48 protein-coding genes (2 of these 48 cut by a window edge) are annotated in these 57,671 nt (G+C 62.0%); 16 read left to right on the forward strand and 32 right to left on the reverse strand.

What is annotated here, in order from left to right; genetic code table 11:
- The 3 genes in view from C8N42_RS04385 to C8N42_RS04395 are tightly spaced (at most 48 nt apart) and all read right to left on the reverse strand, a layout consistent with a single transcriptional unit that may run on beyond the window.
- Positions 1-190: the 5' portion of a hypothetical protein gene (locus C8N42_RS04385; protein ID WP_107815323.1), read on the reverse strand. Its footprint begins 173 nt before the window's first position; the window shows 190 of its 363 coding nt (coding positions 1-190); the start codon lies at positions 188-190; its stop codon lies off the left edge, out of view.
- A 48-nt stretch (positions 191-238) separates the two neighbouring features.
- On the reverse strand, positions 239-1,390 hold the full coding sequence (locus tag C8N42_RS04390; protein WP_107815324.1) for an acyl-CoA dehydrogenase family protein: 1,152 nt from the start codon (positions 1,388-1,390) through the stop codon (positions 239-241).
- Positions 1,387-2,550, reverse strand: a complete 1,164-nt coding sequence (locus tag C8N42_RS04395; protein WP_107815325.1) for an amidase — start codon at positions 2,548-2,550, stop codon at positions 1,387-1,389. Before C8N42_RS04395 ends, C8N42_RS04390 begins: the two co-directional genes overlap by 4 nt.
- Positions 2,551-2,809: 259 nt before the next feature.
- Here C8N42_RS04395 and C8N42_RS04400 point away from each other — a divergent pair, with 259 nt between their 5' ends.
- On the forward strand, positions 2,810-3,382 hold the full coding sequence (locus tag C8N42_RS04400; RefSeq protein ID WP_107815326.1) for a nuclear transport factor 2 family protein: 573 nt from the start codon (positions 2,810-2,812) through the stop codon (positions 3,380-3,382).
- A 61-nt stretch (positions 3,383-3,443) separates the two neighbouring features.
- Here the strand turns inward: C8N42_RS04400 and C8N42_RS04405 are convergent, their stop codons facing one another.
- From C8N42_RS04405 to C8N42_RS04415, 3 genes are read right to left on the reverse strand one after another with little or no spacing between them, the layout of a single operon-like run.
- On the reverse strand, positions 3,444-4,769 hold the full coding sequence (locus C8N42_RS04405) for a TRAP transporter large permease (RefSeq protein WP_107815327.1): 1,326 nt from the start codon (positions 4,767-4,769) through the stop codon (positions 3,444-3,446).
- A gap of 6 nt (positions 4,770-4,775) precedes the next feature.
- A complete protein-coding gene (locus C8N42_RS04410) occupies positions 4,776-5,288 on the reverse strand; it encodes a TRAP transporter small permease subunit (RefSeq protein WP_107815328.1) in 513 nt (170 codons plus the stop codon).
- A gap of 42 nt (positions 5,289-5,330) precedes the next feature.
- Positions 5,331-6,374, reverse strand: a complete 1,044-nt coding sequence (locus C8N42_RS04415; RefSeq protein ID WP_107815329.1) for a TRAP transporter substrate-binding protein — start codon at positions 6,372-6,374, stop codon at positions 5,331-5,333.
- A 476-nt stretch (positions 6,375-6,850) separates the two neighbouring features.
- Here C8N42_RS04415 and C8N42_RS04420 point away from each other — a divergent pair, with 476 nt between their 5' ends.
- Genes C8N42_RS04420 through C8N42_RS04430 form a run of 3 tightly spaced genes read left to right on the forward strand, consistent with a single transcriptional unit; the run spans position 6,851 to position 12,709 of the window.
- On the forward strand, positions 6,851-8,350 hold the full coding sequence (locus C8N42_RS04420) for an efflux RND transporter periplasmic adaptor subunit (protein WP_107815330.1): 1,500 nt from the start codon (positions 6,851-6,853) through the stop codon (positions 8,348-8,350).
- On the forward strand, positions 8,350-11,733 hold the full coding sequence (locus C8N42_RS04425; RefSeq protein ID WP_107815331.1) for an efflux RND transporter permease subunit: 3,384 nt from the start codon (positions 8,350-8,352) through the stop codon (positions 11,731-11,733). Before C8N42_RS04420 ends, C8N42_RS04425 begins: the two co-directional genes overlap by 1 nt.
- A 31-nt stretch (positions 11,734-11,764) precedes the next feature.
- Positions 11,765-12,709, forward strand: coding sequence for an NAD(P)-dependent oxidoreductase (locus C8N42_RS04430; protein ID WP_170109199.1), 945 nt, complete (start codon positions 11,765-11,767; stop codon positions 12,707-12,709).
- A 2-nt stretch (positions 12,710-12,711) separates the two neighbouring features.
- Here C8N42_RS04430 and C8N42_RS04435 read toward each other — a convergent pair whose 3' ends face one another.
- Positions 12,712-12,909 carry a hypothetical protein gene (locus tag C8N42_RS04435; protein ID WP_107815333.1) on the reverse strand — a complete coding sequence of 66 codons (198 nt, stop codon included), beginning with the start codon at positions 12,907-12,909 and terminating at the stop codon, positions 12,712-12,714.
- 218 nt (positions 12,910-13,127) lie between these two features.
- On the opposite strand from C8N42_RS04435, the gene C8N42_RS21540 reads away from it, so the two are divergent.
- On the forward strand, positions 13,128-13,283 hold the full coding sequence (locus C8N42_RS21540) for a hypothetical protein (RefSeq protein ID WP_170109200.1): 156 nt from the start codon (positions 13,128-13,130) through the stop codon (positions 13,281-13,283).
- A gap of 14 nt (positions 13,284-13,297) precedes the next feature.
- Here the strand turns inward: C8N42_RS21540 and ade are convergent, their stop codons facing one another.
- A complete protein-coding gene (ade, locus tag C8N42_RS04440; protein WP_107815334.1) occupies positions 13,298-14,992 on the reverse strand; it encodes an adenine deaminase in 1,695 nt (564 codons plus the stop codon).
- Between the two features lie 11 nt (positions 14,993-15,003).
- A complete protein-coding gene (locus C8N42_RS04445; RefSeq protein ID WP_170109201.1) occupies positions 15,004-15,984 on the reverse strand; it encodes a siroheme synthase in 981 nt (326 codons plus the stop codon).
- Between the two features lie 209 nt (positions 15,985-16,193).
- Here C8N42_RS04445 and glpD point away from each other — a divergent pair, with 209 nt between their 5' ends.
- Both glpD and glpK read left to right on the forward strand, forming a co-directional pair.
- The gene (gene glpD / locus C8N42_RS04450; protein WP_107815336.1) at positions 16,194-17,780 is read left to right on the forward strand and encodes a glycerol-3-phosphate dehydrogenase; all 1,587 of its coding nucleotides are present in this window, start codon (positions 16,194-16,196) and stop codon (positions 17,778-17,780) included.
- Between the two features lie 34 nt (positions 17,781-17,814).
- Positions 17,815-19,281 carry a glycerol kinase GlpK gene (gene glpK / locus C8N42_RS04455; RefSeq protein WP_107815337.1) on the forward strand — a complete coding sequence of 489 codons (1,467 nt, stop codon included), beginning with the start codon at positions 17,815-17,817 and terminating at the stop codon, positions 19,279-19,281.
- 74 nt (positions 19,282-19,355) lie between these two features.
- Here the strand turns inward: glpK and xylA are convergent, their stop codons facing one another.
- The 5 genes from xylA to xylF all read right to left on the reverse strand — a co-directional run bounded on the left by xylA (position 19,356) and on the right by xylF (position 25,415).
- Complete coding sequence (xylA, locus tag C8N42_RS04460) at positions 19,356-20,660, reverse strand: xylose isomerase (protein ID WP_107815338.1); 1,305 nt, start codon at positions 20,658-20,660, stop codon at positions 19,356-19,358.
- Positions 20,657-22,096 (reverse strand): xylulokinase, encoded by a 1,440-nt coding sequence (xylB, locus tag C8N42_RS04465; protein ID WP_107815339.1) that lies wholly within the window; start codon positions 22,094-22,096, stop codon positions 20,657-20,659. The genes xylA and xylB overlap by 4 nt, the downstream gene beginning before the upstream one ends.
- Positions 22,097-22,140: 44 nt before the next feature.
- Positions 22,141-22,908, reverse strand: a complete 768-nt coding sequence (locus tag C8N42_RS04470) for an ATP-binding cassette domain-containing protein (RefSeq protein WP_107815340.1) — start codon at positions 22,906-22,908, stop codon at positions 22,141-22,143.
- Between the two features lie 12 nt (positions 22,909-22,920).
- Positions 22,921-24,186, reverse strand: coding sequence for a sugar ABC transporter permease (locus tag C8N42_RS04475; protein ID WP_107815387.1), 1,266 nt, complete (start codon positions 24,184-24,186; stop codon positions 22,921-22,923).
- 200 nt (positions 24,187-24,386) lie between these two features.
- Positions 24,387-25,415 (reverse strand): D-xylose ABC transporter substrate-binding protein, encoded by a 1,029-nt coding sequence (gene xylF / locus C8N42_RS04480; RefSeq protein ID WP_107815341.1) that lies wholly within the window; start codon positions 25,413-25,415, stop codon positions 24,387-24,389.
- 228 nt (positions 25,416-25,643) lie between these two features.
- Between xylF and C8N42_RS04485 the strand changes: the two genes are divergently transcribed.
- Both C8N42_RS04485 and C8N42_RS04490 read left to right on the forward strand, forming a co-directional pair.
- On the forward strand, positions 25,644-26,900 hold the full coding sequence (locus tag C8N42_RS04485) for an ROK family protein (protein ID WP_107815342.1): 1,257 nt from the start codon (positions 25,644-25,646) through the stop codon (positions 26,898-26,900).
- Positions 26,900-28,414, forward strand: coding sequence for a CRTAC1 family protein (locus tag C8N42_RS04490; protein WP_245889964.1), 1,515 nt, complete (start codon positions 26,900-26,902; stop codon positions 28,412-28,414). The genes C8N42_RS04485 and C8N42_RS04490 overlap by 1 nt, the downstream gene beginning before the upstream one ends.
- A 2-nt stretch (positions 28,415-28,416) precedes the next feature.
- On the opposite strand, the gene C8N42_RS04495 is transcribed toward C8N42_RS04490, so the two are convergent.
- The 5 genes from C8N42_RS04495 to C8N42_RS04515 all read right to left on the reverse strand — a co-directional run bounded on the left by C8N42_RS04495 (position 28,417) and on the right by C8N42_RS04515 (position 34,855).
- Entirely contained in the window at positions 28,417-29,748 is a 1,332-nt protein-coding gene (locus C8N42_RS04495; RefSeq protein ID WP_107815344.1) for a cytochrome-c peroxidase, read from the reverse strand.
- Positions 29,729-30,562, reverse strand: a complete 834-nt coding sequence (locus C8N42_RS04500) for a TolB family protein (protein ID WP_211309143.1) — start codon at positions 30,560-30,562, stop codon at positions 29,729-29,731. Before C8N42_RS04500 ends, C8N42_RS04495 begins: the two co-directional genes overlap by 20 nt.
- Before the next feature lie 143 nt (positions 30,563-30,705).
- Complete coding sequence (mgrA, locus tag C8N42_RS04505) at positions 30,706-31,749, reverse strand: L-glyceraldehyde 3-phosphate reductase (protein ID WP_107815345.1); 1,044 nt, start codon at positions 31,747-31,749, stop codon at positions 30,706-30,708.
- An 11-nt stretch (positions 31,750-31,760) separates the two neighbouring features.
- Positions 31,761-32,447, reverse strand: coding sequence for a D-lyxose/D-mannose family sugar isomerase (locus C8N42_RS04510; RefSeq protein ID WP_107815346.1), 687 nt, complete (start codon positions 32,445-32,447; stop codon positions 31,761-31,763).
- Entirely contained in the window at positions 32,444-34,855 is a 2,412-nt protein-coding gene (locus C8N42_RS04515) for a beta-mannosidase (protein WP_107815347.1), read from the reverse strand. Before C8N42_RS04515 ends, C8N42_RS04510 begins: the two co-directional genes overlap by 4 nt.
- 215 nt (positions 34,856-35,070) lie before the next feature.
- Between C8N42_RS04515 and C8N42_RS04520 the strand changes: the two genes are divergently transcribed.
- The gene (locus C8N42_RS04520) at positions 35,071-35,583 is read left to right on the forward strand and encodes a TRAP transporter small permease (protein WP_170109202.1); all 513 of its coding nucleotides are present in this window, start codon (positions 35,071-35,073) and stop codon (positions 35,581-35,583) included.
- On the forward strand, positions 35,580-36,902 hold the full coding sequence (locus C8N42_RS04525; RefSeq protein WP_107815349.1) for a TRAP transporter large permease: 1,323 nt from the start codon (positions 35,580-35,582) through the stop codon (positions 36,900-36,902). The genes C8N42_RS04520 and C8N42_RS04525 overlap by 4 nt, the downstream gene beginning before the upstream one ends.
- Before the next feature lie 139 nt (positions 36,903-37,041).
- Here C8N42_RS04525 and C8N42_RS04530 read toward each other — a convergent pair whose 3' ends face one another.
- The 6 genes from C8N42_RS04530 to C8N42_RS04555 all read right to left on the reverse strand — a co-directional run bounded on the left by C8N42_RS04530 (position 37,042) and on the right by C8N42_RS04555 (position 43,006).
- The gene (locus tag C8N42_RS04530) at positions 37,042-38,796 is read right to left on the reverse strand and encodes a SulP family inorganic anion transporter (protein ID WP_211309144.1); all 1,755 of its coding nucleotides are present in this window, start codon (positions 38,794-38,796) and stop codon (positions 37,042-37,044) included.
- A gap of 73 nt (positions 38,797-38,869) precedes the next feature.
- The gene (locus tag C8N42_RS04535) at positions 38,870-40,546 is read right to left on the reverse strand and encodes a bifunctional protein tyrosine phosphatase family protein/NAD(P)/FAD-dependent oxidoreductase (RefSeq protein ID WP_107815350.1); all 1,677 of its coding nucleotides are present in this window, start codon (positions 40,544-40,546) and stop codon (positions 38,870-38,872) included.
- Positions 40,547-40,639: 93 nt separating this feature from the next.
- Complete coding sequence (locus C8N42_RS04540; RefSeq protein WP_107815351.1) at positions 40,640-41,053, reverse strand: protein tyrosine phosphatase family protein; 414 nt, start codon at positions 41,051-41,053, stop codon at positions 40,640-40,642.
- 55 nt (positions 41,054-41,108) lie between these two features.
- The gene (locus C8N42_RS04545) at positions 41,109-41,999 is read right to left on the reverse strand and encodes an MBL fold metallo-hydrolase (RefSeq protein ID WP_107815352.1); all 891 of its coding nucleotides are present in this window, start codon (positions 41,997-41,999) and stop codon (positions 41,109-41,111) included.
- 124 nt (positions 42,000-42,123) lie between these two features.
- On the reverse strand, positions 42,124-42,555 hold the full coding sequence (locus tag C8N42_RS04550) for a DUF6691 family protein (RefSeq protein ID WP_107815353.1): 432 nt from the start codon (positions 42,553-42,555) through the stop codon (positions 42,124-42,126).
- A gap of 1 nt (position 42,556) precedes the next feature.
- A complete protein-coding gene (locus tag C8N42_RS04555; protein WP_107815354.1) occupies positions 42,557-43,006 on the reverse strand; it encodes a YeeE/YedE family protein in 450 nt (149 codons plus the stop codon).
- Positions 43,007-43,293: 287 nt separating this feature from the next.
- Here C8N42_RS04555 and C8N42_RS04560 point away from each other — a divergent pair, with 287 nt between their 5' ends.
- The gene (locus C8N42_RS04560; RefSeq protein WP_170109203.1) at positions 43,294-44,907 is read left to right on the forward strand and encodes a Na/Pi cotransporter family protein; all 1,614 of its coding nucleotides are present in this window, start codon (positions 43,294-43,296) and stop codon (positions 44,905-44,907) included.
- A gap of 3 nt (positions 44,908-44,910) precedes the next feature.
- Here C8N42_RS04560 and prfB read toward each other — a convergent pair whose 3' ends face one another.
- The 3 genes from prfB to C8N42_RS04575 all read right to left on the reverse strand — a co-directional run bounded on the left by prfB (position 44,911) and on the right by C8N42_RS04575 (position 49,469).
- A complete protein-coding gene (gene prfB / locus C8N42_RS04565; RefSeq protein WP_107815390.1) occupies positions 44,911-46,032 on the reverse strand; it encodes a peptide chain release factor 2 in 1,122 nt (373 codons plus the stop codon).
- 108 nt (positions 46,033-46,140) lie between these two features.
- Positions 46,141-46,887, reverse strand: coding sequence for a hypothetical protein (locus tag C8N42_RS04570; RefSeq protein WP_107815356.1), 747 nt, complete (start codon positions 46,885-46,887; stop codon positions 46,141-46,143).
- A gap of 68 nt (positions 46,888-46,955) precedes the next feature.
- Positions 46,956-49,469 carry a penicillin-binding protein 1A gene (locus tag C8N42_RS04575; RefSeq protein ID WP_107815357.1) on the reverse strand — a complete coding sequence of 838 codons (2,514 nt, stop codon included), beginning with the start codon at positions 49,467-49,469 and terminating at the stop codon, positions 46,956-46,958.
- Positions 49,470-49,669: 200 nt separating this feature from the next.
- On the opposite strand from C8N42_RS04575, the gene C8N42_RS04580 reads away from it, so the two are divergent.
- The gene (locus tag C8N42_RS04580; RefSeq protein WP_107815391.1) at positions 49,670-50,278 is read left to right on the forward strand and encodes a class I SAM-dependent methyltransferase; all 609 of its coding nucleotides are present in this window, start codon (positions 49,670-49,672) and stop codon (positions 50,276-50,278) included.
- Positions 50,279-50,434: 156 nt separating this feature from the next.
- A complete protein-coding gene (locus tag C8N42_RS04585; RefSeq protein ID WP_107815358.1) occupies positions 50,435-51,079 on the forward strand; it encodes a ZinT family metal-binding protein in 645 nt (214 codons plus the stop codon).
- A 34-nt stretch (positions 51,080-51,113) separates the two neighbouring features.
- On the opposite strand, the gene C8N42_RS04590 is transcribed toward C8N42_RS04585, so the two are convergent.
- Together C8N42_RS04590 and C8N42_RS04595 are read right to left on the reverse strand one after the other, a co-directional pair.
- Positions 51,114-52,343: an N-acetylmuramoyl-L-alanine amidase gene (locus tag C8N42_RS04590; protein ID WP_107815359.1), complete on the reverse strand. Its 1,230-nt coding sequence runs from the start codon at positions 52,341-52,343 to the stop codon at positions 51,114-51,116.
- A 75-nt stretch (positions 52,344-52,418) separates the two neighbouring features.
- Positions 52,419-53,579, reverse strand: coding sequence for a pyridoxal phosphate-dependent aminotransferase (locus tag C8N42_RS04595; RefSeq protein ID WP_107815360.1), 1,161 nt, complete (start codon positions 53,577-53,579; stop codon positions 52,419-52,421).
- Positions 53,580-53,637: 58 nt separating this feature from the next.
- Here C8N42_RS04595 and C8N42_RS04600 point away from each other — a divergent pair, with 58 nt between their 5' ends.
- Together C8N42_RS04600 and C8N42_RS04605 are read left to right on the forward strand one after the other, a co-directional pair.
- Positions 53,638-54,987: a M48 family metalloprotease gene (locus C8N42_RS04600; RefSeq protein ID WP_170109204.1), complete on the forward strand. Its 1,350-nt coding sequence runs from the start codon at positions 53,638-53,640 to the stop codon at positions 54,985-54,987.
- A gap of 6 nt (positions 54,988-54,993) precedes the next feature.
- The gene (locus C8N42_RS04605; protein ID WP_107815361.1) at positions 54,994-55,761 is read left to right on the forward strand and encodes a DsbA family protein; all 768 of its coding nucleotides are present in this window, start codon (positions 54,994-54,996) and stop codon (positions 55,759-55,761) included.
- Between the two features lie 87 nt (positions 55,762-55,848).
- Here the strand turns inward: C8N42_RS04605 and ispG are convergent, their stop codons facing one another.
- Positions 55,849-56,976, reverse strand: coding sequence for a flavodoxin-dependent (E)-4-hydroxy-3-methylbut-2-enyl-diphosphate synthase (gene ispG / locus C8N42_RS04610; protein ID WP_107815362.1), 1,128 nt, complete (start codon positions 56,974-56,976; stop codon positions 55,849-55,851).
- Between the two features lie 101 nt (positions 56,977-57,077).
- Positions 57,078-57,671, reverse strand: the 3' end of a protein-coding gene (locus tag C8N42_RS04615) for a helix-turn-helix domain-containing protein (protein ID WP_107815363.1). 615 nt of this gene lie beyond the right edge of the window; 594 of the gene's 1,209 nt are visible here — the last part of the coding sequence; its start codon lies off the right edge, out of view; its stop codon occupies positions 57,078-57,080.

The following is a 57,671-nucleotide window of genomic DNA, read 5'->3' on the forward strand; positions in this document are numbered from 1 at the left end:
CGGAGGCGCCGACAAAGGTCTGGTCGTCGTCGAACGTGCCGACGATCTCGACGCCCTCCATCTGGTCGATCTTGAACATCAGCTCTTGGGTCGCTTTCCAGACCGGTCCGATCTGGTCGAACGGCAGGCTGAAAAACGCGGCGTGATTGTTGAAGCACAAAAGTGTGCGGATCGGTTTCTTATCGCTCATCTCTCTGGTCCTCTCTGAAGGAAAATCTTTGGAATATGCCTCGGAAGGTTATGGGTAACCGGGCATCGTCGGCTGATCGAAAAATCCGGCACCGGCGGCGGTCCATGTCCCCTCGCCCATGAAGGCGTGCTGGGCGACACAGGCTGCATCCACCATGCAACGCCCAAGCGTGTGCCCGGTCATCATCACGCCGGAGCCACCGATGACAAAGGCGATGCGCGCCGCTTCCGCCCCGTCTCGCGCGGCCTTAGTGGCGACAAGGCGCAGACGGATTTTCATGTCCGGGCTCACGTCGCCCGTGGTTTTCAATTCGTCCCACGCCGCCTCGATGGTGTCGTAAAACGCCGCGCGCGCGCCCATCAGAAGCCCTTGGGCTTTCGCGAATTCCGCCTGCACATAGGGCCGTGCACCGGGGTTCGGCGCGCCGGTGATGGAGGCGCGCTGGCGAGCATCCTCGACGAGGAAATCCAGCGCCTCGCGCGCCGCGCCAAGCGCCACCACCGCCAACACCTGCGCGGCGAGCGCCATGGCAGGAAAGCGGAAAATCGCATCGTCCATCAGCGGCTTTCCTCCGCGAATGAAGGTCCATTCCGGGGCCACCACCACATCCTCGGCCACCGCGTCATGCGAGCCGGTCGCAGACAAGCCGATGGTATCCCACACCTCATCAACCGTGACCTTGTCACGCGGCATGACGGCGACACGCGGCAGTGGCGTGTCATCGCCCTCGACCTTGATGCCGACACCCACGACCGAAGACCCCATGATCCCCGAGCACCACGGCCAGCGGCCCGAAACCTTGAAACCGCCTTCGACCTTTTCGGCCTTTTGCGGTGGGAACATCGCACCCGCGAACACCGTGTCCGGGTCCTTGGCGTAGATTTGCGCGTAGGTTTCCGGCGGCAGCGCCGCGAGATAGGTCGCCGAGACGCCGAAGGAGGCAACCCAGCCGGTGGAGGCATCGGCGGCGGCAATATCCTCGATCAGCCGACAGAAATCGGCGGGGCTCAGTTCATCGCCCCCGAAGCGTGCGGGCACGAAAGCGCGATAAGCCCCGATCTGTTGCAGCTTTTGCACCATGTCGAGCGGCACATGACGCAGTTTGGTAAACTCTGCCCGGCGCGCCCGGATCTCGTCCAGAACGCCGACATAAGCGGCCTCATTGGCCTGCTCAAAAGCCAGCTTCGTTTGATAGGTCATTGGGTGAGGTCCTTTGACTGAAACAGCGGAATACAGGAGGCGATCCAGCTCGCGATGGCGCAGAGCCCAGCGTCCTCCCCCTTGCGCCCGATGATCTGCAACCCGATGGGCAGACCGGTGTTGGAGCGCGCAGGAAGGGTGATGGCGGGATGGCCCGAAAGGTTGAACGGGCGCTGAAATCGGGTAAGCGAGAGGACGTTCTGTGGGTCCTTCGCCTCGGTGAACGTCGGCGGCACCGTCGGCAGAGACGGTGTGACCAGCGCGTCATAATGTTCGAGAAGCGCGTCCACCTCGGCGGTGAAACGGGTGCGGACCTCTTCGGCCTCGGCACGTTGCACCTCTGTGATCTTTTGCGCATTGGCGAGACGTGCCGCGATGTCCGCCCCGAACGGCGCGCCCTGATCGAGCAGCGGCCCGAACTCCTGCGCCATTTCATGCGACATCACCACCATGCCCGCGTCGAACGCCGCCTCAAACGAGGGCAGGATTTCATAGGGCATGTCCGGATAGGCGTCCATCAGGGCATAAACCAGAGGATCGCCCACCTCCGCGTCCACTCCCTCGGATTTGATACGGCCAAGCTTCGGCGCCAGAGACAGGGTTTCGGATTTAAATGTCGGGTCGATCGCCATCATGCCTTTGGTGAGCATCTCCATGTCACGGGCCAGAATGCCGGGGCAATCGAGTGAACTGTCCCTCGGCGTCAGCCCCTTGCGACTGATCCTCCCATAGGTCGGCTTGATCCCGATCACGCCACAGCAGGTCGCGGGCTGGCGTACGGAGCCGCCCGTGTCGGTGCCCACGGCAAAATCGCAAAGCCCCGAAGCAACCGCCACGGCGGAGCCCGAAGACGACCCGCCCGGAATGCGGTCCGGCCAGTTCGGGTTGACCGGCGTGCCGGTGAAGCCGTTGACCCCGGTCATGCCAAAGGCGATCTCATGCATATTGGCCTTGCCCACGATCCGGCAGCCTGCCTTCAGAAGCGCATCGACCAGATCCGCGTTTTGCGTCGCCGGGGCCTGCATAGCGAAAGTCTTCGAGCCGCAGCCCGTGACGGTGCCAGCGATATCAATGCAATCCTTGACGACCACGGTCGGCCCGTCCCCGCCAAGGGACAGCGCTCCGACCAGCGTCGCGGCGCTGGGAGTATGTGCGTTCATCTTGTGATCCCTGTTGGGCTTTTCTTGTGCCGTTCTCGCGGCTCTTTACGGTAAGTTTCACGCAAAAAGTCGATACGTCAAGTGAAAATTGAAATAAATCCTTTACCCCAACAATCTCTTTTCGTAAAAATCATTTACAGTAATTTTACCGCTTTAAATCCCAGCACGCCTCGCCCGAAAACGATCAAAAACTATGCAGGGCTTGTCTCGAAAACAGGGAGCGCGACTCGCGCCTCATCACCGGCAAGAAAGGACGCACATGTCACAAGACGCCACACAGACCATCGAAACCCTCACCCGCCGCATCGAAAACCTTGAGGCCGCAAACGAGGTCCGCAATGTCCAGATGCGCTACATGTTCCTCTGCGACACGCCGCTGCCCGAATATGGCGTGAAAGACGACGCCGGGCGCATCGACCGGATCATGGAACTGTTCTCGGACGAAGCCGTCTGGGAAGGCGTCGGTGAGTATTATGACGGCCAGTTCGGCCGCGCCGTGGGCAAAGCCGCCGTCCGCCGCCATTTCGAAGGCTTCTGGGGCGGCAAGACCGATCCCGCGCTCATTCTCAATTGCCATTACGTGACCTCCGAACAGATTCACGTTGCGGACGACGGGCTGACCGCGACCGGGCAATGGGTCCACATGCAGCCCTGGCTGTTCTCCGACGGCAAAGCGCTCTTGCGCTCCTCGCGGCTCTTCAACGCCTTCAAGAAATGCAAGGACGGCAAATGGCGCTACACGCGCAACCGGACGGAAAACGTTTTCGTCGCCCCCCTGCCCGCGACATGGGCCTCCGACTACCCGTCGAAATCCGTGCTGATGAAACCGTAACAATCTCAGAGACCACAAAAAAGGGCGCTTTAAGCGCCCTTTTTCATGTCTGCGCCCGCCCTCACCAGAGAGCGAGCTTTGGAAAGACCAGCGTGAGCACCAGAATGCCGATCTGCATTGCCACGAACGGCAGGACCGAGCGATAAATCTGCGTGATCTCCACATCCGGCACGGCGTTTTTCAAGTAGAACAGCGCCATGCCCACCGGTGGCGTCAGGAAGGAGGTCTGGAGACAGATCGCCATCAGGATCGCCACCCAGGCCGGATCGTGCCCCAAGGCCGTGAGGACCGGGAGGACCAGTGGAGCAACGATCAGGATGATCTCCATCCAGTCGAGGAAAAAGCCCAGCAAGAAGACGATAAAGAGAATGAGGATCAGCGTCCCCATCGGCGGCAGCGGGATCGCATGCAGAGCCCCTTCGATCAGTTCGTCGCCGCCATAACCGCGCAGTACGACCGAAAAACACGAGGCCCCAAAGATCAGCGCGAAGAGAAAAGCCGTGGTCAGCCCGGTGCCTTCGCAGACCTCCCGGAAATCCGACCAGGTGAGACGGCGCGACCCTACGGCAATGAGCGTCGCCCCAGCCGCACCGACACCCGAAGCCTCGGTCGGGGTGGCGATGCCGAAGACGATGGAGCCAAGCACGGCGATGACCAGAAGAAGCGGTGCCAGCAGAGAGCCCAGAAGATCGCGCAGGATCTCCCCCGCGCCGCGCCCCTCTTCCAAGGCGCGGGCGGGCGCATGCTCCGGATGCAGGATCGCAGTGATCACCGCATAGACCACGTAGGCCATGGCCAAAAGAAGCCCCGGCACCATCGCGCCACGGAACAGGTCACCCACGGGGATTTGAAGCTGATCGCCCATGACGATGAGCATGATCGAAGGCGGGATAAGAATGCCAAGACACCCGGTCGCGCCCACAACGCCCAGCCCCAGACGGTCGTCATAGCCCGCCCCGCGCATCGCCGGCATGGCGATGGTGGCGAGCAGCACGACGGAAGCGCCGATGATGCCGGTCGAGGCGGCAAGCACCACGCCGATCAGCACGACAGACACCGCCATGCCCCCCGGTACGACGCGCAGAAGCGAATGCATCCGGGTCAAAAGCCGCTCCGCCACACCGGATTTGTCGAGCATCATCCCCATGAAGACGAACATCGAAATCGGGATCAGAGAATAGCTCGACAACGTGTCGAAAATCCGGTTGGCGACGAAACCGATCATCCGGAGCGAGGCCATATCGGCATCGACGGAAAAGTAATCGAGCATGGTGCCAAGCGAGGCAAATCCCACGGCCACACCGCCCAGCACGAAGGCAATCGGGTAGCCGGAGAACATCACCACGAGGAAGGTGGAGAACAGCAGAAAGACGAACAGCACATCCATCTCGGATCACTCCCGATATGTCTTCGGACCGAAGAGGAACAGAAGCGATTTCAAAAGAATCGCCACGCCTTGCAGGAAAAGAAGCGACAGCCCCGCTGCCATCACGCCCTTGATCAGATAGCGCGCGGGCAATCCGGACGGCATGGGCGAACCTTCCTTCAGGTTCCAGGAATATTTGAAGATCGTCCAGGCCGAGCCCGTGACGTACCATAGGAAGGGCAACAGAAGGAACACGACACCCAGCACCTCGACAATGGCGCGCGCTGTAGGCGACATTTTCGCGTGAAAGGCATCGACCCGGACATGCACGTCCTTTTGATAGGCCCAGGCGAGACAGGACATCACCGCAATGGCATTCAGATGCCATTGCAGTTCTTCGAGTTGAATGAACCCGAGGCCAAGCACATAGCGAGAGAAGACATTGACCAGAATGGTAAGCATCAGAAGCGGCAGGAACAGGCTGCCGATGCGTCCGATCCCGGCGATGAACCGTTCGGTGTAGGAGATGAGTGCGTGCATGGTGGATCAGCGCCGGAAGCCCCTGCCCCCGGCGCAACTCTCTTAGCGGCGTTCGGACCAAGCGGCCGTTTTGGCGCGATAGGCTTCAAGCGAGTCCCAGACCCGCTTGAAATCCTCGTCCTTCGTGGTCTGCTCGGCAATCACCTCGTCAAAGGCGGCGTGAAGCCCTTCGAGCACTTCGGGTGGGAAGCTCTTGATCTCCACACCGGCCTCCTCGAAAGTCGCAATCGCATCGCCATTGGCGGTCAGCGTCGAGAGCACGGAGGTCAGGTTCACCGCCTTGCAGCTCTCCTCGATCAGGGTCTTCTGGCTCTCGTCCAGACTGTCCCATTTCGCCATGTTGATGATCAACTCATTCATCGCCGCCGGTTGGTGCCACCCCGGCAAGTAGTAATATTTACCGACATCCTGAAGGCCCAACGTGATGTCGATGGCGGGCATGGACAGTTCGGTGCCGTCGATGATGCCCTTTTCCATGCCCGGATAAATCTCGCCGCCCGGCAAAAGCACGATGGAGGCACCGACCTTGGCCATGGCCTCGCCTGCGAGACCCGCGAAACGGATTTTCTTGCCTTTCAGATCGTCGATGGAGTTGATCTCGAAATTATACCAACCGCCCGCTTCGCTATCCATCAACCCGCAGGGAATGGTTTTGACACCTTGCTCGGCGTAGATCTCGGACCAGATTTCCGCGCCGCCGCCCTCATAGAGCCAGCCGGTGTGAGTGAGCACATCGGGGCCGAACGGGATACCGCCGAACAACTGCACCGCCGGAAACCGGCCCGCCACATAGAGCGGCGAGGTAATCCCCGCATCCAGCGTCCCCTGTTGCACTGCGTCGAAGATTTGTAGCGACGGCACCAGCTTGCCCGCGCCGTACACCGTCACGTCGAGCGAGCCGCCCGAAGCTTCGTTGAGCTTTTCGCCAAGATAGGCCGCATTGGCACCGGAGGCCGGCATGGTCAGCGGCCAGGCGCTTTGAATGTCGAGCTTGGTGCCCCCCGCAAGCGCTGGGCTTGCCAGCGCCGCTGTCACAGTCAGCGCGCCAAGGGTCTTTTTCAGTGTCGAGGTCGTGCGTGCAGTCATCTCAGATCTCCTGTTGGATGGGTCTCCGGTGCGGATCGGACAAACGCAATGCCTGCTGTGCGGTGCACGTCTTCGGCCTCGAAAGACCAGCGGACAGACCTGCCAGAACAGGGGACGACAGGAGTGCGTTTGGCCGGACCATCCGGCATTTTACGTTATTATTACCGTAATTATTGCCAATCTCCGAAAGGTTATGTCAAATGCTTTTCCAGAAAATTGGATGACAAAGCATATAATGCACAAAAAACAGGCGCAGCGAGCGTTACCCCTCTCGAAACGATCAATGCCACAACCAAATCCAAGCACGGCACCCGATGTCTCTGCGTTTCGCAAGGCTAAACTCACGTTATAGAAAGCCGAAAGACAGATGGGTCACGTCGCAGCAGCCCGCAGATCGGACTTGACCCATGCCGCGTACGCGTGGTCTCTCGACCCCAACACATTCAAAAACGCACATCTATTTCGGAGATCCAGCCATGGCCACACGCAGCCGTTCCGCGGCAGGCCTCGCCATTCTCGGAGCCACCCTCGCCCTCACCCTGACCGCTGGCGGTCTGCTCTATCAGGCCGCCACCGGCCCGAAAGCCACCGCCGCCACGCGCAGCCCGAAAGAGCGCGCCTATGCCGTCGAGGTCGCGACGCTCACCGCCGAAACCCTTACTCCGGTGATCACCGCCTATGGCCGACTTGAGGCCGCGCATACGCTCGAACTGCGCAGCGCAGTGGCGGGGACGCTGGTCGATCTGCCGGAGAGCTTTCGCAATGGCGGTCAGGTGGCGGCAGGCGATCTTTTGTACCGCATCGACCCGGCCAAATTGCAAAGTGCCTATGAACTGGCGGAAACCGATGTGGCCGAGGCAGAGGCCAATCTGAACGAAATGCGCGCGACACTGGAGCTGTCACGACTTGAGGCCAGAGCCGCCGAGGAACAGCGCGATCTGCGGACCCAAGCCTACGCCCGCCAGCTCGACCTGCGCGAGCGCGGTGTGGCAACGGCGGCGGAGCTTGAGACCGCATCTCTGGCGCGTGCCGCTGCCGAGCAGACGCTGATCAACCGGCAACAGGTGGTGGCGGGCGACGAGGCGCAGTTGGCACAGGCGGATATCCTTCTGAACCGCGCTCGGATCGCTCTCAAGGAAGCCGAACGCGCCCTTTCCGACACGGAGATGCGCGCACCTTTCGCGGGTGTGCTCTCCGATGTGACCGCCCTGCCCGGCGGACTGGTGTCGGCCAATGAACAACTGGGCGTGCTGGTCGACCCGAGCCAGATCGAGGTCGCCTTTCGCCTCACCGGCAATCAATACGCGCGCTTGCTGAATGACGCGGGCACGCTGCGCAAGGCCGAAATTACCACAGTGATCCAGCGTGGGCGGCAGGAAACCGAGATCCCCGCCAAACTCGACCGCGCGGCCATCGCACTTGACGATGGGCAGGTCGGGCGTCTGGTCTATGCCCGTCTCACCGATCCCGACCCGCGCCTCGTACAACCCGGCGATTTCGTCTCGCTGCGCATCCCCGAAAAACCGCTCTCCAATGTCGCACTCATCCCTGCAAGCGCCGTGACCACCGACGGGCGTATGCTTTTGATCGGCGAAAACAACCGGCTGGAGGAAATCACCATCACACCGCTGCGCCATCAGGGCGATGAGTTGATTGTCTCCGACGTGCCCTTCGGCCAGCAATATGTCACCGCGCGCGCGCTTCAGCTTGGGCCGGGAATCGTGGTGACGCCGGTGGCGCCTGCGCTTGCGACCGAGACCGCGCCCTCCGCCACACCTGCCGCCGCAGCCCCGGCCCCGGCTGCGGACACCATCGCCCTCGATGACACCCGCCGCGCCGCGATCGTCGCCTTCATCGAGGCCAGCGAGAAGATGAAACCCGAGAAGAAGGAACAGTTCCTCGAAGAGTTGAGCCGCCCCGACGTGCCGCGCGCCACCGTCGAGAAATTCGAAGCCATGATCGCGGAGGGCCAGTGATGGCCGCCCCCGCTTCCGGTCTTCTGTCCTATTTTACGCGTCATCGCACGGCGGCGGCCTTTGTCATGGTTCTGATGCTGGCCTTCGGGCTGGTGTCCTCGACGAAAATCCGCTCGCAATTCTTCCCCGACGTGGTGGTCGACACGGTCACCGTCACGGTCGACTGGGACGGTGCCGGTCCCGAGGAGATCGACCGCGCGGTCGTGGCCCTATTGGAACCCGCGCTGCAAGGCGTCGAAGGGGTCGCAAGCTCCACCGCCGTGTCGAAAGAGGGCTCCACCACGCTGACCCTCACCCTCGATCCCGGCTGGGACATGGCGCGAGCGACCGAGGATGTGAAAGCGGCGGTCGAGACAGTCAAGAGCCTGCCGGAGACCACCGAAGAGCCTGTCGTGCGGCGCGGCGTGTGGCGCGACAAGGTGACCGAGGTGATAATCTGGGGCGATATCGGTCCCGCTCAACTGGGCGAGATCGGCGACGATTTCGTCGCCCGGCTCTACCGCGCGGGGCTGACCCGCAGTTCGATCACCGGGGTCGCTGCACCTCAGATCGACGTCAGCGTCTCCGAGGCCGCCCGCGTGCGTCATGACATCGGGCTGAGCGATATATCATCCGCCATCGCGCGACAGGTCGACACGCGGCCTGCGGGCGACGTCGGCGAAAGCGGCGCGCGGCTCACCGCCGGGCGCGAAACCCGCGAGGCGGATGCGCTGCGCGATCTGGTGATCCGGGTCAATGACGATGGCTCGAAGCTCTATCTGCGCAATCTCGCCACCATCGAGACCACCCGCTCGGATGCCGGTCAGGCCTATGCCATCAACGGCTTGCCCGCTGTGTTGATCCGGGTCGACCGCACCGCCGAGGGCGACGCCATCGGCATGGAAGCAACCGTGCGCCGGATCGCCGACGAAATACTGCCCGATCTGCCCGAAGGTGTCTCCGTCCAGTTGATCAACGCCCGCGCGCAGGACATCACCGACCGACTCGATATCTTGATGAAAAACGGCATTTCCGGTCTGGCGCTGGTGCTTGTGGTGCTGTTTCTCTTCCTGTCGGCGCGCACGGCCCTTTGGGTCGCTATGGGCATTCCGGTCTCCATGCTGGCCGCCATCGGCGTCATGTATGTCGGCGGGCTGACGCTGAACATGATGTCGCTGTTCGGCCTGATCATCACGCTCGGCATCGTCGTCGATGATGCCATCGTCGTGGCCGAACATGCCGATTACCGGGCGCGGCGACTGGGGGAAAGCCCCGATCTCGCCCCCGTAAACGCCGTGCGCCGGATGCTCGGCCCGGTGTTCAGCTCCACCGCCACCACGATCCTCGCCTTTGTCGGGCTTTTGTTCATCGGCGGCGAATTCGGCAGCCTGATCGCGGACATTCCCTATGTGGTCGCCGCCGTTCTGGTTGCCTCGCTGATCGAAAGCTTCCTCATCCTGCCACATCACATGCGCCACGCCCTGATGCACGGAGCGAAGGAACGCTGGTATGACTGGCCCTCGCGCCAGTTCAACCGGGGCTTTGCATGGGTCTCCGAGCGCTGGTTCGCGCCTCTCATGACGCTTGTGCTCCGCCTGCGCTACCCGGTGATCGCAGCCATGCTCCTGCTTCTGTCTCTCTCCGCCTCTCAGGTGCTGCGCGGCTCCGTCCCTTGGGCTTTCTTCACCGCGCCCGAGCGCAGTTCTGTCACCGGCAATTTCGCCTTCCTTCCCGGTGCGACCCGCGAAGACGCCCTTGCGCTTGCACAGGAACTCGACCGCGCCACCAAGGCCGTCGGTGCCGCCTATGAGACCGAGAGCGGCATCGACCCTCTGGTGCACATCCTGACACAGGTCGGCGGCACGGCGGCCAAGGGCATTCCGGGGCAGGAAACCATGGACCCCGACACGCTTGGCTCCATCGACATCGGGCTTGTCGGCGCGGATCAGCGGGAGTTTTCCGGACAGGATTTCGTGCGTGAGTTGATGGCGGAGATCAAACGCCCGGCAGGGCTTGCCGTGTTGAGCTTCCGCTCGCAGGGTGTCGGTCCGGGCGGGGATTCGCTCTCGGTCAATTTTTACGGCAGCGACAGCGACAGGTTGAAATCCGCCGCCACCGATTTGATCGCCGCGCTTGGCCAATACCCGGAGGTCACCGGGCTTCAGGACAGCCTGCCCTACGGGCGCGAGGACATCCGCCTAGACCTCACCCCGACGGGCGAAGCGCTCGGGTTCACCACCTCCGAGATCGGCGCGGAGCTGTTCGGGCGGTTGAATGGCCTGACGGCGGCGGAATTCCCGGCAGGGACACGCACCACCGAAGTGACCGTTAAAGTGCCGGAGGCGGAACTGACCGCCGATTACCTCGACAGCACGCTGATGCAAAGCCCGGACGGCCAGTGGATTCCGCTGGGCGAGATCGTCACGGCAAAGAGCAGCCTCGCCTTCTCCACCATCTCGCGCGAAAACGGACGGCAGTTGGTGAGCATCACCGGCGCGCTCTCTGAGGACGATCCGGTGCGCGCCACCGAGATCGGTCGGGCGCTCAACGAAGAGATTTTACCGCAGATCGCCGCACGTTACGATCTCGACTGGGATCTGGGCGGGCTGGTGTTGCAACAGAACGCCTTCCTTGACGAGGCCATGGTCGGTTTCCTGCTCTGCATCCTCGGCATTTATCTCGTACTCGGCTGGGTCTTCGGAAGCTGGACCCGCCCGCTCATCGTCATGGCCGTCATCCCCTTCGGCCTGATCGGCGCGATCTGGGGCCATGCGCAATTCGGCCTCGCCATGTCGCTTTTCACCATCATCGGGCTCATTGGCATGTCGGGGATCATCATCAATGACGCCATTGTCCTCGTCACCACGATTCAGGACAACGCCCGGACCATGCCGATCCTGCGCGCCGCCGTCTCTGGCGCAACAGAACGGTTGCGCCCGATCCTTTTGACCACGCTCACGACCGTCCTGGGCCTTGCGCCGCTGATGTATGAGGAGAGCCGTCAGTCGCTGTTCCTCAAACCCACGGTGGTGACACTGGTCTACGGCCTGACGGTGGGCTTTTTCATCGTGCTGCTTCTGGTCCCTGCACTTCTGTTGGTCCAAAACGATCTGTCACAGCGTCTCACCAGCCTGCGCCATCTGATCCGGGGCCGCCGCATGCCGGAGCGCCTGCGCCGGGCTGCGGGCGGGACGGCTCTGGCGGTCCTCCTGGTCACCCTCGTGCTGATGCTGCCATGGGCACTGACCGGCACAGCACTGATCCCGCTCGGATCGTTGCCTCCCTTGGCCGCAAGCCTGATCGTGACGCTTCTGGTCGATCTGGCGCTTGCCGGGGGCTTTCTCTGGCTCAGTGGCTCACAGGGTCGGGCAAAGGGGGATGACCGCCGCACGCTTTCCCATTAAGATCGCCGAAAACCCTTTTCGGAATAGGCACATGACCCAACCTGTGATCGTCAATCAGATCGACCCGGAGTTCGGCCAGACCCTCTCCGCGCATCCCAGCCAGCCGCGCGTGATCGACCATTTCGACCGGAAACGGCCCTGGGATTTGCCGGGGGACGCCGAAGTGCTGGTCACCCGCTCCTTTCGGTCATGGCTCAAGGCCCCCGAGACGTGCGACTTTCCGGCGCTGAAATGGGTGCAGACCTTCTCCGCCGGGATAGAAACCTACCCCAACTGGTTGATGCAGGGACGCGTGGTGACCAACGGACGCGGCCTGACCGCGCCGCAGATCGCGGAATATGTCATGGCCGCGCTTTTGCTGGTGGAAAAGGATATTTACGGCGCCCGCACCACCTCTCTCGAAGATTGGGGCACACGGGTGTTCGGCACGCTTGAGGGCAAAAGCCTCGGCCTCATCGGCTATGGTGCGATTGGCGCAGCCGTGGCGAAACGCGCCCGGGCCTTCGACATGGAGGTGCTGGCCTGTCGGCGCGGGGCATGGCGCGAGGTGCCTGAGGGGATCACGCCTTGCGCTTCTCCCAAAGAGGTATTGGCGGGCTCGGATCATGCGGTGATCGCCATGCCTCTCACGCCCGAGACGACCGGCATGGTGAATGACGCCCTGCTCGCGCACGCCAAGCCCGGTTTGCACCTGATCAACGTCGCACGCGGCGCGCTTGTCGAGCAAAGCGCCCTCTTGCGCGCGCTGGACGCGGGGCAATTGAGCAAGGCGACGCTCGATGTCACACACCCGGAGCCGCCTGTCGCAGGCGATCCGATCTGGACCCATCCAAAAGTGCTTTTGACCCCGCATGAATCCTACAAAGGCGGCTTGTCGGAGCGTGCGCGGTTCGAACATAAAATGCTCGCCAACCTCGACGCCTGGCTTGCGGGCAAGCCGATGACCGATGTCGTCGACCTCGCCCGCGGTTATTGAATTCAGGCCCCTTTGAAGCTCGGCACGTCGACCGGTTCAAGATCCGCCGGGCTTTCTCCCTCCTGAATTTTCTGACAGGCGACCGGGTAATGGTCGGAGGTGGTGCATTGCGACACCGGATATGTCTCCACCTGATCACAGGCGGCAAGGGTCCCCAGAGTCAATGTGGCCAACGCCACGGGCAGGATGAGTTTTTTCATATCAGGCTCCTCATAAAGAACGTTTCGCCACCCTATGTGGGAGTTTTGACAAAACCGTCAATATGAGAAGTGCCCCAAAATGAACTGATCAGTTCACTTTTTGTGTCATCCAACCCCTTCCCCTTTGTATTCAATCCATTAAAGCGTCCTGCCTCTATGTGATGTCTCAGGTTAAAGGCTGGGCGCTTTAGACTGCGTGGGATCACAGAGGACGGGATATGTCACGGTTTCTGATGGGTTCGGCGCTTATGCTGCTCACCGGCTGTTACGGCTTTGTCGTCGCGTATCAGAACCTCGCGCGATGCGATGGCAGTGCCGCGCCGCTGGTGCCGGCCAGACGTAAAAGCGACGCCTGCCACCATTACTTTGCCTGAGCGGTCTTCTGCGCTCAGGCGATGATCTCGAATTTCGTCACATCGACCATGCCCCGGTCGGTGATCTTGAGCGCCGGGATCACGGGAAGCGCCAGAAACGCCAGTTGCAGGAACGGTTCTTCCAGAGTGACACCGAGAGAGGCCGCCGCCGCACGCAGATCGACAAGATGATCGCGCACCACCTCGAAGGGCTCCAAACTCATCAGCCCCGCCACCGGCAGCGCCAGTTCCGCCAAGACCTCCCCATCGCGGACCACGACGAACCCGCCCTCGATCTCCGACAGACGGTTCGCGGCCAGCGCCATATCGGCGTAATCGACACCGACGCAGGCAATGTTGTGATGGTCATGACAGACCGTCGAAGCAATCGCCCCGGCCTTGAGGCCAAAGCCTTTGACGAAGCCGCTGGCGATATTGCCATTCTTGCCGTGGCGTTCGATGACCGTGATCCGGCTCAGATCGCGGTCCGGGTCCGGTGCCTTGTCGCCATCGACGATGGGCACGGTCTCGCGCAGGTGTTCGGTGATGATCTTGCCCTCGATGATGCCGATCACGTCGACCTCTTCGCGGTTGCCGGTCGCGCGGAAGTCCTCCGGTTTCACCTGTGGCGCTTTCACTGACCCGCGTCCCACCGGCGCGACATGGCCGCGCGCGGCGAAGGCCTCGTCTGTCACCTCAACCCCGCCCGCTAACACTATGACAGCATTGCATTTTTCCAGACTGTCGAGCACCACGATATCCGCGCGTTTACCAGGTGCAATCATGCCGCGATCCTTGAGCCCAAAGGCCTCCGCCGCCGACAAAGTCGCCGCGCGGTACACCGCCAGCGCCGGACTGCCCAGCTCGATCAGCGTGCGAATGACGTAATCCAGATGGCCGTATTCGCCGATGTCCAGAGGGTTGCGATCATCGGTACACAGGCACATATAGGGCGCGGTCAGATGGGTCAGAAGCGGTTGCAGCGCGTGCATATCCTTTGACACCGACCCTTCGCGGATCAAAACCCGCATCCCCTTGCGCAGCTTCTCGCGCGCTTCCTCGGCGGTGGTCGCCTCATGTTCCGTGCGGATGCCCGCCGCGATATAGGCGTTGAGGTCCATACCCGAAAGCTGCGGACAATGGCCGTCGATATGGGCGTCCTCGAAGAGACGGATTTTCTTCATCGCCTCGGGGTCGCGATAGATCACGCCCGGATAATTCATGAACTCCGCAAGGCCGATGCCCGACGGATGGCCCATGACCTCCTTGAGATCATCCGCCAAAAGCTCCGCCCCCGCCGTCTCCATATGCGTGGAGGGCACACAGGAGGACAGTTGCACCCGGATCGACATCAGCGTGTGCTCGGACGCCTCCTGAAAATAGCGGATGCCCGGCAGGCCGATGACATTGGCGATCTCATGCGGGTCGCAGATCGCCGTGGTCACGCCCCGCGGCAAAACACAGCGGTCGAACTCGAACGGCGTCACAAGGGAGCTTTCGATATGCAGATGCGTGTCGATGAAGCCAGGCACGATCACTTTGCCCGTCACGTCGATCTCGCGCTTTCCCTCGTAGCGCTCATAAACCCCCGCGATCCGGTCGCCGACGATGGCCACATCGCCGACGATCAGCTCACCGGTCATCAGGTCAAAGATCGAACCGTTTTTCAAAACGATATCCGCAGGCGCCTCGCCGCGCGCCACCGCAATCCGCCGTTCCAGATCCGCCATTTTCGTCTCCTTCAAACCCTCACCGCCGGCACGCGCTCCACATCCTCGGGCAGCCCCAAAGCCGCCCGTTCCGCATCGCGTCGCGGCACCAGCCAGACAACCCGCGCACCCTTCTCGTAGTCTTGCAGAACAACGTGACGCTGATCCGACAGAAGCCAGTCCTCCGTGCCGTGGCTCACGCCGACGATCACCCGCTCGGCGTCGCGTCGCGCCAGTTCCAGCATCGGCGCGAATTCCGCCTCGGCACAGACCACCAGATCGGCCTCCTGCAAACGCTGCACAGCGCGCAGCGTCAGAAGGTCCGGATCGGGGCTTCCGATCGGCAGAAGCGCCAGAGCGCCCCGCGCATCGTCCTCCGGCGCACCACCCGCGGCAATCGCGGCCTTGATCTTTTCCGCAGCCTCCCGCTCCGCCCCACGGGCAAAGAGAGTGCGCGGGGCATCGTGATAAACCCACCGCCAGAATTCCCGGCGTTTCTCGCGCGGCACCTCCTGCGCCACCGCCTCGCGCAACCGCCCCGCAAGCGCCACAAGCTCCCCCAGACGCGGTTCGAGAATCTCCTCCAGCCGGGTCTTGATCTGACGCGCCAGAACCGGCGCCGCCCCCTCTGTCCCAATCGCCACCACCAGAGGATCGCGGTCCACGATGGAAGGCGTGTTTGCCTCGCAGAGATCGGGCCGGTCGACGACGTTCACCAGAGCACCCGCGTCGCACACGATCTGCGCCATGCGCACATCGCAGTCTTCGTCCCCGGTGCAGACAAACACCAGAGCCGCATTGACAAACAGATCGTCGGTGATCTCGCCCGCATGCTGCACCGCCCTGTTGTCCGCAACCAGAGCCGCCAGTTCCGGGTCGAGTTCCGGCGCCGCCAGAACGATCCGCGCCTCGGTCTTGAGCATCAGCCGAGCCTTTTGCGCCGCCGTCTCGCCGCCCCCGATGATGACGACATCGCGCCCGGTCATACGCAGGAACATGGGAAAGAATTTCATAGGGTGCGGCCTCTTCGTGGACTTTCGGTCAGAGTTTCCCATCGGGGCGGAAATGACAAGCCTGTCTCTTTCCTGGACCGGCTTTAATCTCATTTTACGCAGCGCTCGCGACGAGAGGCGCTAAATCTCTGGTCAAAAACCTTTTCTTGACAATTGCCGGCCCAGGGTCACCGTTAACCCAAAGACAGCCTGATTATGAAAAGCGTGACATGACTTCCCCGGACACGACCTCACCTGCTCCCAAAGACGACATTCTGGACCTGTTCATCATCGGTGGCGGCGTGAATGGCTGCGGCATTGCCCGCGATGCCGCCGGGCGCGGCCTCAAGGTCGCTCTGGCCGAGATGGGCGATCTGGCGCAGGCAACCTCGTCGGCCTCCTCGAAGCTCTTTCACGGCGGCCTGCGCTATCTCGAATATGGTGAGGTCCGTCTGGTGCGCGAGGCTTTGGAGGAACGCGAGGTCCTGCTCAAGGCCATGCCGCATATCGCTTTTCCCATGCGCTTTGTCCTGCCGATCTCGAAAGAAATGCGGTTTGACGCGGACACACCGATCTCGAAACTTCTGAAATACACCATGCCCTGGCTCAAGGGGCAGCGCCCCGGCTGGATCATCCGCATCGGGCTCTGGATGTATGACCATCTGGGCAAACGCAAGATCCTTCCCGGCACCACGGGCTATGACCTTGCCGGTCGCCCCGAGGGCGCGCCCTTGCAGGACCGGTTCAAACACGCGTTCGAATATTCCGATGTCTGGGTCGATGACGCCCGCCTCGTGGTGCTCAATGCGATGGATGCCCGCGATCTGGGCGCGAAGATCATGACGCGGGCTAAAGTGACCTCGGCGAAACGCGCAGGCGATCACTGGGAGATCGAGGTCGAGGGTCAGGGCATCTTTCGGGCCAAAGCCCTCGTCAACGCTGGCGGACCCTGGGTCGCCGACATCCTCACCGGCGTGATCCGCGCCAATTCGACCGAACGTGTGCGCCTCGTGCGCGGCTCGCATATCGTCGTCAACCGGCTCTACGAACACGAAAAGGCTTATTTCCTGCAAGGTCCTGACGGGCGGATCATCTTTTTCCTGCCATTTCAGCGCGATTTCACCATGATCGGCACGACCGAAGCCCGGCATGAGGCCGACCCGCTGGTGGCCGAAGCCACATTCGAGGAAAAGCGCTATCTTCTCGATTTCGCCAACCAGTATCTCAGGACACCTCTGACACAGGCCGATGTGGTGCATAGTTTCGCGGGCGTCCGCCCGCTCTATGAGGACGGAGCCTCGACCGCGACGGCGGCGACGCGCGAATATGTGCTTTCGCTCGATCAGAACGGCCCGCCCTTGCTCAACGTCTTCGGCGGCAAGATCACCACCTACCGCAAACTCGCCGAAGCCGCTCTCGCCAAACTCACACCGTTCTTCGTCATGACAGAGCCGTGGACTAAGGAAGCCCTCCTGCCCGGAGGCTTCACCTATGGCCATGACATGGAACAGGTGACCTCCCTCACCCTGCAATTTCCCTTCCTGACACCCGAGGCCGCCGACCGGCTCGTGCATCTTTACGGCCGCAACGCCGCCGCGATTTTCGACGACGTGGTGGGGCCAACAGACATGGGGCGCGATTTCGGCCATGGGCTGACGGAAGCGGAACTGCGCTATCTCATCCGCGAGGAATTCGCCCGCGACGTCGAGGACGTGATCTGGCGACGTACCAAACTCGGTCTGCGCCTCAGCGCCGCCGAGATCGCCGCCATCGACGACTGGATGCGCCAGCACGTCCCCCTGCTTGCCGATCTGTAACCGGGTCCTTATCCTCGGCACAAAGGGAGGCATCATGGCAGACACACTCGTCGCCCTCGATCAGGGCACCACATCCACGCGCACGATCCTGTTCGACGCAGATCTCACCCCGATCGCCAGCGCGCAGGAAGAATTCGCACAGCATTATCCCCGCTCCGGCTGGGTCGAACACGATGCGATGGATTTGTGGGAGACCTCGCGACGCTGTCTCGCGCAGGTTTTAACCGAGGTCCGCCCCGCCGCCCTCGGCATCACCAACCAGCGTGAAACCACGGTGGTGTGGAATGCGGACACTGGCAAACCGCTCGCCCCCGCCATCGTCTGGCAGGACCGGCGGACGTCGGAAACCTGCGCCAGGCTGCGCGCAGAAGGCTTTGAGACCGAAGTCACCGCCCGGACCGGCCTCCTGCTCGACCCGTATTTCTCCGCCACCAAGCTTGCCTATATCCTCGACCAGCACGATGGTGCCCGCGAGGCCGCCAAAGCGGGTCGCATGAAATTCGGCACGGTCGACACATGGCTGATCTGGAACCTGACCGAAGGCCGGGTGCACGCCACAGACGCGACCAACGCCTGCCGCACCATGCTCTACAACATCCATGAGGGGCGCTGGGATCAGACCATCTGCGATCGCCTCGGCATCCCGATGGAGATTCTCCCCGAGGTGCGCGACAGTGCCGCCGACTTCGGCGAAACCACCCTCTTCGGCGCAGCGCTCCCCATTCGCGGTGTCGCGGGCGATCAACAGGCCGCCACCGTCGGTCAGGCCTGTTTCACCCCCGGCATGATGAAATCCACCTATGGCACCGGCTGTTTCGCACTTCTCAACACCGGCGCGCATCCCGTCGCCTCGCAACACCGGCTCCTCACCACCATCGCTTATCAGTTGAACGGCACCCCGACCTATGCGCTCGAAGGCTCGATCTTTGTCGCGGGCGCGGTGGTGCAATGGCTGCGCGACGAGCTTGGCGTCATCGAACAGGCCTCCGACACGCTGGAAATGGCACAAAAGGCCGATCCCGAGCAACAGCTCTACCTCATTCCCGCCTTCACTGGCCTTGGCGCACCGTGGTGGGATGCCGAGGCGCGCGGGGCCATCTATGGCCTGACCCGCAACAGCGGGCCGAATGAGTTCGCCCGCGCGGCGCTGGAAAGCGTCGGTTACCAGACACGGGACCTGATCGAAGCCATGCACGCCGACTGGACCGCGCCGCAAGAGACGACACTGCGCGTCGATGGCGGGCTCTCGGCCAACCCCTTCGCGATGCAGTTCCTCGCCGACATCCTCGGCGCCCCGGTGGACCGCCCCGCCAATCTGGAAACCACCGCCTTGGGGGCGGCCTATCTCGCGGGGCTGGCCGTGGGCCTCTGCCCGGCACCGCAAGAGTTTGCCCGAAACTGGCGTGCAGAAGCCACCTTCTCTCCCGAAATGGACAAAACCACACGCGAGATGAAATACAACGGCTGGACCGACGCGATCCGCCGCACGCTCAGTCACTGACGGTTTTCTGATGGCTAAAATACTCGAAAAGGCGGGGATGCCCCCGCCCCTTCTTGTCTTTCACACGCTGTCTGTCACACGAACGAACTTACGAGGTTCTCCAGCCGTTCCTGCCGCCCCGAGCGCGGTTCCGGGTTGATGCCTTCCGAAAGCACCCGCGCCTGAATGCTCTCCAGATCGCCGGTCTTCAGCATCGTCGCATTCTCCGCCTTGTCCCAATCGGCGTAACGCGCCGCGCGGTTGGCCTCCAGCCGCCCGTCTTCCAGCATCGCCGCCGCTGCTTTCAGCCCCCGAGCGCACATATCCATGCCACCAACATGGGCCAGGATCAGATCTTCGGGGTCGAGCGATTGCCGCCGGATACGCGCGTCGAAATTGGTGCCGCCGGTGGTGAAACCGCCCGCTTTCAGCACCTCGTAATACGCGAGCGCCACCTCATGCGGCGCGTTCGGGAACTGATCGGTGTCCCAGCCGGATTGATAGTCATTACGGTTCATGTCGATGGAGCCGAGGATGCCGAGCGAAGCCGCCAGCGCCAGCTCATGCTCGAACGAGTGTCCAGCGAGAATGGCGTGGCCCTGCTCTATGTTCATCTTCACCTCGCCCTCAAGCCCGTAGCGCTTGAGAAAGCCATAGACCGTCGCCACATCGAAATCATACTGATGTTTCGAAGGCTCCTGCGGCTTCGGCTCGACCAGAATAGCGCCTTTCCAGCCCATCTTATGCTTATACTCGACGACCATTTCGAGCATCCGCGCAGCCTGATCCGCCTCGCGCGTCAGATCGGTGTTCAAGAGCGTCTCATAGCCTTCACGCCCGCCCCAGAGCACGTAGTTCTCGCCCCCGAGCTTGATGGTCGCATCCATGCAGGACTTGATCGTCGCGGCACTATAGGCGAACACATCCGGGTCCGGGTTGGTCGCCGATCCGGCCATGAAGCGGCGATGAGTAAAGAGGTTGGCCGTGCCCCACAGAAGACGGGTTTTCGAGCTTTCCATCTTCTCCGCAAAGTAATCGACGATCTCTTCGAGATTGCGTTTGCTCTCAGCAAAATCCGCCCCCTCGGGCCGCACATCGAGGTCATGGAAACAGAAGAACGGCGCTTGCAGGATGTCGAACATCTCGAAGGCCACATCGGCCTTCATCTTGGCCTTCGCCATACCCTCGCCGAACCACGGACGGTCGAACGTCCGCCCGCCGAACGGATCGCCGCCCTCATAGGCAAAGCTGTGCCAATAGGCCACGGCGAAGCGCAGATGGTCCTCCATCCGCTTGCCCATCACTACCTCATCGGGGTTGTAATGCTTGAAAGCGAACTCGTTGCCGCTTTCCGGCCCTTCATAGGCAATCTGCGGGATATTTTTGAAAAACTCTGTCATGTCAGCCCCTTGATAGCTTTTTGTGCAGCCTTGAACCGGGCGAACCCGTCTTCATAAGCCGTCATCAGATCCTGAACCGGGTCGATCGTGGCCTGTATGCGTGGCGTTGTGGCGATCTCCGCCCCGCCGCCCGTGGCCGCCATCATGCCCAGACGCGCCGCCCCGAAAGCGCCGCCGAAATCTCCGGCAACCGGCAGATCGACAGGCACGCCCAGAGCCGTGGCAATCGCCATGCACCAGTAATGCGAGCGCGATCCTCCGCCGACGGCCAGAAGCCGCTCGATATTGGTCCCGGTGGCGGAAAGCGCCTGCGCACAGTCCTTGATCGCGAACGTGACGCCTTCAAGCACCGCGCGCGTGCCCGCCGCCGTGTCGGTCGCATGTTCGAGCCCCGTAAACGCGCCCCGAATGGCCGCGTCATTCAAAGGCGTGCGTTCGCCGCCCAGATAGGGCAAGAATTGCGTCTTGCCCGGCGCTTTGAGCGCGCCCAGATTGGCGGTCAGCTCCGCCGCGCCCTTGCCAACGAACCGCCCGTACCAGTTGAGCGCATCGGTCGCCGCGAGGATCACGCCCATCTGGTGCCACGTGCTCGGCAGCGCGTGACAAAACGTATGGACCGCCGTGGCGGCGTCGGGTTGATAGCCGTCATTGGCGGCAAAAAGCACGCCGGAGGTCCCAAGGCTCACGAAAGCCTGCCCGGCCTTGACCACGCCCACGCCGATGGCCGAGGCGGCATTGTCACCGCCGCCGCCCGCGATGACGCAGGTGGTGGGAATGTTCCATTTGGCCGCCAGTTCCGGACGCAATTGGCCAGAAACCTCAGAGCCCTCGACCAGACGCGGCATGAAGCTGCGGTCCATGTCGGTCGCCGCCAGAAGATCGTCAGACCAATCGCGCGCACCTGTGTCAAACCACGCGGTGCCTGCGCTGTCAGACATCTCACCGACGAAATCGCCCGTCAGATAGAGGCGCAGATAGTCCTTTGGCAAAAGCACCTTTCGGACCTGCGCGAAAATCTCCGGCTCGTTGTTTTTCACCCAGGCAAGCTTCGGCGCGGTGAAGCCCGGAAAAACGATATTGCCGGTGATCGCCCGAAAGCGCGGATCGGCATCGAGCGCGGCAGCCTCGGCATGGGATCGCGTGTCGTTCCACAGGATGCAGGGCCGCAGCACCTGATCCGCGGCATCGAGCAACGTCGCGCCGTGCATCTGCCCTGAGAGACCGATGCCCTTGACGCCCGACAGGTCCGCCTTCTCACCCAAAGCGGCCATCACCGCATCGCAGGCCGCAAGCCACGCCGCCGGGTCCTGTTCCGACCAGCCGTCTTGCGGGCGCTCGTTGCTCAGAGGCGCACCGGCCTCCGCCACGACATTTTGCTCCGCGTCGATCAGCAGGGCTTTGAGACCGGAGGTCCCGAGATCAAGTCCGATATACATGAATGATCCGTATGTTGCGGGCGGGCGTCCTGCCCACCCAAGGTTCAATACGCCTGCGGCGGCTTTTTCCCCATGATGATCATGCCGAGAATGTCCTCGTCCGTGACCTCATTCACATTGACCGTGCCGACCTTCTGCCCGTTCTTCATCACCATCGCCCGGTCGCAAAGCCGCATGACGTTGTGAATGTCGTGCTCAATGAGGAAGATGCCGAGGCCCTGCGCTTTCAGTTCCTCGATGAGTTCGGCGACCATCTGGGTCTCATGCGGGCCAAGCGCTGCCGTCGGCTCATCCATGATCAGGATTTTCGCGTTGAAATAGACCGCGCGGGCAATGGCGACGGATTGGCGCTGACCGCCCGAAAGGGCTGAGACCGGCACTTTGAACTTCTGGAAGTTCGGGTTGAGCCGCCCCATGATCTTGCGCGTCTCCGCCTCCATCGCGGGTTCATCGACAAAGCCCAGAGGCGTCACCAGTTCACGCCCGAGGAACAGGTTCGAGGCGGCATCGAGATTGTCGGCGAGCGCAAGCGTCTGATAGATCGTCTCGACATTATAGCGCCGCGCATCGCGGGTGTTGCGGATATCGGCCTTCTCGCCGTTGATGAAGACCTCGCCGGCATCCTTTTGGTAAGCCCCGGAGAGGCATTTGATCAGGGTCGATTTCCCCGCGCCGTTGTGGCCCAGAAGACCGACGACTTCGCCGGGATAGAGGTCGATGGTTACATGATCCACCGCCTTGACGCCGCCGAAAGCGATGGAAATGTCCCGAAGCTCCACGAGGGGCGTGCCGGTGTTCGGATTGCTGCTCATGATCGTCTCTCCTTACACCTTGATGCCAAGTTTCTTGCGATACTGGATGTCGATCCAGACGGCGAACACGAGAACGGACCCCACGACGATGTTCTGAAGCGGCGCATCGACGCCGACCATCGCCATGCCCGATTGCAACGACTGCATGATCAGCGCGCCGAGGATAGCCCCGTGAATGGTGCCGATCCCGCCCGAAAGCGCCGTGCCGCCGATCACCGCCGCCGCGATCACCCGCAACTCGTCCAAAGTGCCGATGTCATTGGCATGAGACGCCAGACGCGCGGAAGCGATCACCGCAGAAAGACCACAAAGGAAGCCCATCAGCGCGAAAATCTTGACCGTCAGGAGTTTGGTGTTGATGCCGGAGAGTTCCGCCGCATCCGGGTTGCCGCCGGTGGCAAAGATATATTTGCCGAGGCGGGTTTTCTTGGCGAGCATGGTCATGGCGATGGCCACCACGATCAGAACGATCACCGAGATCGGCAGACCGTAGGCCTCGGTATAGCCGTCCGGCAGCACCTCACCGCGCGCTTCGAACATCCGGCGCAGCTTGCCGGTCGGGATGTCATAGGCGTTGAGCGTGGCGATGTAGCCGAGGATCACCGCAACCGAGATACCGCCAAGCGTCATCTCCGCCCAGAGCGGTTTCGTCGGGAAACCATGGGTCTTGCGCGCCTGACGCGCGTTCCAGATCGCGTAGATCGCAAAGGCCGAAGCGAGCAGCCCCACACCCCATGAGAGCGTCGCCCCCAAAGTGCCCTCCGCGCCCCCGAGCACAAGATAGGTCGTATCAAGCGGCGCAATGGTCTGCCCGTCGGTGACATACCAGCCGACATAGCGCCAGATCAGCAAGCCGCCGAGAGTGACGATGAAGGCCGGAATGCCCTGATAACCGATGAGCCAGCCGTTGAACGCCCCGATTAGTGTGCCGATTGCCAGACAGGTCAGGATCGCCAGAGGCGCGATCATCGGGTTGCCATAGTCGAGCCCGACGATCTGCGGCAGCCAGCGCGCCTGCATCATCGCCCCCATGGCGGAGGCAATCGCCAAAACCGCGCCGACGGAAAGGTCAATGTGGCGGGTGACGATCACGAAGACCATCCCCGTCGCCATGATCGCGACCGAGACGGTCTGAACCGTCAGGTTGAAGATATTGCGCGGCGTGACGAACCGTCCGTCGGTAAAGAAATTGAACGCCAGCGCGATGAGGATGAAGGCTCCCACCATCCCGAGAAGGCGCACATCCAGTTCCAACTGCCCGAATACACTCTTGCGCATCGCGGGCAGCCCGGTTTCGGTGCCTGTACCCGCTTCGGCCTTGCCCGTCGCATGATCGGCCGTTTGATCAGCCCCATGATCTATCATTGTCATGATTCCTTTCGCCCCTCCCCGAGGCGCTTCTGTTCCGCCGCGTTCCCGGCGGCATCGACCTGCGCAGGCACACCCGCGCAGGTCCTTGTCCACGGTTCAAATACGGATCAGTTACAGGGCGACGGACCGTCGCTCACCCCCTGGCAAAGCGCATCCTTGGTGATCCAGCCCGCGTCCACCACCACGTCGAGATTGTCCTTGGTGATCGGGATCGGGGCGAGGAACATCGCCTTCATCTCCTTGCCGCCCGGCGTGGTGAAATCGACCGTGCCCGGCACATCCGCCGGCGCCATGCCGCCCGCAAGCTCCACCGCGATCTCTGCGGCGTTCTTGCCCAGTTCGCGCGAGTCTTTCCAGACCGACACAGTCTGGGTGCCGAGCGCGATGCGATTGAGCGCCGCGTGATCGCCGTCCTGACCGGAGACCGGAATACCCGCCATGCCCTGCGCCATAAGTGCGGCAACGGCACCACCCGCGGTCCCGTCATTGGAGGCCACGACCGCATCCACCTTGTTGTCATTGGCGGTCAAGATCGATTCCATGTTGCGCTGCGCATTCGCCGGCAGCCAGGCATCGGTATAGGCCTCGCCCACGATGGTGATGTCACCCGCATCAATCGCCGCCTGCAACACCTCCTGCTGACCGCCGCGCAGGAAGTCCGCGTTCGGGTCGGTCGGAGAGCCTTTGATCATCACGTAATTGCCGGTCGGCTGGGCTTCATAAACGGCCTTCGCCTGAAGACGACCGACCTCGATATTGTCAAAGGTCAGGTAATAGGCGCGCGGGTCCTCGATCAGCCGGTCATAGGCGATCACCGGGATGTCCTCGTCGGTGGCCAGCTGCACCGCCGGGATCACCGCCTGGGTGTCCTGCGCCAGAACGATCAGCGCATCCACGCCTTGAGCGATCAGGCTTTCGATATCGGAAAGCTGCTTGGCCGAGGACGATTGCGCGTCCGCCGAGACATATTCGGCACCGGCCGCTTCGAGCGCCGCCTTGATCGCGCCCTCGTCCGTTTTCCAGCGCTCTTCCTGAAAGTTGGACCAGCTCACGCCCACCGTCAGCCCTTCGGCCATGGCAGATGTGACAAAACCGGCGGCCACAATCGTGGCGGCCATCAGCATGGATTTACGCATGAATTTCCTCCCAAATGTCCACGCCGTCGCCGCTCCTTCTCCTCAAGACGAGCGCACAACGGGTCCGACTCGCTGCCGGATGCCGAAATCATGCCATATTTATTTTGGCTGTCAAAAAAATAATCTCGCCTTTGCATAAAAAATGGGTGTAAATGAATCAAAATCCCTGCGAAAAACTTGAAATTTCATGCTGCAAAGCGGCATTTAATTAGACAGGTAAACTATAAAATGTCCAATATCGCACATGACACAGAGATCGAGACCCAAAGCCCCGGCGGCTGCGGCCCGCTGTTTCCGGCCCCCGACAGCAGCGTGAAATCCACACGCCAGCAGCTCTTCGAGGCGGTGCGGGCGGCGGGGGCGATCTCGCGCATGGACCTGTCGCGCCAGACCGGATTTTCGCCGGCCACCGTGACCCAGACCTCCGCCGATCTGATCGCCAGCGGCCTGATCGAGGAAACCGACCTGCCGCGTCGCGACAGCGATGGCGGTCGTGGCCGCCCGCCCGTGGGCCTCAAGGTGCGCCCCAGCGCCGGGGTGGTCATCGGCGTCAAGATCTCCGACCGCTCGAACTCCGCCGTGGTGCTCGATCTGGCGGGCCGTCTCCTTGGCTCGGCCACCCTCCCCGCGCCACCCACCGCCCGTAGCACCGAAGAAATCCTGCGCGAGGCCGAGGATATCGTGCGTGCAGGGCTCCGGGACGCAGGTCGCGAGGGCGCACGCCCCGACGCCATCGCGCTCGGCCTGCCGGGGATGGTGGATTTCGATCTCGGACGGGTGCTTTGGTGCCCTTTCATGGAAGAGGCCGATATTCCGCTGCGCGACTTGCTGTGCGCCCGTCTCGGCGCGCCTGTGCGGATCGACAATGACGCCAACCTGCTGGCACTGGCGGAGCTGTGGTTCGGCGAAGGGCGCGGGCTCGACAACTTCGCTGTGGTCTCCATCGAACATGGCGTCGGCATGGGTCTGGTGATCAACCATCGGCTGCATCGCGGCGGCATGGGGCACGGGATGGAGATCGGCCACACCAAGGTGCAGCTCGACGGTGCACTCTGCCGCTGCGGACAGCGCGGCTGCCTTGAGGCCTATGTCGCCGACTACGCGCTGGTCCGGGAGGCGCATACCGCGCTCAACCTCAGCCACCAGAATCCGAGCGCCGACGACATGCTGGAAACCCTCTACCGTCAGGCGAAAGAGGGCAATGCGCTGGCCCGGACGATCTTTTCCCGCGCCGGGCGCTATCTCGCCGTGGGGCTCGCCAATGTGGTGACGCTCTTTGACCCCGCGCTGATCCTTCTCTCCGGTGATCGTTTGCGCTACGACTTTCTCTATGCCGAAGAGGTGCTCAGCGAGACCCGCACGCTGACCCACCGGCCCGGACGCCCGCCCACACCCGTGGAAATCCACGCCTGGGGCGATCTGGTCTGGGCCCGGGGCGCGGGGGCGCTGGCGCTCGATTTTGCCACGGAGACACTGGTCGGATGATGCGCACCCTTTTGCTTGCCCCCTTGTTTGCCTGTTCCCTCGCCCCGTCCGGCGGATTTGCCCAGACCATCCCGCAGTTCCAGGACCGCTCCGACGCGCTCCCCACACAAATTTACGCGGGCGGCTGGGAGCATTACGTCGGCGGCGGGCTCGCCGTGTTCGATTGCAACGAGGATGGCCTGCCAGAGATTTTCGCGGCGGGCGGGTCAAGCCCTGCAAGCCTGATGCTCAATCGTTCCGGAAAGGGCGGCGCGCTGACATTCGAGCGCGGTACGCTGCCGGTGATCACCGGGGTGACGGGAGCCTATCCGCTCGACATCGACAGCGACGGAACGCTCGATCTCGCCGTGCTTCGCGTCGGGCAGAACCTCTTGTTGAAAGGGACGGGCGAATGTCACTTCGAAGTGGCGAATGAGGACTGGGGTTTTGACGGTGGCGACCGCTGGACCACAGCCTTTGCCGCCGGCTGGGAAGGCGACAACGCCCGCCCCACCCTGTTCTTCGGCAATTACGTCGACCGCGACAATCCCGAAGGGCCTTTCGAGGCCTGCGACGTGAACGAGTTGCACCGACCTACCCCGGAAGGCTGGCGGAAGACCCCTCTGGAACCCGGCTTTTGCACCCTCTCGGCGCTGATCTCCAAAGGCGCGCGCGGTGTGCAGAGCCTGCGCCTCTCCAACGACCGGCATTACTACGTCAAAGGCGGCTACGAGCAGGTCTATGACCTTCAAAACAATCGCTTTCTCGACGAAAGCGACGGCTGGGAGCGGGTCTCGCTCTGGGGCATGGGCATTGCCGAGCGCGACATCAACGGCGACGAGGTGCCCGACGTGATGCTGACTTCCATGGGCGATCAGCTTCTGCAATTCGGCCAGCCGGGTGGCGGCTACGACCCCGCGCCTTATGACATCGGCATCTATGCCCATCGTCCGCATCTAGGCGATGACGGGCGCGCCTCGACCGGATGGGCAGCGGATTGGGGCGATGTGGACAATGACGGGCGGGCGGACCTGTTTATCGCCAAGGGCAATGTTGAGCAAATGCCGAACAACGCCGCACGCGACCCGAACAATCTCCTGCAGCAAAAGCCCGACGGCACGTTTCGCGAGGTCTCGATCGCGGCGGGGGTCGCCTCCATGGCGAAATCGCGCGGCGCACATCTCGTGGACCTGAATGGCGATGGGCGGCTCGATCTCGTGGTGGTGAACCGCGAAAACCCGATGGAGCTTTATGAGAACGTCACCCCGTCGGGGAACTGGCTCGACGTCAGTCTGACACAGCCGGGCGTGAACCCGCGCGCCGTGGGTGCCATGGTGGAGATCGCCACAAATCAGAGTGTTCAAATGCAGGAGATCACCATCGGCGGCTCGCATGGTTCCGGCAAGGCTGTGCCACTGCATTTCGGTCTCGGCACCGCAAAGACGGCGCGGGTACGGGTGACATGGCCGAACGGGGACCAAAGCGATTGGGTCGAACTTGACCAGTTGAACCGCTGGGTGCAACTGGCGCGCTAAAGCTATTTCTCGAAGGAAAGCCCCGAGGGCACGCGCTCCGGAATGCCCAGACGTTTCGGGTCATCCTCAAGGGCGGCGAGAAACGCCATGAGCGCGTCGATCTGCGCCTCCGGCAGGGTGCGGTCCGACACTTCGATGGCGGAAAGGATCGCCGCGACATCGGCCTCGCTGTTCATCACCTCCCAATCCTCCACCGGCAGTTGCGGCAGGGTGGCATGGAAGCGCTCGTAATTCAGCAGGTTGTCGGCAGGAGCGAGATGGGCGACGAGAAAGCTGCGCAGATCGCTATAAGCCCCCGCATGCCCATAAGGCCCGGTCAGCGTCACATTGCGCAGCGACGGCGTGCGGAAGGCATAGAGGTCTTCGGCACGTCCGGTCACGCGAAACCGCCCCTCGTCGCGGCTGCCCCGTTCGAAATCGAGCGTCTTGCCGGGGCCGAACTGCGGTTGTCCCATGGCGTGAAAATCGTGATCGGTCTGGAACGGACCGGAATGACACGTGGCACACCCCGCCTCACCGTAGAACAGCGCCATGCCCTCCATCGCCGTGTCAGACAACATATCTTCGCCGCGCAGGTAGCGGTCGAAAGCGCTGTCGTCAGAGCGATACTCGAAAGCCATGAACCCCGCAATGGCGTTGGAAATATCGGCGAAATGGATCGGACGCCCTGCCGCGATCTCGGGATAGACCGCCTCGAACTTCGCCTGATACTCCGGGATGCCCGCCACCTTCGCGGCGATCAGGTCCCAGGCCCCGCCCTCACCGGAAAACCGCCCCATGCGAATGGCTTTCGAGAGCGGGTTCTCGCTGACATTGCCGCCCATCTCGTCGGGCGACAGCACAGGGAACGCCGCCTGTGTCGCCAGAATGCCGGACACTTGCTCAAAGAAACCGTCTTCGATCGGTACGCGCAGGGTGCCATCCACGCGCTCGACCCGACCGTCGTGGAACATATGGGTGAATTCGCGCGCACCAAGGTTGTAAAGCGCGGGTGCATTGCGCGGCACCCGGTCCTCCGGCACGTTCGCGGGGTCCGCCACCCGGTCGGGGCCAAGGCCGATCCCGCCTTCCCCCATGCCCAGAGACAACCCGTCGGAGGTGCCAAGACGGGGATGGTGACAGGTCGAACAGGAAATGTTGTCATTGCCCGACAGGATCGGGTCGAAGAACAACAATTGCCCCAACTCGGCTTCCGCACGCGTGACCGGCAGGTAGTCGGCATCCGTCACCGGCGCAGGCAGGTTCTTGGGCAAGTTTTCAGGCAAGTCGAACGCCCCGGCGGCCCCGCCGAGCAGGACAAGACAAAGGGAGAGATCAACCCGCATATTCGACATAGGCGAAAGCCTTTCCGTCCGGCGACCAGGACGGCACGTTCATCGTCCCCTGACCGCCGGTCAGTTGCACCAGTGTCTCGACAGACCGCTCCTTGCCGGTCCAGAGCCGAAGCTCAACCTGAAACCCGGAAGGATGACCAATGGTGCCCTCGGGATAGGCCAGATAGACCACCTGCCCGTCCGGCCCCGGATGCGGGAACCAGTTGACCATGGCGTCCTCGGTCATGCGTTCGAGCCCCGAACCATCGGCGCGCACCCGCCACAATTCGCTTTCGCCCACGCGGTCGGAGTTGAACCAGATCCACTCACCACAGGGCGAGAAATCCGGTCCATCGTAGCGATGCGCCCCCTCGATCACACAGGTCTCGTTCGACCCGTCCGCCTTCGCCGTGTAAATCCCGAACAACCCCTCGCGCACCGCCGTGTAACAGATGGTGCGCCCATCGGGCGAAATGCCATGGAACCATGAGGGTTGCTTGGCCGTCACTTCAATGGGATCGGCCTCATCCAGTCCGAGCGCCATGCGCCAAATCCGCGCCGCGCCGCCGTAAGAATGATCGGTGAAATAGAGCGTACCGCCATCGGGCGACAGCCCGTGATCGTTGTTGAGATTGATGCAAAGCCCCGTGTCGATTTCGAGAAGTTCGGGATCGTCCAGTTCGACCCAGAACAGGCTGCCGTCGCCATTGACGATCAGCGCCGAGCCGTCCGGCACCCAGTTCGGCGCGGCGATCTCCAACCCGGTCTCAAGAACGGGCATGGCCTGCCCCTCCTCAAGATCGTAGATCATCAGACGCGAGACCCAGCCCGACATGGCAACCCCTCCCAGAGCGTGTTTGCCCAAGGCTACACCGTGCCGCGCGCGCCCACAATGGCTTGCATCACAGGGCCTTAAAGCGTTTCGAGTTTAACTTGATTCATCCCATAAAATCGAAACGCCCGCTCCATTTGGACGCTTTAGCCCTTTTCCCCGCGCCCCTCCGACGAGCGCGCCCAGAGGTTGATCTTTTCCTCGTCCGCATGGGCGTCAATCAAGGCCAGTTCCTCTGCCGTGAAACTCAGATTGTCGAGCGCGCCGACGCAATCGACCACCTGCGACGGCTTCGAGGCCCCGATCAGCGCGGAGGTGATCCCGCCATCACGCAACACCCAAGCCAGCGCCATCTGCGCCAATGTCTGCCCACGCGCGCTTGCGATCTCGTTGAGCGCGTTGAGGCTCTGGATCGCGTGATCGGAAAGCATGTTCGGGTCGAGCGATTTGTGCTGGGTGGCACGCGACCCTTCGGGAATGCCCTTGAGATACTTGTTCGTCAGCATCCCCTGCGCCAGTGGCGTGAAGGCGATGGAACCGACGCCCAGGTCTTTCAAGGTGTCCTTCAACCCGTCGCGTTCCACCCAACGGTTGAGCATATTGTAAGACGGCTGATGGATCAGACAGGGCGTGCCGAGATCGTTCAGGATCGCCACCGCCTCCCGCGTGCGCTGCGTGTTGTAAGACGAAATCCCCACATAAAGCGCCTTGCCCTGTCGCACGATGGCATCGAGCGCCCCCATGGTTTCCTCCAGAGGCGTGTCGGGATCGAAGCGGTGGGAATAGAAGATGTCGACGTAATCGACGCCCATGCGTTTCAGCGACTGATCGCAGGACGCCATGAGATACTTGCGCGATCCCCATTCGCCGTAGGGTCCGTTCCACATCTCATAGCCCGCTTTCGACGAGATGATCATCTCGTCGCGGTAGCCCTTGAAATCGCTCTTCAAAATCTCGCCGAACGCCTCTTCGGCGCTGCCCGGCGGCGGGCCGTAATTGTTGGCGAGATCGAAATGGGTGATGCCAAGATCAAAAGCCGTGTGCAGAATCTCGCGCTTCACCTGATGCGGCGTGTCATGGCCGAAATTGTGCCAGAGCCCCAGAGAGATCGCCGGCAGTTTCAGCCCCGATCGCCCACAGCGATTGTAGACCATCTTCTCATAACGTGTCTCTGCCGGAACATATGTCATGGCGCTCTCCCTCACAGCCATTTGTCGTAATCGCTCACCAGAAGGTGGAGCGGTGGCGCATCCTCGTCAATTTGCGAAAACCGCCCAATGGGGTCGCGAAATATGTTGTCGGTGCGGTCGTCGTTCACATTCGACACCTCGCCGATCAGAACTTTGCCACCCTCGCCCCAGAACGCATGCCAGTGCCACGGCTCAAGAGTGACGCTTTCGCCGGGGGCAAGCGCCAAATGCTCGCCCGGCTTCAACCGCCGCAACTGACCGTCGGTCATCACTTCCACCGGTGCGCCCTCATCGAACCCGCCATCTTCCGCGCGGGTCCAGAGTTCCAGCACAAGGGTTCCGCCGCCCCGGTTGATGATGTCTTCCGTCTTTTTGATGTGGTGATGCATCGGGCTGATCTGGTTCTCTTCCGAGATCAACAGCTTCTCAGCATACAAAGGCCCCATGCCCCGCGCCACATTGGCAGCATTGCCGTTGCGCAGCGTAAACAGAAACAGCCCGAGGTGCTCATAATCTCCCTGACCGTAATCGGTGATGTCCCAACCCATCATGTGATCGCGGATCATCGCGCCATCTGTCGCCACACATGCCCTCAGATCTTCGGGCGACAGATAGGCGAAGGGCGGCATCACGAAGCCGAAAGATTTCATGAAGGCATCCGCCTCGCGGATGATCTCGTTGACGGTGGAACGCTTCATGGCTTCCCTCCCATGGTTGCGGAATAAAGGTCTCTCAGGGTGAAATTCACAGATTTTCCTGCCTCTTGTGGCGTAAAGACGATCTGTGCGGGCATCCCCGGCAAAAGCGTTACAGCATTGGCGGAGAACCGCCCCGGCACATCGGCTTCGAGCGCCACGAAAAGAGCAAGCGATTTCGCCTCCAATATCACCGAAATGTCACCGTCTTTCTCACTGATTGTCATGGAGATTTCAGGTTTCAAAAGCTCATATGATTTCCACGGTTTCGGCGCATGGACATCGCCGCCCGCACCGCCGTCATACTGCCATGTGAACACGTAAATTTCATCCTCATGCAGCGTGCCTGCGGGCAGATCGAACAGTTCCAGCGCCTTCGACGGCCAGGCAGACACCTCGACATCCGCCAAAGGCCGTACGCGCCCCGCCATATCGACGGCGGCAACCTGCACCGTCACATCGATATTATCTCCGAAGTCATTGATAATTCTGAACACATCTCGTTTCTCTTCGGGCACAACCACGACCGAGATCGGCGCGTAAAACCGTTGCGCCATGTGATGTGAAAGCTTCCATCCCCCACCATAATCGAGCGTCGACCAACTCGCCACAGGCCATGTGTCGTTGATCTGCCAATAGAGCGTGCCCCAGCACGCGCCCTTTTGCGCCCGCCAAGCGGAGATCGCGGTCTTGAGCGCCAGCCCCTGCTGAATCTGGCTGAGGTAGATCATATCCCCGGCACTTTGCGGCAGGCGAAACTCCCGCATCATCGTGGTCACGATCCGCGCATTGCCGCCCGTATTTTTCTGATGGCTCTCCATCGCGGGCGAGGATGGGTTCAGATCGCCGATCCAGCGCGCATTCACATCGCGCGAGGGAAAGGACTGAAATCCAAATTCAGAAACAAAGCGCGGGCGCACCGCACGATAGGTCTCAAAAGGCTTGTTCTCATGCCAGACATCCCAGACATGCATGTCGCCCGAACCGCCCCTGTGCCAGGCATCGCCGAAATCAAGCGGTCCGAGCGAGGGCGAGGACGGCCACCAGTTCGCCTCTGGATCAACCTCCCTGAGCGCCGCCTCGACACAGCGGTTCAGCCGGTCATAAGCCACCAGATGCCGGTCGCGCGCCGCCCCGCCTTCGGTCAACTCATCAAGCATGCCGATGATCTCATTGTCTCCGCACCAGAGCGCCAGACAGGCGTGATGCGACAGGCGCGCGACCTGCTCGCGCACCTCCGCCGCCACATTCGCAAGGAAATCCGCATCCGCCGGGTAAAGATTGCAGGCGAACATGAAATCCTGCCAGACCATGAGGCCCAGCTCGTCGCAAAGATCATAGAACCAGTCCGGCTCATAGCGTCCGCCGCCCCAGACCCGGATCATGTTCATATTGGCGTCCACTGCAGATTGCAGCAGTTCGCGCACCTTCTCCCGGTCGATCCGGCCCGACAAGGCCTCGGCCGGCACCCAGTTCGCCCCTTTGGCGAACACATCGCGCCCGTTGACCCGGAATTTGAACCCAAGCCCCTTGTCATCGCGCAGCGTTACATGCTCGATCCGCCTGATCCCGATCCGCCGGGTCGCCACAACCGCACCACAGCGCAGTTCCAGATCATGGAGCTTCTGCGCACCCTGCCCGGCGGGCCACCAGAATTCCGGCACCTCGACGAAGAACTTCGCCTCCGCCACGCCGCCCTGAACCACCGCCTCGCGCGTGCGGTCCGCAAAACGCATCTCAACTGTCGCGCCCTCTTCGGCTGCCACCAGATGCGCCCGCACCGTCACGGAAACGCTCTCGCTCTCGATGTCATGATGCTCCTGCACCACCTCGACCCGCGCAAACCGGGTTTCCTTTGTGCTGCAAATACTCACGCCCCCCGTGACACCAAACGGTGCCAGCGCCGGGTTCCAGTCCCAACCGAAATCGCATTGCTGTTTGCGCAGCATGTTGATGTTGGGGATCGGACAGTTGCCCTTGTGCCAGGGCACGTCAAACGGCTGCGCCGCCTGCCGCCGCGCCGCCTCCGCCACGACGGAGCGAAACCGCAGCGTGATCTCATTCTTTCCCGCACGCGCCACATCCGACAAATCCGCGCGCCAGGTGCGAAACGCGTTGTCGGCACTCAGAACGGGGTGTCCGTTCACGCTCACATCGACCTCCCCGTCGAGCCCGTCGAGCACCAGTTCCACCGCCGTTTCACGCAATGTCACCTTGCGCGACAAAACCCAGTCCCGCTCCGCGATCCAGCGCAGTGCCTCGGCATTGCGCGCCGCATACGGCTCCGGGATCAGCCCCGCATCCGCCAGCGCGCTGACCGCATCGAACGGCAGCGGCACGGTCAGATCGTGCCCCTGCCCATCCGAAAAAGCCCATCCCGTCTCAAGATGATGTTGCGAACCCTGTGTCATTCCGTCTCCCGGCTCTTCTGTCTCACGGCTGCTTATGCCGCGTGGGGGCCCGGCGTGCAAAGCGGCACAAGGTCCCTGTTGGCGCTATCAGAAACAAGTTTTGACCCGGCAGTCAAACATCTTTCAAAGCGTTTTGGCTCATCCACTTCCGGCTTTTTGCGGTTGACCGGCAAGGTGCAGCCGGTAAACCCGTCACAGGAATGAGGGCGGTTCTCATGTATCAGATACTGTCGAAACGGATCGGCCAACTGGCGCGGCTGACGGCCTATGCCGGCGGCATCGGGCTTTTCGCGGTGATCGCGGTCACCTGTGTCTCCGTCGCCGGTCGCGCACTCGGTGGGCTCGGCCTTGCTCCGGTGCCCGGTGATATCGAACTGGTGGGGCTTGGCATCGGTTTCGCCGTCTTCACCGCCCTGCCTTATGCACAATATTCCCGCGCCCATGCCCGTGTCGACCTGATCAAACCCGCGCTCGGGGCATGGCCCAACCGGCTCCTCGATCTTGCAGGCGATCTACTGATGTTCGGTTTCACAGCCCTTCTGACATGGCGGCTCTGGCTTGGCATGCTCGACAAGGCCGCTTATGGCGAGACCTCCTTCATCCTGCAAATCCCGCTGGTCTGGGGCTACCGCGCCGCCATGGCCGCGATGGTCGTCGCGGTGATTGTCGCGGGTTTCTGCGTGCTCCGTTCCGCCCGCGCGCTGATCCTGCCGGAGGCCCGCGCATGAGCCGCATCGAGATCGGCCTCTGGTCCTTCCCTGTCCTTCTGCTGCTCATCTTCCTGCGCATTCCGATCGGGGTCGCCATGGCGGTCGTGGGCTTTGGCGGCGCATACCTGCTCAATGGCAACTCCCTGATGATGCTGAGCCAGCTCAAGCATCTGACCTATGGCGAGTTTTCCTCCTATTCCTTCTCGATCATCCCGCTGTTCCTGCTGATGGGTCATTTCGCCACTTTGGGCGGCATGTCTGCGGGACTGTTCAAGGCGGCGGAAACATGGCTCGGCCATCGCAAGGGCGGCGTCGCCATGGCCGCCGTCGGGGCCTGCGCGGGGTTCGGTGCGATCTGCGGCTCGTCTCTGGCCACCGCCGCCACCATGGGCAAGACCGCCCTGCCGGAGTTGAAACGCTACGGTTATTCCGGTCGCCTTGCTTCTGCCTCGTTGGCGGCGGGCGGCACTCTGGGCATCCTGATCCCGCCCTCCCTGATCCTCGTGATCTATGCCATGCTGGCCGAAGAGAATATCGCCAAGCTCTTCCTCGCGGCCTTCATCCCCGGCCTCATGGCCGCAATCGGCTACATGATCTGCATCTCGATCTATGTGCGCATCCGCCCCGATTGCTGTCAAAGCCGCACCCGTGCTCCCTGGCCGGAACGTATCGCCGCACTGATCAGGGTCTGGCCGGTGATCGTCATCTTCGGCATGGTCGTGGGCGGCATCTATCTCGGCATATTCACCCCGACCGAAGGAGCCGCCGTGGGCGCAGCGGGCACCGGCCTCGTGGCCTTGCTCTCCGGCGATCTGTCGTGGCGCGGCATGGGCGAAGCGGTGCTGGAAACCGCCGCCTCGTCGGGCATGATCTACCTGATCCTTCTGGGGGCGAAGATGTTCAACAATTTTCTCGCGCTTTCCGGCCTGCCCATGGCCGCCGCAGGATGGGCCGAGGGGCTGACGCTGTCACCATGGCTCATCCTCACAGCCGTCCTGCTGATGTATCTCGCCTTCGGCTGCGTGATGGACAGCCTGTCGATGATCTTTCTCACCATCCCGGTCCTCTACCCAATCATGGCGGGGCTGGATTTCGGCCTGCCGCCCGGCGAGTTCGGCCTCTGGTTCGGGGTCATCGTGCTGATCGTGGTCGAGGTCGGGCTGATCACCCCGCCCGTTGGCATGAACCTCTTCATCATCAACGCGCTCGATCCTGAGGTGCCGATCTCCGAGACCTTCAAGGGCACGCTGCCTTTCGTCCTCACCGATCTGATCCGCGTCGCCATCCTCGTGACCTTCCCGGTGCTGACGCTGGGCCTTGTGCGGCTGGTGTACTGATACCATTTCAAAAGTGGCATGGCTTTGGACTTTATCGCCTCTTCCTCTCTCGCAGATTTCTGCCATTAACCCCACAGATACAAACAGTAAAACGCCCTCCCGATTGGGGAGGGCGTTTAGATGTTACATTCGTGCGATCTCAGGCCGCGTCGGTTTCGCCCGGCGGGGTCGTCACATCCCCCAAAGCCTTCATCGCCGCGAACTGGCTCAGGAAGACCTGCCCCGTCAGGTCATGCAGGAAATGCGAGCGTTGCAGGCGATCCATCACCGGGCCTTTGACCTCGGACAGATGCAGCTTGATACCGCTGTCCGCCAAACGCTTGTTGACCTCTTCGAGCGCTTCCAGAGCCGAGCTGTCGATCTCGTTCACCGCGGGACACATCAGCACCACATGCTGGATCGCCTTGTCCTCGGCCACCCGGTCGAGGATGTAATCTTCAAGGAAACGCGCATTGGCGAAATAGAGGCTCTCGTCGACGCGGATCGTCACCATCTCCGGCGTGGTCAGCACCTCGTGGCGCTTGATGTTGCGGAAATGCTCGGTCCCCGGCACCAGACCCACCTCCGCGATATGCGGCTTCGAGGTCTTGTAGAGGTGCAGCGCGATGGACAGGATCACCCCCGCCGACACGCCCACCTCAACACCGGAGACCAGCGTCAGAACGATGGTGGCGAGAACGGCAGTGAAATCGGCTTTCGAATAGCCCCAAGTGGTCTTGAGAATCTTGAAATCCACCAGAGACAGCACGGCGACGATGATGGTCGCGGCCAGCGTGGCCTGCGGCAGGAAGTAGATCAGCGGCGTGAGGAACAGCGCCGCGATTGCGAGACCCACGGCGGTGAATGCTCCCGCAGCCGGAGTTTCAGCACCCGCATCGAAGTTCACGACAGAGCGGGAAAACCCGCCGGTGACCGGAAAGCCGCCGGTGAAGGCAGCGCCGAGGTTGGCAGCGCCCAGACCGATGAGTTCCTGATCCGGGTCCACACGCTGACGTTTCTTGGCGGCAAGCGTCTGGGCGACCGAAATGGATTCCACAAAGCCGATGATCGAGATCAGCAGCGCCGGGATGAAGAGCTGTTGCAACAGTGCCAGCGAACTGATCGGCCATGTGAAAGGCGGCAGGCTTTGCGGCACTTCACCGACGATGCGCACGCCGTGCTGGTCGAGGCGGAGGACACCGACGACCAGCGTTGTCACCAGAACGGCAGCCACGGGCCCCGCCTTCGTCACCACATCGGCGAGACGCGGCCCGAGACCGGCTTTTCTCAGGAGCGGTTTGAGGCCCTTGCGCACCCAGAACAGGAAGGCCGTCGCCAGAACCCCGATCACCAGCGTGATCCAGTTGATTTCACCCAGATGGGTCCAAAGGCTTTCGAGCAGATGGATGAGTGTGTGGCCACCCGCGCTGACGCCGAGAATGTGCTTGAGCTGGCTCGCCGCGATCAGGATGCCCGAGGCCGTGATGAAGCCCGCGATCACCGGGTGCGACAGGAAATTTGCCAGAAACCCGAGCCGGAAAAGCCCGAGCCCCACCAGCATCGCCCCCGACAGGAAGGCGAGCGTGATGGCGGCGGTAGCGTACCCCGCCGTGCCTTGCTCGGCCACTTGACCGACGGCGGCGGCGGTCATCAGCGAAACCACGGCGACCGGGCCGACAGCCAGAGCCCGCGAAGTGCCGAACACCGTGTAGAGCATGATCGGCACGATGGATGCGTAAAGCCCCGCCTCCGCCGGAAGCCCGGCGAGAAGCGCATAGGCCAGCGATTGCGGGATCAGCATGATCGTCACAATGATCGCGGCGATACCGTCATTGGCAAAAGCGTTGGCGTTGTATTTGGAGCCCCAATCGAGAATGGGGAGGTAGCGTTTCAAAAGACGCGGATCGAACGACACGGCGTGCCTGTCCTTTCTGTTCTGGTCATCGGGCAAAGAGGATAGGGGCGAAGCTCGCGTCCGCCCCACGCTCTTATTTCGCGGAGACTTTTTCGGGTTTGATCATCCATTCCTTGCCGCGCAACATGGCCTTCCAATAGATCGGCGGCAGGATCTGTTCCTTGAGCCACCAGGCCTTGCGCGTCGGCTTGGTGCCGTCGAGCACCCATTTCGGGAAGGACGGCAGAAGCACACCGCCATAACCAAATTCCGCAAGCACGATCTTGCCCTTCTCCACCGTCAACGGACAGGAGCCGTAGCCATTGTAACCGGCCTGCGGCCCCTTGCCGTCGATGTCGGCGGCCACGTTCTCGGCCACAATCGGTGCCTGCATCCGGGCCGCGGCGGCGGTTTTGGCGTTGGGCGCGTTCATCACGTCGCCCAAGGACCAGATGTTGTCATATTCCTTGTGGCGCAGCGTGATCTGATCCACATCGACCCATCCGGCGGCATCTGCAAGCGGCGAGACCTTGATGAAATCCGGCGCGCTTTGCGGCGGCACAACGTGGATCATGTCGAAATCGACGGTGATCTCAGTCGGCTCGCTGTCCGGTTTTGCCACGGTGAAGGTCGCTTTCTTCGCCGGACCGTCGATGGATTTCAGGTTGTGGAAGAAGTTCAGATGCGCGCCGTAACGCTCGACATATTTCTCAAGTGCAGGGACGTAATCCTTAACCCCGAAGAGCACGCCACCCGCGTTCATGAACTGGATGTCGATGTTGTTCAGGACACCGGCCTCTTCCCAGTTGTGAGCGGAAAGATACATCGCCTTCTGCGGCGCGCCCGCGCATTTGATCGGCATCGGCGGTTGGGTGAAGACGGCCTTGCCGCCCTTGAGCCCCTTCACCAGTTCCCAAGTGTAAGGCGCGAGGTCGTAACGGTAGTTCGAAGTCACACCGTTCTTGCCAAGCGTTTCCACGAGGCCTTCGATCTTGTCCCAATCGAGCTTCAGACCCGGACAGACGATCAGTCGGTCGTATTTCACCACCCGGCAACCGTCGAGAATGACCGCGTTGTTCTTCGGTTCAAACGCCGCCACGGCGGATTTGAGCCAATGCACCCCGCGCGGGATCAAAGACCCCATGGTCTTCGCCGTCGTCGCAGGCTCAAAGACACCTGCGCCGACCATGGTCCAGCCCGGTTGGTAATAGTGAATATCCGCCGGGTCGATGATCGCGATGTCGAGATCGGGCTTGCGCGATTTGAGCGAGGCCGCAACGGCCACACCCGCCGCACCGCCACCGACGATCACAACGTCATGCTTGGCGTCTTCGACGCTGTCGGTCGGCGTCACGCCGCCATTGGCAATCCGGCGCGCCACACCCGTCATGTCGTAACCCGCTGCCTTCGTGGCGGCGAGGATGTCGACCACGGATTTCTCCTTGGCCATCGCCAGCGACCAGAGCGTCGTGGTGCGTGTCCCGGTGCGACAAAATCCGAAGACCGGCCCCGGCAATTCGGTCAGCGCCTTGCGAAACGCGGTGGCGGTCTCTTCCGTCACCATGCCCGGCGTCACTGGCAGGTAGAGGAATTCCAGCCCCGCTTCACGCGCGGCGCGCTCCATCTCCTCATGGCTCGGCTGATCGGCGGCCTCGCCATCCGGGCGGTTACACACCACCGCGCGGAAGCCACGACGTTTGAGCTTTTCCATGTCTTCCGGCTGGATCTGGCCGGAAACCGACAGACCGTCCGTGATCTTCTTGATGTCCATTCGTGCGTCTCCTTTATAGGGGACGAAGTGCCCCCTCAGGCAATCGTCCCGAAAACCGTTGTGACGGCGGAGCGACGCACGAAAGACGCGCGTTTATCCCGCCAGATAGGGTCTCAGACCCCGCATGTCATAGCCCGCGCCCGCCGCCTGCGAGATGATCTCGTCCGGGTCCATCCGCCCCGATTGCGACAGCGCCCAAACGGTCGTCGAGCGCGTGCCCGAGCGACAATAGGCATAGACCGGCCCGTCTTCCTCGCTGAGGATGCGGGCGGTTTCCTCGATCAGTTCTTCCGGGAACTGGCCCGGGAAGATCGGCAGGTAGGCAAAGTTGAGCCCCGCCTCCAGCGCCGCTTTTTCCATGACCTCCGCCTCGAAGCCCGGATCGACTTCCATGTCCGGGCGATTGCAGATCAGGGTCTTGAATCCCTTGTCCTTGAGGATCGTGACCTCTTCGGGGGTAATCTGGCTGCTGACCGTGATCTGGTCGTTGATCTTGTTGAAATCCATCTTGCGTCTCCTGTGCGTGGGACCGGCCCGGCCCCACACGCCTTGAGAGACGAGATCAGAGACCGTTCACCGGAACTTTGAGGAAGGTTCTACCGTCCTGATCCGGCGGCGGCAATTCACCAGCGCGCATATTCACCTGCAAAGAGGGAATGATCAGGCGCGGCATGGCAAGCTGTGCGTCGCGTTCGGTGCGGAACTTGACGAATTCCTCTTTCGACTTGCCACCACCGACGTGGATGTTGTGCTCCTTCTCGGCGCCCACCGTGGTTTCCCATGCGATGTCGCGGCCATTCGGGCCATAATCGTGACACATGAACAGACGCATGTCGTCCGGCAGCGCCAGAACCTTCTGAATCGAGTCGTACAAAACGCCCGCATCGCCACCGGGGAAGTCGGCCCGCGCCGAGCCACCATCGGGCATGAACAGCGTGTCGCCGGTGAAGGTTGCATCGCCCATCACATGCACCATGCAGGCTGGCGTGTGGCCGGGCGTATGCATCGCAAAGCACTGCATCGAACCGACGGAATAGGTGTCGCCATCCTTGAACAGACGGTCGAACTGCGAGCCATCGCGCTGAAACTCGGTGCCCTCGTTGAAGACCTTGCCAAAGGTTTCCTGCACGGTGACGATATGCTCACCGATCCCGATCTTGCCGCCGAGCGCATCCTGAATATAGGGCGCGGCGGAGAGGTGGTCGGCGTGAACGTGGGTCTCGATCAGCCACTCGACCTTGAGCCCCTGCTCTTTCACGTATTTGATGATCTCGTCGGCGCTTTCATAGGTGATGCGCCCGGCGGCATAGTCGATGTCCATGACGCTATCCACGATGGCGCAGGCGTCGGAGTTCGGATCCTTCACCACGTAGGAAATCGTCCAGGTGGCCGGATCGAAAAAGGCTTTGACGTCGGGTTTCACCGACAGATCGACGGGGTAATTGGAACCCATGGTTTTCTCCTCTTCTCTGCACGAAACGGGCCGCACCCTGTTTCATGCCGGTGTTTCAAAATGTCAGACCGCCCGCACGCGGCCTGACCGTGAGCCGGACCAAAGCCCGGCGGTTTCGCAATCGTTACATTTGACGCGCCGCGGTCTGTTTCATGGCAAACTTCGCCGCGAAAATCCCTGCGACAAGTGCGACAAAGAACACCCAGACGTTCAGGTCCGTGGTGCCGAGCGCCGGGAGTGCGCCGCCCGGGCAAAAGCCCGCGATGCCCCAACCGACGCCGAACACGAGCGAACCACCGACCAGTTTCGCGTCGATCACCCGCGAGCTCGGCACGATGAATTTCGGCTCGAAAGCAGGCGTCTCATAGCGTTTGAACAACCAGCGGTAACCAAAGAAACTCACCGTCACGGCGCCCCCCATCACGAACATCAGGGACGGGTCCCAAACTCCGAAAAAGTCGAAAAAATTCAGAACTTTCGCGGGGTTCGCCATGCCGGACATCGAAATGCCGAGGCCAAAGATCAGACCGATCACATAGGTCAGAACCAGTTTCATCTCACGCCCCTCCCAGAACATGCCGGATGACGAAGACCGTCACCGCCGTGGCAAACATGAAGGACAGCGTCGCCACGATCGAGCGTGGAGAAAGCCGCGACATGCCGCAGACCCCGTGCCCGGAGGTGCAGCCGGAACCATATGTCACACCGATGCCGACGATGAACCCGCCGACGATCAGCGCGAGTTTCGACACCGGCACCTCGACCTCGGGCATATGCCCTGTGAAAAGCGCATAAGCCACCGGTCCGGTCATCATCCCGGCCAAGAGCACCGCGCGCCAGGCCCAGTCGGACGAGTTCGCCGGGCTCAGAAAACCCGCGAGAATGCCGGTCGCACCGAAAATCCGGCCCTGAAACGCCATCAAAAGCACCGCTGCCGTACCGATCAGCACCCCACCGAACAGCGAGGCCCATGGGGTGAATTCCGTCGGATTGATCTCCGTCATCATCTGTTTGCTCCTCCCGAACGAAGAGCAGGATCGGGCCTTTGGGCCCCAAAGAGCTTCGTCATTGTGCGTATCCTTTTTTATGTGCGGGTTTTCCCGCTTGTCGACATTTGTATGCGAGCGCTCACGGCCCTGTCGGTGAGTTTGTCACAGAGCCGCCGGTCACAGGGTCGTGAAGGGCGAAACCCCGCCCCCTGTGGCCCAGATCAAAGCTGCACACGCGGCATGGCCCTATGCTAGAGTGCGTCAAACACCCGTCAGGAAATTCCAGTGAAAGCGGCCTAAACATCATGTTTGCAGATATCGTAAACGCGCTTGGGGGTGTCGGCCTTTTCCTGTTCGGCATGATCTGGCTGACCGAGGGGCTTCGGGAACTGGGCGGGTCGGCACTGCGGCATGCTCTGGCGCATTTCACCCGCACGCCCCTTAGCGGGGCGGTGACGGGGGCAGTGACGACAGCGCTGATTCAATCTTCGAGTGCGACGACCGTGACCGCCGTGGGCTTTGTCAGCGCCGGCCTCCTGACCTTTCCACAGGCGCTCGGCATCATCTTCGGTGCGAATATCGGCACCACCGTCACCGGCTGGATCACCGCGATTCTCGGGTTCAAGCTGGATTTGGGCCAAATCACCCTGCCGCTGGTCTTTCTCGGGGCGCTCGCACGCATGTTCGGCGGGCCACGGCTGAAATTCGCGGGGCTCGCGTTGGCCGGATTCGCGCTTCTCTTTCTCGGCATCGACGTGATGAAAAGCAGCCTCGGCGGTTTCGAAGGGCTGATCACCCCCGACGATTTCCCACAGGACGGCATTGTCGGGCGGCTCGCCCTGATCCTGATCGGGATGGCGATCACCATCGTCACACAATCTTCCAGCGCAGGTGTCGCCACCGCGCTCGCCGTGCTGGGCGCGAGCGCGATCAACCTGCCGCAGGCCATGGCGATGGTGATCGGTATGGATGTCGGCACCACCGTGACCGCCGCGCTCGCAACGCTCGGCGGCTCGACGGCAGCGCGGCGCACCGGGCTGTCGCATGTGATCTACAACCTGCTGACCGCGACCATGGCGTTTTTCCTGCTCACGCCCTACAGCGCCTTGATCGCCCTGCCCTCCGTGCCGGTCGATCCGCAGATCGCACTGGTCGCTTTTCACACCGGGTTCAACGTCATCGGCGTGATCCTGATCCTGCCCTTCACGTCTCCTTTCGCGCGGCTCATCACCTGGATCGTGCGCGACCGGGGGCCTGTACTCACCGGCGCTCTGGGCAAAGAATTGCTGGCCGATCCGAATCTCGCCCTCGACGCCGCAACCACGACATTCGACACGCTGGTGAGAGCGCAGTTCGCCTATCTCGCCCGCCGCATCGCGCACCCGCAGGCCACGCGCGACGAGGCCGCGCAGTTGCGGCGTTTACGCGAGGCGATCACGGAGTTGCGTGGCTATGTCGAAGCCATTCCGAAAACAGACGACGCCAGCCGCGCCGCACAACGCGCTACGATCCTGCATCTTCTCGACCACCTGAGCCGGTTGCATTTCCGTTGCACACAGGACAACCGCATCGCCGCATTTTCCAGAGATCGCCGTCTGCGCCGTCTCAGCCGGGTGTTCGCGCAATGCGTGGTGCAGAGTGGCACCGCCGAAGGTCTCAGCATGTCGGAAAGCCGTTTCAAACGTCTGCGCCATCTGATGCGCGATCAGCGTGAGATTTTTCGCCTGCACACCATGGAACAAACGCCCGGGCGCGGTTTGTCTGCCGAAGAGATGAGCCTGCGGCTCGATGCGATGCGCTGGCTCCACCGAGTAAGCTATCATCTCTGGCGGATCAGCTTTCACATGCTGAAACTGCAACAAGGCCGCGCGCCCGCCTCGCCGGGCCGGGAGGCGGCGGTGGACGTTCTGACGGACTGAGGCTTATTCGCCCTGCGCATCCGCACGGGATTTGCCTGCCACATCCATGGCAAGCGTCGCCGCCATGAACTTGTCGAGATCGCCGTCGAGCACCCCTTGGGTGTCGGAGGTCTCGTAATTGGTACGCAGGTCTTTCACCATCTGGTAGGGCTGCAACACGTAAGACCGGATCTGGTTGCCCCAGCCCGCCGAGCCCTTGTTCTCATGCGCCTCGTTGATCGCCGCAGAGCGTTTCTCCAGCTCCATTTGATACAGACGCGATTTCAGCGCCTTCATGGCGATGTCGCGGTTCTGGTGCTGGGATTTCTCGGAAGACGTGACCACGATACCGGTCGGATGGTGGGTGATCCGTACCGCCGAGTCCGTCGTGTTGACGTGCTGACCGCCCGCCCCCGAGGAACGGTAAGTGTCGATACGGATGTCGGCGGGGTTCACCTCGATCTCGATGTTGTCATCGACCACCGGATAGACCCAGACGGAGGCAAAGGAGGTCTCGCGCGTACCCTTCCCAAAGGGTGAAATCCGAACCAGACGGTGCACACCGCTCTCGGATTTCAGCCAGCCATAGGCGTTCGGCCCGGAGATCTTGTAGCCGCAGGACTTGATCCCGGCCTCGGCCCCGGCTTCCTCGAACTGAAGCTCGACGGTGTAGCCCTTTTTCTCCGCCCAACGGACATACATCCGTTGCAGCATCGAGGCCCAGTCGCAGGCCTCGGTGCCCCCCGCGCCCGCGTTGATCTCAAGGAAGGTATCGTTGCCATCGGCCTCGCCATCCAGAAGAGCCTCAAGCTCCTTCTCGGCGGCAGTTTCGGCGAGTGCCTTAAGCGCATTCTCGGCCTCCGTGACAACTTCCTCGTCTTCTTCCATCTCACCCAGTTCGATAAGCTCGATGTTGTCCTTCATCTCCGTCTCGATGGACGTCGCAGTCTTCATCGCATCCATCAGCATCTGACGGTCGCGCATGAGCTTTTGCGCTCGCGCCGGGTCATCCCACAGCGTCGGGTCCTCGATCATCGCGTTGAATTCTTCGAGCCGGTGCGGCGCGGTCTCCCAATCCATGCGTTGCTTGAGCAGCGCCACGGATTTCTCGATCTTGGCCACGGTATTCTGGATTTCAGCGCGCACGGGTCTCACCTGTCGGTCTTCGAAAGTTTGCAGAGAGATACGCGGCAAACGGTCGAGACACAAGACCCGGACCGGGCCCGGCACGATCACAGAACGGTCAAAGACAGATCAACCCGTGCGCTCGTGCTTTTTCAGGCCCTTCTCGATCCAGTTGAGCGCGAATTGCGCAGGTCCACGGATGCCCGCCTCCGGCGCATCGGGGCGATCCTGTTGCACATGAGCGTTCTGCATCAGGCTTTCCATTACATGACGCGCACGTTTGAGTTGATCCACTGTTAGACGTGGCGGGGTGTTATGGGTGACATCCGACAACACAGTCTTATGCACCGCCGAGGCGAGGCTCCAGACTGTCTTGAAACGTAGCCCCTCCAGCTTCGGGTCCGCCGCGATCCGCGCGATGCAGTCAATCAGCGCATCGAAACTGCCGGTATCGCGCCGCTCGCGCAGCATCTCGGCGGCGACGAAAATCTCTTCGGGGGTAGCTCCGGGTTTCAGCCCCTCGCGCACCGGTGACAAATTGTCCAGTTCGCGCGCCCGGTGATGCACTTGCTGACGCACCACCTGAAGCACATTCGCCCCAGCATCGGCATCGAATTCATTGTAAAGGCTGGAAAGCCGCGTGTTCTCCGCCTCAAGTTCCTCGACCTGCGCTTGCGTGGTTTCGAGCTTTTCCTCGACCTTACGCAGCTTGATCTCGAATTCGCCGATTTTGGCGCTTTCGACATTGCGCGTCAGTGCATCGAGTTTTTCCGGGTGACGGATCAGCCAGATCACCACGCCGCCAAGCAAAAGCACCCAGAGCGGCACGTATTCGGTAAAAAGTTTCAGGTATTGGAAAAAGACATCGTTCTCCATGGCAAACCTCAAGGCATTCAATCAATGCCCCGAGGATAGCACAGAATCGCAGCCCGACCTAACCCGCTCTAATAGAGCCCGCCCGACGAGAGCGAGTTGATTGTCGCCTTCTCCGGCACGGTGATGGTGCGCCCGGTCGAGGTCTGGACCTCGCGCGTACCGTCTTCGCTATCGCTCTCGCCCGCCGAGAACAGCGGCAGGTCGGCCCCCATGGCGAAACCGCCATCATAGGTCAGACCGAAGATCGGCTCTTCGCCATCGCGGAAATATTCCGCCACCACGTTCGGACCGGAGGCATCGTCGCTGAGGCGCGCGCCGGTATAGCGGTCGATCTTGATGAAGTGACCGCCCGGCGGCACCTTGAATTTCCCGCCGCCGTATTTCTTCACCGCTTCCTGCATGAAGCTGTTGAACACCGGGCCGCAATAGCCGCCGCCCGAAGCCCCCCGCATCGCGCGCGGCGTGTCGTAGCCGATGTAGCAACCGGCCACGATGTTCGAGGTAAAGCCGATAAACCACGCATCCTTACCGTCGTTCGTCGTCCCGGTCTTGCCCGCCACCGGCACCGGCAGGTTGACCTTGCCGGCGGCCGTACCGCGCTGCACCACGCCCTGCATCATCGACGTGAGCTGATAGGCAGTGATCGCATTAATCATGCGTTCACGGTTCGAAACGATCCTGGGGGCGACGCCGGGATCGAGAGAGGCCACCTCGCAATCCTCGCAGATGCGGGCGTCATGGCGATAGATCGTGCGGCCGAAACGGTCCTGCACCCGGTCCACCAGTGTCGGCTCCACCCGCTCACCGCCATTGGCAAACATCGCATAGGCAGAGACCATCTTGAACACGGTGGTTTCCTCGGCCCCCAGAGCGGAGGCGAGATATTGCCCCATATGGTCATAAACGCCGAAGCGTTCGGCATAGCGCGCCACCGTGTCCATGCCAATCTCTTGCGCGAGACGGATGGTCATGAGGTTCCGCGATTGCTCGATCCCGGTCCGGAGCGGTGTCGGACCGTAATATTTGTTCGACGCGTTCTTGGGCCGCCAGACACCTTGCGGTGTGTTCACCTCGATGGGCGCATCGACGATGATCGTCGCGGGGGTAAAACCACTGTCCAGCGCAGCCGCATAGACGAAGGGCTTGAAGCTCGACCCCGGCTGGCGCGTCGCCTGCGTCGCGCGGTTGAACACCGAGTGCTCATAGGAAAAGCCGCCCTGCATCGAGATCACGCGACCGGTGTTGACGTCCATGGCCACAAAAGCGCCCTCGACCTCCGGCACCTGACGCAGGGTCCAGCGGATCAGATCGCCCTCCCCGTTATCCCCCGAGGTCATGCGCCGGATATGCACTACGTCGCCACGGGAGAAATTATCGCGGAAACTGCCCTTGATCCATTTGATGTCCTCGCGCGGCACCGAAACCTCGCCAATGCCATCCTCGACCATCACGGACATGGAGCCGTCACCGATCTCATTGACAACACCGACATACCATGTGCCGTCGAGCGTGATGTCGCGTGCCACGCGTACACCGGCCAGCGCCGCTTCCCATGAGCCGTCATCGAGTGTCGCCGGATCAATGGTCTTGCCGGTGCCGCGCCAGAGCCCCCGCGAACGGTCGAGTTCCTCCAGACGACGTTGCAGGGAATGGGCCGCCACCGTCTGCATCTCCGGGTCCATGGTGGCGCGGATCGACAACCCGCCCTCGAAGAATTCCTCCTCGCCGAAATCCTTCGACAACTGACGGCGAATTTCATCGGTGAAATAATCGCGCGGCGGCAGGGTTTCACGGTAAGACGGGTAATCGCCGGTCTGCACCGTCTTGATCGGCTTCTCCCGCGCCGTCTCGTATTCTTCCTGGCTGAGATAGCCATTCTCGTACATCTCGCGCAGCACGTAATTGCGCCGCTCCAGCGCGCCGTCATAGTTCTTCGCCGGATTGTAGGAATAAGGCGCCTTGGGATGGATCGCAAGGAAGGCGGCCTCTTCCGGCGCAAGTTCCGTAAGCGTCTTGTTAAAATAGCTCTGCGCCGCCGCCGTGACGCCAAAGGAGCGCACACCGAGGTCGATCTCGTTGAGATAAAGCCCGAGGATCTGGTCCTTCGTGAGCGTCTGTTCCAGACGGGTGGCGAGGATCAGCTCCTTGATCTTGCGCTCGGCGGAACGTGAGCCGTCCAGAAGGAAGTTCTTCATCACCTGCTGCGTGATGGTGGACGCGCCGCGCAGCGGGCCGCCCTTGGCCGCCGTCAGCGCCGCAGAGGCCATGCCCCGCAGGTCATAGCCGTGGTGTTTGTAGAAATTCTTGTCCTCCGCCGAGATGAAGGCGTTTTTCACCAGATCGGGGATTTCCTCCGGCGGCGTGTAGAGGCGGCGCTCCTTGGCGAACTCGTCGATGATCCTGCCCTCGCCCGAATAAATGCGGGAGATCGTCGGGGGCTGGTATTGCGCCAGCGCCTCGTGGTTCGGCAGATCGCGCCCGTACATCCAAAAGATACCACCGATGACGATGGCCAACAGCAACAACCCCGTGGTGATCCACGAGAAAATCGTCCCGAAGAAGGAAAGGATGAATCTGAGCACTGAGGTTTCCTGCAATCGTTCCCACACCCATGCGCCCCGCTGACTCGCTGTCACGGGCACATAACTTGCCCCTCCTTATACAGGGACGGCGCGTTGGTCAAAACATCCCCGGCCAGATCGCGCGCAATTGTGAGCAGAAAGACGCCACCCGTGAACGGTCCCGCTTGTCGCCTCCCGCGCGCGGGCCTATGTCGCGTGACATGAAACCAGAAGACATCCTTCCCACCTACGAACGTCAGGCCCGCGCCTTTGACCTTGCACGCGAGAAAACCCTGTTCGAGCGGCCTTGGCTCGACCGGATGATGGGCTATACGCCCCAGACCGGTGGCAAGCGCAATGTGCTCGATCTCGGTTGCGGCTCCGGGCGACCCATTGCGCAATACCTTTCAGACCGGCGTTGCGAGGTAACGGGTGTCGATGGGGCGGCGGCCATGGTGGCGCTGTTTCGGCAGAACCTGCCGCGCGCACGGGCGATCCATGCCGACATGCGGGGGCTCGACCTCGGAGAAACCTTCGATGCGGTCGTCGCATGGGACAGTTTCTTCCACCTCTCGGTGACGGATCAGCGCGAGATGTTCGCCACTTTCGCACGTCACCTGAACCCGCGTGGCACGCTTCTGTTCACCTCGGGCCCCGAGGCCGGTGAGGCAATCGGCAGTGTCGAGCACGAAACCGTCTACCATGCGTCGCTCTCGCCCGACGAATACCGACAGCTTATGGCCGATCAGGGAATGGAGGTCATCGCCTTCACCCCCGAAGATCCGGGCTGCACCGGGCATTCCGTGTGGCTGGCGCGCAAGAGCATCTGAGCGCCGCTTTCCTGTGCGCTGAACGCACGATCCCCCCGCTTTCCCCTTGCCTCCCGGTGGCGATTTCTTTATGCAGGATTTGTTATATTATAACATAACTTTTCATGCATAGCCTCTATACGCCAAGCTCCAACAAACACCCCAAGGAAAGTCCCTATGCACAAGACTACCATCGCTCTGGCCTTTGCTGCCACCTTGGCCTCTGCACTGTCGCTTGCCCCACAGGCACAGGCCCATGATCACAGCAGCCATGCGCACAATCATGATGCCGAAATCTATAAGGGCTATTTCGAAGACAGCCAGATCGCGGACCGTCCGCTGTCCGACTGGGAAGGCGACTGGCAATCCGTCTACCCGCTCCTGAGCGAAGGCAAACTCGACACCGTGATGGCGCACAAGGCCGAACATGGCGACAAGAGCGTCGCCGAATACACCGCCTATTACACCACCGGCTATGCCACCGACGTGGACAGGATCGGGATCGACGGCAACATGGTCACCTTCCATCGCAGCGCCTCTGCCATTGCCGGACAATATAAAAGCGACGGCTATGAGATTCTGACCTATTCGAAAGGCAACCGTGGCGTGCGCTTCATCTTCGAGAAAGTCGCGGGCGATGCAGAGGCCCCGCAATACATCCAGTTCAGCGATCACCGCATTTTCCCCTCGAAGGCCGATCACTACCACCTCTATTGGGGGGATGACCGCGCCGCCGTGCTCGAAGAACTGACCAACTGGCCGACCTATTATCCGGCCGGTCTGAGCGCATCCGAGATTGCTACGGAAATGATGGCGCACTGAGTGCGATCCCGAGGAGGGCGTGGCTGCGCCCTCATCATTTCCTCAACTTGTCCTGAAGCGAGATCTCTTCGTCTTCCCAGCTCGACAGCGCATCGCGGATGGCCCAGGCGGCTTTCGTCCGCCAGGCCGGGTCCTTGAGTCTGGCGCGATCCCTGGCCGAGGACAGGAACCCAAGCTCGATCAGCACCGAGGGCATGTCTGGCGCTTTCAGCACGGAGAACCCGGCTTCGAGCCGCGGGCGTTTGTGCATGCCGACGCTCTCTTCGAGATACTGCACCAGAGTATCCGCCAGCCGGTCGGTGCGCGGGATCGTCTCGGTCCGCGCCATGTCCATCAGTACGGTGGCAATCACATCATCCTGCCCGGTCAGATCAACACCTGCGAGCAAATCTGCCCTGTCATGCCGTTCGGCAAGCTTTTGCGAGGCCGCATCTGAGGCGCGTTCGGCCAGTGTGTAGATCGTCGCCCCCTCCGCGCGCCCTTCGGCGATGGCATCGGCATGGAGCGACAGGAACACATCCGCCTCCGCCTCCCGCGCGAGCGTCAGACGGGTCTCCAACGGGACAAACACATCCTCCGTCCGGGTCAGCGTGACCTCAAAGCCCCCCGCCCGATTCAGCACATCCTGCAATTCGCGCGCGAAGGTCAACATCAGGTCCTTTTCCCGCACCCCGTCGCGCTCCGCCCCCGGGTCGATACCGCCATGACCGGGATCGAGCACCACGCGCAGCGGTCCGTCGCCGAACTTGCGCGTTGGCACGGCCTTGGGCGCATCCTCGCCCGACGGGCGCACCAGCATCGCGTCAGGCGGCGTGCCCGTACCGAGCGCAAACTCGTCTGACGCAGTCGGATCGAGGTTGAGCGTCAGCACCGCCCCCTTGTCGTCGCGGCTCATCTCCGCATGGACCAGCGCATAGGGTTCTGCGAGATCCATCACCATGCGCGACCAGCCGGGGGTGAAGCCACCGACCCGCACTCCGGTAATCCCTTCGGCGGTGTCGAACGCCCCGGTATCGAACCCGGTCCAGTCGACTTCGGAAAAATCGACGACCATGCGGCGGGGATTGTCGAGGGTGAAGATGCGAAACGGCACCGGCTGGCTCAGGCGCAGCATCATTTCGATGCTGTCGCCCTGATCGACCAGCGCCGACGCCGCGCTGTCGGCACGCGCAAGCGCCGTCAGCCCCCCGGATTGCCCCTGCGCCATACCCGGCGCGGCAATCAAGGTGGCCAGAAGAAATACTGCCGTTTTGAAAATCCGCATTACAGCCCCGCTCTTTACCACAACAAAGGTTAACTGCTTCGCCCCGGCCTGCCTATGGGACAGATGCAGCACTGATCAAACTGTGAAGGCGCCCAAACTCCGCGCCGCCATGAACGCCCCGAGCCGTTTCAACCCCCCGCGAATGTCCTCGGTCGAACGGGCATAGGAGAAGCGCAGCGTCTGCGCGCCGCGCACCGGATCGAAGTCGATCCCCGGCGTCACCGCCACGCCCGCCTCGGCGAGTATCGCGTCGCAGAAGGCCTTGCTGTCCTCCGTGTACGCCGACACATCGGCGTAGATGTAGAACGCCCCGTCCGGCGGCGCGATCTTGTCGAAGCCGATCTTCGGCAGCTCTTCGAGCATCAACCGGCGGTTCTCGGCATAGACATCGACCATCGCCTGACATTCCTGCCGCGCTTCGAGCGCACCGAGAGCGGCGACCTGCGAGGCATGGGGCGGGCAGAGGAAGAAGTTCTGCGCGATGCGTTCGATCACCCGCACGTGATCCTCCGGCACAACCATCCAGCCGATGCGCCAGCCGGTCATGGAGAAGAATTTCGAGAACGAGTTGATGACATAGACATCGTCCGACAGTTCCAAAGCCGTGACCGCCCGGCCCTCGTACTGGATGCCGTGGTAAATCTCGTCGGAGATGAAGGCGATGCCCTTGTCGTGGCAGGCCTCAATCAGCGCGCCCATATCCTCATGCCCGAGCATGGTGCCGGACGGATTGCCCGGAGAGGCCACGATCAGCCCGTCGATCCCGTCGGGAATTTCTTCGGGCACGGGTTGCAGGCGGTTCTCCATCTTTGTCGGGATGCCTACTGGAGTGATGTCCAGTCCCGTGAGAATCTGGCGATAGGACGGATAGCCCGGCTCGCCCATACCGACCTTTGCCCCCGCATCGAAAAGCGCCGTGAAGGCGAGGATGAACGCGCCCGAAGACCCCGGCGTGATCACCACACGCTGCCAGTCGAGGCTGACCCCGTACCAATCCCGATACAGCGCTGCGATTGCCTTGCGCAGCTCCGGCAGACCGAGAGCCACCGTATAGCCCAAAGGCTCCGCCTCCATCGCTTCGGCCACCCGCGCCCGCGCTTTCGAAGGCGCACCTGTGGAGGGCTGGCCGACCTCCATATGGATGATATGCCGCCCCGCCTCCTCGGCCGCCCGCGCCGCCTCCATCACATCCATCACGATAAAAGGATCGACCACGGATCGTTGGGAGGTTTTCATGAGACGGCTCCTGTGTTTGACTTCGGCCAACCCATGCCAGCCACCGGAAGGAATTGCAATGCGGCGGATCGCGATCAGGACCCTTGCGGTTGCGCTCATGATGGCGCTGAGCTTCGCCGCCCTGCCGCGGGAAGGTCATGCCGCGACCATCCTGCGCGACCCGGACATCGAATATGCACTGAACCGTCTGGCGGGACCGATCTATGACGCGGCGGGCCTGTCGTCACAGCGCATGAAGATCATCATCATTCAGGACGACAGCCCGAACGCCTTCGTCGCCGACAACCAGCATATTTTCCTCCATTCAGGGCTGATCCTGCGTCTTGAGAGCGCTGCGCAATTGCAGGCCGTGATCGCCCACGAAGTCGCCCATATCACCGGCGGCCATATCACCCAGCGCTACGGTCAGGCAAAAACCGCCTCCACCATCGCAGGACTTGGCCTGTTGCTTTCCGGCGCGGTGATCGCCGGGACCGGCAATGGCGAGGCGGCGGTGGGCCTCGCCATGGGCATTTCCGGCTCCGCGCAACGCGTGCTCAACGGCCATTCGCGCGCGCAGGAAGCCTCCGCCGATCAGGCCGGCATCCGCTATATGGCCCGCGCGGGTGTGCCGCCGCAGGCCATGCTCGACGTGCTCGACATGTTTCGCGGTCAGGAAGTGCTCTCGGTCCAACGTCAGGACCCGTACACCCGCACCCATCCCCTAAGTCGCGAGCGTCTGCGCGCGCTCAAGGGCTATGTCGCGGCGACCCAAACCGTCGCCCCGCCCGATCCGAATGCCGACTATTGGTACGCCCGCGCCCGCGGCAAGCTCGAAGCCTTCATCCGCCCGCCCTCTTTCACACTGCGCCGAGTGAAGGCCTCGGATACATCCGACATCGCGCTGATGCGCCGCGCCGTGGCGCTGCATCGGGTGCCGAAACCGGCGGAGGCAATCGCTGCCATCAACACGCTTGTGGCACAGCGCCCGAAGGACCCGTATTACGCCGAACTTCAGGGACAAATCCTGCTCGAAAGCCGCCAGTTCGACGCCGCTGTCGCCGCCTACGGTCGTGCCGCCTCTCTCGCGCCATCCGAGGCGCAAATCCAATCGGGCCTCGGTCGCGCGCTTCTGGCGCGGGGGCGCGATGCCGATCTCAAATCCGCGATCAAGGCGCTGGAAACCGCACGCGGGCGCGATCCCTACGACACGGTGCTGTTGCGCCATCTCGCCACCGCCTATGCCCGTACAGGTCAGGAGGCAATGGCCGCGCTCTGCGCCTCTGAGGCCCATGCCTTGCGCGGCGATTTCAAGGCCGCCCTGCCGCTTGCGAAACGCGCCTCTGCGGCCTTGGGTCACGGAACTGTAGGGTGGAACCGGGCACAGGATGTGATAGACGCCTCTGAACAGGCCCTCAAACGGAGATAGACCAACATGCCTTTTGCCAAAGCCTTTACCCGCCTCGGGGTTGCGGCGCTTTTCACCGCTTCCACCGCGCTTGCGGCCAATGCTTTTGACATGGCTGAGATGACGGATGCGGAGCGCGAAGCTTTCCGCGCCGAGGTGCGCGCCTATCTTCTCGAAAATCCCGAAGTGCTGATGGAAGCCGTGGACGTCTATCAGCAGCGTCAGGCCGAGGCACAGGTCGCCAATGACGCCGATCTGATCGCCGCCTATGCCGGACCGATTTTCGACGACACCAACGATGCGGTCTATGGCAACCCAGATGGCGACATCGTCATCGTCGAATTCTCCGATTACCGCTGCGGTTATTGCAAGAAGGCCTACCCCGATGTGCAGGCGCTTCTGGAGAAAGACGGCAACATCAAGCTGATCGTCAAGGAATTCCCGATCCTCGGCGACGCCTCCGTTCTGGCCGCGCGCTTTGCCGTGGCGACCAAACTGGTCGAGGGCGACGAGGCCTATCTCAAGCTGCATGACGAGCTGATGCAGTCACGCGGCGATATTTCCGAGGGCGCGCTGCGCCGTCTCGCCAATGGGCTGGAGATTGACGCGGACAAGGTGATTGCGGAGATGGAAAGCGATGCGGTGACGGCGATCCTCGCCCAGAACCATCAGCTCGCCACCGCGCTGCAAATCTCCGGCACGCCGGCCTTCATCATGGGAGACCAGATGCTGCGCGGCTATGTGCCCTATGACGGCATGGTCGAGATCGTCAAAGAGGTCCGCGCCAGTCGCTGAGCCGTTATCTATGCCCTGAAATGAGAAACCCCGCCGGTTTGGCGGGGTTTTTGAGTATTTCGGCCATCAGAAAATCCGAAAGGACGATTATTCCGCCGCGTCCTGCGCATTGGCGGCCTCAAGCTCCGCGGCTTTTTTCTCGACCTGTTCGACGATATGCTCGATCATGCTCTCGTTTGACATTTTGTGGTCCTGTTTGCCGCCCAGATAGACCATGCCGTGACCTGCTCCGCCGCCAGTCCAGCCGACATCGGTCATCAAAGCCTCGCCCGGCCCGTTCACCACGCAACCGATGATGGAAAGGCTCATCGGCGTCTTGATATGCTCAAGGCGCTTTTCCAGTTCCTCCACGGTTTTGATCACGTCAAAGCCCTGACGCGCGCAGGACGGACAGGAAATGATATTCACACCGCGATGGCGCAGACCCAGAGATTTCAGAATCTCATAGCCGACCTTGACCTCTTCGACCGGATCGGCGGAGAGCGACACGCGCAGCGTATCGCCGATACCCATCCAGAGAAGCTGGCCCATACCGATGGCGGATTTGATCGTGCCGGACATCAGCCCGCCCGCCTCGGTGATCCCGAGGTGGATGGGCGCATCGGTGGCCTCGGCCAGTTGCTGATAGGCGGCGGAGGCCATGAAGACGTCGGAGGCTTTCACCGAAATCTTGAAATTGTGGAAATCGTTGTCTTCGAGGATTTTGATGTGATCCATGCCGCTTTCGACCATCGCGTCGGGGCACGGCTCACCGTATTTCTCCAGAAGATGCTTTTCGAGCGATCCCGCATTGACGCCGATACGGATCGAACAATTGTGATCCCGCGCCGCCTGAATCACATCCTTGACGCGTTTCTCATCGCCGATATTGCCCGGATTGATGCGCAGACAGGCCGCGCCCGCCTCCGCCGCCTCGATGCCGCGCATGTAATGGAAATGAATGTCAGCGACGATGGGCACCGGGCTTTCGCGGCAGATTTCCTTGAGCGCGGCAGAGCTTTCTTTGTCCGGCACGGAGACCCGCACGATGTCGGCGCCCGCCTCGGCGGCGCGGATCACCTGATCCAGCGTCGCCTTGACGTCATGGGTCAGCGTGTTGGTCATGGTCTGCACGGAAATCGGCGCATCGCCCCCCACGGGCACATTGCCAACCCAGATCTTGCGACTCACACGACGGTCTATGTTGCGCCAGGGACGGACAGGGTTGTGCGACATGGGAGCCTCTTTTTGCGAAACGCGTTTGAGCCTTTAGATAGGCTTCTGCACTCTGGGGAGCAAGCACGCTTCGCCTGTTTTACCGGCCTTTGGCCTGCGACTTATTCCGCGTTTTGTGCGACGCGGAACATTTCCGCGACGCTGTCATTTGCGGCCAGATCGACGGATTGGTAGCTGTCCGATACGTCGGCAACAGAGAGCGCGACATTCTTGACCACTTCGCCCGATGCTCCGACCGGGCCAAAGGCCTGACCGTTCACGGCGAAATAGAGGCCTCCGCCATTGCCGGTCCGCAGCACAGGCGCCTGTTCCATCGCGGGCACGACATAGCGTTCGCCCGCATCGAGGATTTTCTCGAAAATCACCGAGCCATCGGCAGCCTGCACCCGGACCCAGGACGGGCGCACCGCCACCAGCACAAGCTGCGGCGCATCCCCGGCGGTGACCTGAACCGGCGTGCCGTCCGTCCCGGACAGGGCCGCATCGGCAATCAGGTTGGACATATCGTCGAGGATCGCTTCGCGCTCGGCGGCCTGAGTTTCGCCTGCAAGCGCACCCACGCTGCGCGGATCGAGCGTTGCAATCGGCCCGTCACGCGGCACCAGAACCGGCACGTCGAGCGCCTGCGGACGATAAAGACGATCCAGCGCTTCGGCCGAGGGCGTGGCAAGGCTCACACTTTCGTCCATCCCGGC

Origin of the sequence: Celeribacter persicus (genome assembly GCF_003050785.1) — a bacterium.
Taxonomy (GTDB): Bacteria; Pseudomonadota; Alphaproteobacteria; order Rhodobacterales; family Rhodobacteraceae; genus Celeribacter; species Celeribacter persicus.

What these genes read in the sequence shown, in the direction of transcription:
- C8N42_RS04390 (WP_107815324.1), bottom strand. Translation starts at nt 1,390, where the DNA reads ATGACCTATCAAACGAAGCTGGCTTTTGAGCAGGCCAATGAGGCCGCT.
- C8N42_RS04395 (WP_107815325.1), bottom strand. Translation starts at nt 2,550, where the DNA reads ATGAACGCACATACTCCCAGCGCCGCGACGCTGGTCGGAGCGCTGTCC.
- C8N42_RS04400 (WP_107815326.1), top strand. Translation starts at nt 2,810, where the DNA reads ATGTCACAAGACGCCACACAGACCATCGAAACCCTCACCCGCCGCATC.
- C8N42_RS04405 (WP_107815327.1), bottom strand. Translation starts at nt 4,769, where the DNA reads ATGGATGTGCTGTTCGTCTTTCTGCTGTTCTCCACCTTCCTCGTGGTG.
- C8N42_RS04410 (WP_107815328.1), bottom strand. Translation starts at nt 5,288, where the DNA reads ATGCACGCACTCATCTCCTACACCGAACGGTTCATCGCCGGGATCGGA.
- C8N42_RS04415 (WP_107815329.1), bottom strand. Translation starts at nt 6,374, where the DNA reads ATGACTGCACGCACGACCTCGACACTGAAAAAGACCCTTGGCGCGCTG.
- C8N42_RS04420 (WP_107815330.1), top strand. Translation starts at nt 6,851, where the DNA reads ATGGCCACACGCAGCCGTTCCGCGGCAGGCCTCGCCATTCTCGGAGCC.
- C8N42_RS04425 (WP_107815331.1), top strand. Translation starts at nt 8,350, where the DNA reads ATGGCCGCCCCCGCTTCCGGTCTTCTGTCCTATTTTACGCGTCATCGC.
- C8N42_RS04430 (WP_170109199.1), top strand. Translation starts at nt 11,765, where the DNA reads ATGACCCAACCTGTGATCGTCAATCAGATCGACCCGGAGTTCGGCCAG.
- C8N42_RS04435 (WP_107815333.1), bottom strand. Translation starts at nt 12,909, where the DNA reads ATGAAAAAACTCATCCTGCCCGTGGCGTTGGCCACATTGACTCTGGGG.
- C8N42_RS21540 (WP_170109200.1), top strand. Translation starts at nt 13,128, where the DNA reads ATGTCACGGTTTCTGATGGGTTCGGCGCTTATGCTGCTCACCGGCTGT.
- ade (WP_107815334.1), bottom strand. Translation starts at nt 14,992, where the DNA reads ATGGCGGATCTGGAACGGCGGATTGCGGTGGCGCGCGGCGAGGCGCCT.
- C8N42_RS04445 (WP_170109201.1), bottom strand. Translation starts at nt 15,984, where the DNA reads ATGAAATTCTTTCCCATGTTCCTGCGTATGACCGGGCGCGATGTCGTC.
- glpD (WP_107815336.1), top strand. Translation starts at nt 16,194, where the DNA reads ATGACTTCCCCGGACACGACCTCACCTGCTCCCAAAGACGACATTCTG.
- glpK (WP_107815337.1), top strand. Translation starts at nt 17,815, where the DNA reads ATGGCAGACACACTCGTCGCCCTCGATCAGGGCACCACATCCACGCGC.
- xylA (WP_107815338.1), bottom strand. Translation starts at nt 20,660, where the DNA reads ATGACAGAGTTTTTCAAAAATATCCCGCAGATTGCCTATGAAGGGCCG.
- xylB (WP_107815339.1), bottom strand. Translation starts at nt 22,096, where the DNA reads ATGTATATCGGACTTGATCTCGGGACCTCCGGTCTCAAAGCCCTGCTG.
- C8N42_RS04470 (WP_107815340.1), bottom strand. Translation starts at nt 22,908, where the DNA reads ATGAGCAGCAATCCGAACACCGGCACGCCCCTCGTGGAGCTTCGGGAC.
- C8N42_RS04475 (WP_107815387.1), bottom strand. Translation starts at nt 24,186, where the DNA reads ATGCGCAAGAGTGTATTCGGGCAGTTGGAACTGGATGTGCGCCTTCTC.
- xylF (WP_107815341.1), bottom strand. Translation starts at nt 25,415, where the DNA reads ATGCGTAAATCCATGCTGATGGCCGCCACGATTGTGGCCGCCGGTTTT.
- C8N42_RS04485 (WP_107815342.1), top strand. Translation starts at nt 25,644, where the DNA reads ATGTCCAATATCGCACATGACACAGAGATCGAGACCCAAAGCCCCGGC.
- C8N42_RS04490 (WP_245889964.1), top strand. Translation starts at nt 26,900, where the DNA reads ATGCGCACCCTTTTGCTTGCCCCCTTGTTTGCCTGTTCCCTCGCCCCG.
- C8N42_RS04495 (WP_107815344.1), bottom strand. Translation starts at nt 29,748, where the DNA reads ATGTCGAATATGCGGGTTGATCTCTCCCTTTGTCTTGTCCTGCTCGGC.
- C8N42_RS04500 (WP_211309143.1), bottom strand. Translation starts at nt 30,562, where the DNA reads ATGTCGGGCTGGGTCTCGCGTCTGATGATCTACGATCTTGAGGAGGGG.
- mgrA (WP_107815345.1), bottom strand. Translation starts at nt 31,749, where the DNA reads ATGACATATGTTCCGGCAGAGACACGTTATGAGAAGATGGTCTACAAT.
- C8N42_RS04510 (WP_107815346.1), bottom strand. Translation starts at nt 32,447, where the DNA reads ATGAAGCGTTCCACCGTCAACGAGATCATCCGCGAGGCGGATGCCTTC.
- C8N42_RS04515 (WP_107815347.1), bottom strand. Translation starts at nt 34,855, where the DNA reads ATGACACAGGGTTCGCAACATCATCTTGAGACGGGATGGGCTTTTTCG.
- C8N42_RS04520 (WP_170109202.1), top strand. Translation starts at nt 35,071, where the DNA reads ATGTATCAGATACTGTCGAAACGGATCGGCCAACTGGCGCGGCTGACG.
- C8N42_RS04525 (WP_107815349.1), top strand. Translation starts at nt 35,580, where the DNA reads ATGAGCCGCATCGAGATCGGCCTCTGGTCCTTCCCTGTCCTTCTGCTG.
- C8N42_RS04535 (WP_107815350.1), bottom strand. Translation starts at nt 40,546, where the DNA reads ATGGACATCAAGAAGATCACGGACGGTCTGTCGGTTTCCGGCCAGATC.
- C8N42_RS04540 (WP_107815351.1), bottom strand. Translation starts at nt 41,053, where the DNA reads ATGGATTTCAACAAGATCAACGACCAGATCACGGTCAGCAGCCAGATT.
- C8N42_RS04545 (WP_107815352.1), bottom strand. Translation starts at nt 41,999, where the DNA reads ATGGGTTCCAATTACCCCGTCGATCTGTCGGTGAAACCCGACGTCAAA.
- C8N42_RS04550 (WP_107815353.1), bottom strand. Translation starts at nt 42,555, where the DNA reads ATGAAACTGGTTCTGACCTATGTGATCGGTCTGATCTTTGGCCTCGGC.
- C8N42_RS04555 (WP_107815354.1), bottom strand. Translation starts at nt 43,006, where the DNA reads ATGATGACGGAGATCAATCCGACGGAATTCACCCCATGGGCCTCGCTG.
- C8N42_RS04560 (WP_170109203.1), top strand. Translation starts at nt 43,294, where the DNA reads ATGTTTGCAGATATCGTAAACGCGCTTGGGGGTGTCGGCCTTTTCCTG.
- C8N42_RS04570 (WP_107815356.1), bottom strand. Translation starts at nt 46,887, where the DNA reads ATGGAGAACGATGTCTTTTTCCAATACCTGAAACTTTTTACCGAATAC.
- C8N42_RS04580 (WP_107815391.1), top strand. Translation starts at nt 49,670, where the DNA reads ATGAAACCAGAAGACATCCTTCCCACCTACGAACGTCAGGCCCGCGCC.
- C8N42_RS04585 (WP_107815358.1), top strand. Translation starts at nt 50,435, where the DNA reads ATGCACAAGACTACCATCGCTCTGGCCTTTGCTGCCACCTTGGCCTCT.
- C8N42_RS04590 (WP_107815359.1), bottom strand. Translation starts at nt 52,343, where the DNA reads ATGCGGATTTTCAAAACGGCAGTATTTCTTCTGGCCACCTTGATTGCC.
- C8N42_RS04595 (WP_107815360.1), bottom strand. Translation starts at nt 53,579, where the DNA reads ATGAAAACCTCCCAACGATCCGTGGTCGATCCTTTTATCGTGATGGAT.
- C8N42_RS04600 (WP_170109204.1), top strand. Translation starts at nt 53,638, where the DNA reads ATGCGGCGGATCGCGATCAGGACCCTTGCGGTTGCGCTCATGATGGCG.
- C8N42_RS04605 (WP_107815361.1), top strand. Translation starts at nt 54,994, where the DNA reads ATGCCTTTTGCCAAAGCCTTTACCCGCCTCGGGGTTGCGGCGCTTTTC.
- ispG (WP_107815362.1), bottom strand. Translation starts at nt 56,976, where the DNA reads ATGTCGCACAACCCTGTCCGTCCCTGGCGCAACATAGACCGTCGTGTG.